Raw genomic sequence first — 57,671 nt, forward strand, 5'->3', positions numbered from 1 at the left:
CCGCTGTGCGGGCTGCTGAGCAGTTGATCCAGAGTGATAATGATTTACAGATACAAGTTGTCAATATGCGCTGGGTCAAGCCTTTAGATTGCGAGCTGCTAGAAGAGCTGATAACGCAAGGGGTCACCCACATTGCGACCGTTGAGGAGCATGTGTTGATGGGCGGTGCAGGTAGCGCGGTCAATGAATATCTGCTCAATAGCTCGACAGCTTTTAAGACCAATCGAGTGGCTATAACCAATATTGCTATAGCTGATCGGTTTTTGGAACACGGTTCGCCAGCTGAGCAATGGGCGGATAGTGGTATAGACGTGGCAGGCGTGCTCAAACAGTTACAAGCTTTATTAAAGTAGTTTCAAGTTTCATATAACAGTATCTTAGAGCTGGATAGTATCTTAGAGCTGGATAGTATCTTAGAGCTAGAAAGTATTTTAAAGCCAAAAATTATTTCGTTTTTTATTCCTCAAACAAACAGGTTATTTATGGAACCCATGGTTGTCATCGCAGCGCGTGCTGCTGAAAAAGTTGGTAAAGAGATTTTATACGCGCATCAAAACCGCCATAAAGTTGAATTTGATATCGAGTCAAAGGGCCTTGATGGGTTAGTGACACGTATTGATCGCTTTAGTGAAGAGCTGACTATAGAGACACTAAAGAGCAGCTATCCTGACCATTCCTTCTTAGGGGAGGAGTTCGGGATGAAGCATGGTCGCGGTGAAGACGCTGACTGGTGCTGGATTATCGATCCGCTCGATGGTACCAAAAACTTTGTACATGGCATTCCGCAGTTCTGTGTGTCGATCGCAGTACAGCATAAAGGCGTCACTCAGCATGGGGTAGTCTATGATCCTGTACGTGATGAGATGTTCTCAGCCAGTCGTGGCAAAGGCGCACGCTTGAACAATCGCCGTATTAACGTTAGTGAGCGTAAAACTATTGACGGTGGACTATTCACTACAGGTCATCCGCTAGAGCGTACCCGTAATGGGGAGTCCATCTCTTACGCCAAGCAGCATTTTGATAGTCTATTGAAAATCACTGAAGAGGGCGGGCAAATTCGTCGCTTAGGCTCAGCGGCATTGGATCTTTGCTATGTAGCAGCGGGTCGCTTTGATGGTTATTTTGAGATGTCAATTAAGCCTTGGGATATTGCCGCAGGCGAGCTTATTGTGACCGAAGCACGCGGCACTGTGGTCGATCACAAAGGCGCGCACGACTCTATGACCACAGGCTCTATCTTTGCTTGTAATATCAAAATGCTTAAGCCGTTGATGCAAGTGGTCGTGCCAATATGGGGCGATGCGGTTTAAGATTTTATTCTCTTAAGCTTTGATTAAATACAGTCAAACTGCGCCAAATAAAAAAGCTGACTCTGTAATGGAGTCAGCTTTTTTATTATGTTCTTCACATACCTAAACTTTTATAGTCTATTAACTTTCACGCAGCCCTAAGCGTTTTTTTTCACTAATACTCTCAAGTAAACTTAGCTCTTGCTCGATCAATCCTAGCATATCCTGCACATGGGGCAAGATCTTACTACAAGCGGTAATACAGAACTCAATTTTATCTTGATAGCTGGCAAGGGTGATATTGAGCGCTTGCCCATCGACTAAGATGGAGGCAGGATATAGCGCTTTGAGCGGTGCACCATTCCAGTACAGCTGCTTTTTGGAGCCAGGGACATTAGAGATAATCAAGTTAAAGGCCTGCTTTTTTGGGAACAAACCTGTAAAGACATTCAATCCTTCCCAAGCGTAGGCAACTGCACTGTAATTGATCACTTGCGCTTTATTCATCCGTCGAAAGCGGCGCTTACCGCTGTTCATACTGTCATGAATCAGCTGCATACGCTTAACAGGATCTTCTAAATGCGTCGCTAAGTTCGCCATCAAAAACGAGATTTGATTGCCAGAAGCGCTTTCATCACAGCGTAGTGACATCGGTACGAAACCCACCAGTGGCTTAGTTGGTAACGCATTCATATCTAATAAATAACGACGTAACGCTCCTGAACAGACTGCCAGCACTACATCATTTTGATTCATGCTAAAGGTGTCGGCAATATCATAAAAGCGCTTTATATCATAAGATTGCGCCGCAATACGCCGAGACGCTGAAATACGACGATTCAAAATACTCATAGGTGCATCAAAAGTGCCAACGTAATCCTCGTCGCCACTGTGCTTAAAATTATCTACTAACTCTGTAAAAACAGGTTTAATAGTGGATAGCTGCTCCTTTATAATTCGCAATGCTGCACGGGCTGTGGGTTGAGCCTTTTCAGCTTTACTGGTTTTTCGAGTGATCACTGACCATATCGGCAGCGTTACGGGTTCAGTAGGCGATTGTGATAGGGCCTTTTCAACGATACGCATAGCGGCGATGCCATCGACTAGCGAGTGATGAATCTTAAAGTAAAAAGCAAAGCGCTCAGGACCGCCCTCAGTTTCAGGTAAAATACCCTCAATAACGTGACACTCCCACAGCGGCATAGCTCGATCAAGCAAGCGACTGTGCTCTTTGGAGATATACATCAGCAGCTCGCGGACGCGTCCAGGATTGGGCAATGCGACATGACGAAAGTGATGCTCAACATCAAACTGCTCGTCTTCTTTCCAAAATAATAGGTTCTCAAGCACCTGATTAAAAGGAAAGCTGGGAGGTGCTTTTGAAGTCTGCATTTGCTGCACTAATTTATAAACAAAATCGCTATCTATATCGCGCTCAGTTTCAGGCAATTCAAACAAAAATAAACCACCGACATGCATAGGTTGTTTACGCGATTCTAAAATTAAAAATAATTGATCAACGGCGCTCATTAGTCGCATGATAAGTCCTTTTACGGCGATTAATAAAAGTTAAGGTCTATTAAATATTTGACCGGGCTTATTTGTAAATATTCAACAAGCCTTAAGATTATAATGAATAAGTAGTCGTATAGTAATTAAAAGTTCACCCAACAGAGTATAGTAAAAACTTGCTAAAGACAGATCATTAAAATTATCTATTGAAATTGGTTTATCAAAAACTGTTTATTGAAAGCTGCTTATTGGAAAAAGTACCCTGTCTGTGGTGAGCTTGCGCTGGCCATCCTTCTCATTGGCATACGCCCTGCCAAAAACGCCTCGCGTCCTGCCCAAACACTATGCTTCATGGCTTGTGCCATTAGCACTGGATTTTGCGCATTGGCAATCGCTGAATTCATAAGCACCCCATCACAGCCTAGCTCCATCGCAATTGCTGCATCAGACGCCGTGCCAACGCCTGCATCGACTAGCACAGGTACTTTAGCGTTTTCAATAATTAGGCTTAAGGTATGGCGATTAAGTAGACCAAGTCCTGACCCTATCAAGCTACCTAAAGGCATAATAGCCACGCAGCCCATACTCTCAAGCTCTTGGGCGACTATAGGATCGTCTGAGGTATAGACCATCACCTCAAAGCCGTCGTCGATCAATATTTTGGCCGCTTTTAGGGTTTCCATAACATTAGGATAAAGACTGGTTTCATCACCTAATACCTCAAGCTTGACTAGATTATGTCCGCCCAATAGCTCACGGGCGAGCTTACAAGTGCGTACAGCGCTATCGGCATCAAAGCAGCCAGCGGTATTGGGCAAGATAGTGTATTTATCAGGGGAAATTACATCTAACAGATTAGGTTCATCGCGGTTTTGACCTATATTAGTTCGACGAATAGCCACCGTGACAATCTGAGCGCCAGAGGCCGCAATAGCGTGACCTGTCTCACTCATATCTTTATACTTACCCGTCCCAACCAATAGCCTTGATGAAAACGTGCGACTACCTACTGTAAAGCTGTCAGATATCAATAAGTCTTGCTCATTAGAAGTAACTTGTGACATATATAGAATCTCAGTGCGTATAAGTGATAAGGTTAAAATAAGTAAAATACCATATCTACTGATTGATGACATGCTGTAGATAATACAAAATGTTAGTATAACAAACTCATGCCAGCTCACGAGTACTCTTTTTTGTGCTAATGCGGTCACGACCAACGCGTTATAGGTGAATGTTCGACACGCCCTCAGCCAGTTACAAGACAGTTAAATCTTTTATCAGAATTTTTTATCAGGTTATTTTTATTAGGCTACTTTTTATCAGGTTATTCTTATGATGCAATTGCCATACTCTTTTGCCAAGCGCCATCAGCTATTGATTGTATTGGCGATCGACCCTGAGCTACCACCTACGCTGGTATTAACCAAAGCGACGCCACTATCGGCTATTAATGAAGCGGTACGGTTTATGCAGCAGCAAGGCATACGCGGCATACCCGTCTATGAGAGCATCAGCGCAGATGACTTTGAAAAACGTATGAATGCCTCTTATGCGGGTAACACAGGTGAGTCGCAGCATATTGCAGCTGGTCTTGAGGATCATCCTGATCTAGATAGCTTGGCCGATAGTGTTCCTGAGACCGAAGATCTGATGGACTCTCAAGACGATGCGCCCATCATTCGGCTGATTAATGCGCTGCTATCTGAAGCCATTCGTCTCAATGCCTCAGACATTCACATCGAGACTTTTGAAAAACGCTTAGTGGTGCGTTTTCGCGTCGATGGTGAACTCAAAGAAATTATCACCCCAAAAAGGCAGTTAGCGCCATTGCTGGTCTCGCGTATTAAAGTTATGGCCAAGCTGGATATCGCTGAAAAGCGCGTGCCGCAAGATGGGCGTATTAGCTTACGCTTAGCGGGTCGTGAAGTCGATGTGCGGGTATCGACGCTGCCCTCAAGCTTTGGTGAACGGGTAGTCATGCGTTTACTCGATAAGCAAGCAGGGCGCTTAAACATGACTTATCTAGGATTATCAGATGATGATTATCAAGAGCTGACTCGCCTTATCTATCAGCCACACGGTATTATTTTGGTCACAGGGCCGACAGGCTCTGGCAAAACGACGACACTATACGCAGGCTTAACTGACTTGAATGATCAAACCCGTAATATCTTAACCGCTGAGGATCCAATTGAGTTTCAGCTCGATGGTATCGGGCAGACGCAAGTTAATAACAAGGTCGATATGACCTTTGCTAAGAGTTTACGCGCGATGTTGCGCCAAGATCCTGATGTAGTGATGGTGGGTGAGATTCGTGATTTAGAGACGGCTGAAATTGCCGTACAAGCATCATTAACAGGGCATTTAGTGCTATCTACTTTGCATACCAATAGCGCCATTGGTGCCGTGACGCGCTTGCAAGATATGGGTGTTGAGCCTTTTTTATTATCCTCATCTCTGATTGGTGTTGTCGCTCAGCGCTTAGTACGTACTCTATGTTCCCATTGTCATAGCTGGCAGCCAGCAGATAGCGAGCAAGCCAAGTTATTTACTGAGATTAACATCGCTGCTAATACCTCAATAAAGATACCCAAAGCGGTCGGTTGTGACAAGTGCAATCAATCAGGCTTTAAGGGTCGTACGGCAATCTATGAGGTTGTACCTATCGACGATACCATGCGCCGCATGATTCACAGCAATACCGCAGAGTACGAGCTTGAGGAGTATGCACGTAAGCTGACACCGTCTATTCGTGCTGATGGTCTGCACAAGGTAATAGCTGGCCGAACCACTTTAGAGGAAGTACTGCGCGTCACCAAAGAGAGCGCCATGCTGGATGACGCTCTGATTATTTAATGATTCTATAGCCTAAAAAAAGCGTCAACATGCTCTAATACTTACTAGGTATTTTGAAGCTTGTCAGCTTTATCTGAAGCTGTTTTATCGTGAGCCATGTTACTGTCAGCTACATCATCCGCAGATTCTGTGCTTTGCGTTTTGCTATTATTACCTTGACGGCGGGCTTCTAACTCGGATTTGGGTATCCAAGCCCAAGTCATCTCAACGACGATCGGGTCGCGCGCGCTATCGGACTCGCGATCATTAATGACACAAGGGATAATCATTTCACCCTTAGGCGTTTCTAAAATCTCTAAACGTTGCGCATCAGACAACGTAGCAATAGCCGCTATTTGTCCCTTTTTGAGGGGACGATAAAAGTTAACCGAATACGACTTAATCAATAATATCCGATCGCTAGGTAAGTTTAGACCCAAAATAAAACCAGTAGCCGTTTCTGCGAGCAAAGTGACAGCAACCGCATGCACAGTGCCAATATGGTTTTGTACCGCCTTGCTGTTGTTCAAACTGACCACTACCTCATTAGGCTCAACAGTTTCGTAGTAGACGCCCGTAGTACCGACATAAGGCACAACTTTGCCAAACGCTTTGGATAATATCTTTGAGCGCGTGCCAGCGGGTAGATATTTAGTTACTGATAACAGCTTTGTAAACTGATTGTTGATCGGCTTGAGCTTATCATTGGCAGGCTTGTCTTGTGACGTGATAGCATCAGTGATTCTGGCAGAGAGCTTAGGAAGCTTAGTCTCTTTTGCTTTATTGGATAGTTTATTTAACAGCTCTGACATGTCATATTCCTTGGTTTTTAATAACTGATTTTAATAACTGGTAGGTCTTATAAAAATTAAAATGATGTGGCAATTTAACAATAACAATGATGATAAGTAGGATGATTGCTCACTACGACCTGTATTTAAGCTACTGATTCTAGACACATAGTTTTTTATAGTGATATAACTATGGTAGCATTAACCAGCGCTTTTTTAGTATGAATAACATAGACTGCTGCGCTTAAAAAATAATAAGCTAACGGCAACGTAACGATTAGCCTAGTAATATAATTTTGTCATTCACAGTCTATTTTGCGGTATTTTATAGGTCAATTATGCACGATGTTTCTAGTACTTCCTCTAAGACCTCGATCACTACAGCGACCAATATTATTTATACTGGGGTTGCAGGTACAGGTAAAACGTATCAGCTATTACAAATTGCCAAGCAGTATACCGATCATTTGCCAACATTAAGTGAGCAGGCATTATTAACTCAGTTATTGCAGCCGTTGAGCTGGCGTGAAGTGGTGTGTTTGGTATTATTAGATCTGCACAATCAACAACAGGACTTGGCAAAAGTGCCTGAAATTGTCGCGCATGAGTTTTTTGTAGCAAAAGCGGCGCAAAATGCACGCGCTAAGAATTTGAATAGCACGGCATGGTCAGTGCTGCAAATGCACAGTCCTATAGAGTCTGCAACGGTCAGCTGTGATCATCGTGCCAGCCAAGCGTATTTTGATAAAGATCAGAGCGGCGCTTGGTATTTATTGGCAGATAGTTTGCCATTATTAAAGGATTTGGCGCAGCAGCTGATAGAGCTTAAGCAAGCACAGTATGAGCATAGGCCTGCAAGCTGCCAAGACATCAGCATCAAACGCTATAGCATGGTTAGCTTTCATCAAGCTTACGGTTATGAAGAGTTTGTCGAGGGAATTCGACCTGTTATAGGCGCGATTGGGTCACAGGGGCAGGGCGGTCAAATGCGCTATGATATTCAAGATGGCGCATTCTTAAAGTTATGTCAGCGTGCCATAAGTGATCCCAAGCAGCGCTATGCGATGCTGATTGATGAGATCAATCGCGCTAACGTATCGCGAGTATTCGGCGAGCTACTCAGTCTGATCGAGCCCAATAAGCGTAGCGGGCAAGCGCAGGCTATGCAAGTACAGCTAGCCTATTCTGGACGACTCTTTAGCGTGCCAAGTAACGTCGATATCTACGCGACGATGAACACTCAAGATCATTCGCTTGCGCCCCTTGATATGGCGATGCGTCGGCGTTTTCGCTTTATTGATTGTCCGCCAAAACCTGAGCTATTAGCGACTATTCAATGCTCTGATACCAAAATTGATGACAACGATGAAGATGAGCCTACAGAGTCAGCAATAGATTTGGCTAAGATATTGGCAGGCTTTAATCAGCGCATTGTGCAAACGTTAGGCGTGGAGGCGCAGTTGGGTCACGCTTTTTTATGGTCAATTGACACTGTAGAGGCTCTGCAAACCGCATTGATAGAACAGATCATCCCGCAACTAGTACAGGCAACTGGTGGTCAGCTTGGCTTATTACAGTATTTATTCAATGATGAGTCGCAACCGCTTGAGTTGCAGTTTATTCAAGACGCGCAGATACAAATTGATGATCGCTCTGGCCATCAAACGCAGCAGGCCGATTTTAATGCAGGATTCAATACACCAAGCGGCTTTTTGGGGCAATCTATGAGCGTAACGAGTTACCAAATAAATCCACAGCTGATCGCTAGATCGGGTGAGTTTACTACTGCTAAAGTATATCAGCGCCTGTATTGATATCAAAAACAAGCATTTCGAGAGAACATTAAGGCAGATAATCATACAATGCTTACAGAAACTATAACCCGTTCTAGGTTAACCGATGACTTTGAGTCAAGACATTCTAGTCCTGACAGCTTTAAAACTCATCATAGAAACAGTGAAGCGAAATCTGTTAGCACCAACACAAGTGTTATGAGCGTATTTGAACATCAGCGTTTAACCGTAAATGACTTTAGTCAAGCGGCTGATTTTGATTGGCTCTTAACCCAAGAGTTTGCCGTTTTTAGTTTCAAGCGTCAGAGTGGACAGTGGCAGCTAAAAGTCGGTCATTACATCGGCATTATTGTACTGCCAAGTAGTATGACGCTGGAGATATTGCCGAAGCCTATTAATGAAAGCAACAGTATTAATAGCCGCCAAGACCCTAAAGATATCGCTGTAACACGCCTGTGGGTGCAGCAGATGTTAGGTGATTTATTTCATAAAACCTGCGATCGGCAGCCCCATTATAAGACCTTAGATCAGCTCAGCGGTGATGTCGAGGTGCTAGCATCACTACCCATGCAGACCTTGCCGATATCCGAATGGTTGATTAAGCAGTTTATGCAGCTGATAGCTCTCTACAAACCGACACAAGGTTATCAGACAGTCACTCAGAACGCTTCTAGCTTGCAGGGCAAGCTATTGATCAAAGAGCAGCTCAGATATAACGGTGCACAGCCGCATAAAATGATCAGCGAAGTGAGTTATCTAAGCCAAGATACGTTAAGTAATCGGCTAATCAAAAGCGCGCTAAATTTACTAGAACCGCTATTCTCTCAGTCTTTATCCTCACTACACTCAAGCTTGGCGATATCATTACCTGCTAAATATCTATCAGCATGGCGAGCGGTAAGCGCTTTTAGTACCCATGAGCTGAACCAGCTAAATGCCCTATATAAGTCTGCTAAAACTCAGCTTAATACCCAACCGTTGATGCGCTCTCAGCTCCATATAGCACAGCAGCTGTTGGACTGGGCTTACTGGTTATTGTGTAGACAACAAGCAAGCCTACAAACAGGCAGCAGTCTTAAGTTAAATCATACAAATGATGTCTTTAGAGCTACAGCGTCTAAAGCTATAGCGTCTAACCAGCCGCGATTGTGTATATTATTTAATATGAATCAAGCCTTTGAGCAATGGGCAAGTTTGCATATCACAACGATGTTTGCGCAATTCAATGAGGGCTATCAGACACTGTATCAAGCGCAGCACAGCTGGCTGCGAGATCAGTGGGGACAGAACTGCTTATCTATACGGCCTGACTTACTTGTTGGTCAAAATACGCCTTGTGATGATACTTGTGACAACAACTATGACAATACAAAGGTTTTGATGTATAGCCATGTCATAGACATTAAATGGAAGGCTTTAGCGCAGGCCAATGCCATTAGTGCTAGCGATGCTTATCAATTAACCAGCTACGCGCAAGCTTATCAAGCCACGCAAGCTTGGCTAGTTTATCCTGTCATTGAGCACACGCGCCAACCTGTTGCTCTACAGCAGCACCGCTCAACGAGTCGCTTAGAGCAGACCAATCACACTCAGCTATGGCTTATGCCCTTTAATGTATTGACAGGGACTTTGAACGACTGGCAATCAATAAATAAATCATTGATTACTAAAAAGTGAAGCTATTTTTGCTGAAAATTTAAGCTAATAAAAAGCTGTTTAATAAAAATTAGACTTTATTTTAAATAAATTGAAAATAGCAGTTGACAGCACCTCCTTTTGCCCTTAATATGTGCACCTCGATAGCGAGGAACGTTAACCAGTTAGCAGCTTTGCTAGTTTGTTAAAACAATGCGTTTTATCGAGATAATAGAGTACATCGGAGTGTGGCGCAGTTTGGTAGCGCATCTGGTTTGGGACCAGAGGGTCGTAGGTTCGAATCCTATCACTCCGACCATCTATTTCAAGAGCCTTACAGGCTTTTTTTTATGTATAATGCTTTAATTGCTTAAAGTCAATTATTTGAATGAGAGCAAAAGTTAAATATATAAAAAGCCCTTAAGAGCGCCTGTAGCTCAGCTGGATAGAGCATCTCCCTTCTAAGGAGGTGGCCGCAGGTTCGAATCCTGCCAGGCGCACCATTTAGCCTGTAGATATGCTGATCGTTGGCAACAGTTATGGCGGTTGTAGCTCAGTTGGTAGAGCCCCGGGTTGTGATCTCGGTTGTCGTGGGTTCGAGTCCCATCAGTCGCCCCATATTTTATAGTATCTATAACTTGTTAAATGTTAAGACTACCTATGCCTCTTTTGGCATTTTTTTTCGTCTACATTTTATGTTTTTTATAACTATTAGTATTGTATTTATACCAATCATTTTGTACTTGCCATTCCCTATCTATTGCTTGACCTTATTTTTATCATCTTTTTAGTATATAATTATTAAGAATATTTAAATAATACTTCAGATTATCTTAATTTTTTAGCTAAGATAGATAATTCTCTGACTGCGTTTCAAGCAGAAGATTATTAGGGATGCGGATCGCACTCTTCTCAAAAAAAACTTAAAGTGTGTTAACGTATTTATATTCTCATGTAAAGTCCAAAATAAACGATTTACCTTGTGTGGCATCTAGTAGGTGGTTTATTTTCTACGGTTGGCTAGCTCAATGAGCCGTTAAGGAAATTATCAATGGACGCATTAAGCGTATTGCTACAGAACGTAAATTTGCTCGAGACCAAATACTATCGTTTGAATGGGACCGGCAATTGGTCTTATTCGATTGATAAAAAAGATACTATTTTATTTTATCTTGTGCTATCTGGTGGGTTTTGTATCGATGTTGGAGAGGAGGTAAGACAGACGAATGCAGGCGATATTTTGATGATATCTGACGCCTCTCAGCATATTAGCTACGCGCTTGGCTATAATGGCTATAATGGCGATGATGCAAAGCCTTTAGATCAAGTGCTGGCGGCTAATCAAGACCGTGTGGTTCAGCTGGGCAGCAAAGGCGATATGAATGCTTGTTTAATCTTGATTGAGTGCCGATATGATAAAGAGATGATCCGCCCTTTGTTATCGGTATTGCCTACATTACTGCCTGAGCTGAGTGAAAAATCTGATGGCAGATTTGGGGTGGTTGATGTTGAAGTCAAGTTATTGACTTTAGAATCCGAAAAAGAGCGTATGGGTAGAACGGCGGTCATCAATCATTGGGCTAGTATTATGATGATTGAGTGTTTGCGAACTTATATCGAAAGTATGCCTGAAGCGACAGATAACTGGTTAAAAGCGCTGAAAGATCCGTATTTGGCAAAGGCAATAGTGGCTATGCATTATGAGCCTAATAAAGCTTGGACTATTAATAAGCTTGCTGAGGTTGCAGGTATGTCGCGCTCAAGCTTTGCTCAGCGTTTCAAGGATGTCGTAGGTATGCCGCCATTGACCTATCTGATCGATTATCGCTTGCGTCTAGCAGCACGCTACCTTCGTCTGCAACAGAATAGCATTAGTCGTATTAGCGAGCTGGTCGGTTATGCCTCAGACTCGACCTTTAGCCAAGCCTTTAAGCGAGTTTATGGTGTATCACCAAAAGCTTATCGTCAGAGGCATCAAAAAAAGCTAATCGCTTAACTATGAATTTTGCTGAATGAGAACATGCTCTACTGTAAAGCTCAATAGCATCGAAAAATAGCGTTAAGAAACGATCATTCTTAACGCTATTTTTTATGGCTGATAAGTATTTCTTTATATCCATTAGTGCGAAAGCTGACAAGCTTTCGCAGTTGAGGTACTATAGCCTAATAAGCTGGCGGCTTTTGCTTGAGCTATTATTGTTAAGCGTATGTGGCTACTTATAATAGGCGACTAGACTTACTTTTTATTGGTGCTAGCAGATTATGACTCAACCGATGCTTAACACGACAGATAAAACCTCAGCTAAATCTAGCCATAAGCTTGTTAGCACTACGACTGCTACAGATAAGTCTACTACTGAGCAAGCAACAGCTATGGAGCTGGCAACACAGCAGTCTCATAACATGTCACAAAGCGTCGCGGATATAGCCCTTACTAAAGCTGAGCTACTAAATTTATTTATAGTGCCAGTCACCAGTATAAATGCTGAAACTAATGCGGGCGTACAAAGTTCATTTGATAAAGGTTTATCTGATAAAGGCTTACTTGTAAAATACAGTGCTAGTGCCGTAGATGCTGTTGTCACTACTGCCAACGAAACCAGTGTTGCTGATCAGCGTTTGGCTTTGTATCGTAATCAGCATGCGCGTACGCGTCTGCTATATCAAGCGTCTGCCAATAATCGTCCAACATATCTGGTACAAAATCTAAAGCCGCAATTTTTAGAGCGTCAGCAGTATCTACTATCACAGCAGCTTGATAAGCGTGGATTGTTAGATATCGATGCTATTGAGCGTCTCTGGCAACAGCTACATGTGGTTGATGATATCATCGCTGATATCGTAAGCCATATGCCGGCTCAGCAGCCTGTAGGCTGGCAACTCACTGTCCAAGACGGTCATAATCCTTTATGCTTGCCGACGGTCGGCAAGCTCAAACATCCCAAGCCAGTAGTGGATCTTGCCAGTCTTAACAGCTATGTGCTTAGTCACTTTGGCGTGAGTAGCTTTACCTATGATCGCGCTTACTATATTGGGCATGTCATCGGTTATTTATTCAGCTGTTACTTTTGTGCGCATTTGTCGATCAGCTATGGCATTACTGCACTTGGCTCTCAGGTAATCTTGGACTATGATTACGCCAGCCTTGAGACCCCGTATATGGTACGCTTATTACAAGGACTCGATGGCTACTGCAAAAAACGCATTTATCAGCTGGCGGTTATTTGTGCTAGATTGAGCGTCTATGCCAGTGACAAGCGAATTGAGAAAATGCTCATTGCTGAGGTCAATGATTTTGATAAAAAACTCCAGCAGCAGCATTTAGATGTTTTGCTACTGCAAGGTATCATGCCTGATAGTAGTGACTCGACGCCGCTTTTTTAGAGTTAAATTGTTCACTAACTATTTTAAGTAACCTTTCGCTCGCTCTAGGATGCTCAAAGCTATGCCAGCTTACCACTACAAAGCGCTTGATGACCAAGGGGCGATGCAAAAGGGCCTGCTTGAGGGTGACTCGGCACGGCAAATACGTCAGCAGCTGCGCGACAAAGCATGGACGCCCGTTGAGATAAATGCGGTCAACGATAAGCAAAGCTCCAGTAAAAGCCGTTATAAGAAGCCCTCTGCTTATGAGCTAGCTCTACTGACGCGCCAGCTATCGGTGTTGCTGGCAGCAGGTATTCCATTAGAAGAAACCTTAGCCGCTGTCGCCAAGCAATCACCAAAAACCCATATAAAGTCCTTAATGCTAGCGGTGCGCTCACATGTGTTAGAGGGCTTAAGTCTAGCTCGCGCGCTACAGCAAGCTGCTAGCTTTCCACCGCTATATATCGCCACCATTGCCGCTGGTGAGAAGTCAGGTCATCTCGATCTTATTCTTAATCAATTAGCCGACTACACCGAAAACCGCTTTGCCTTGCAAAAGAAAATCCAAGGCGCGATGATTTATCCTATTGTGCTGATGGTTATGGCGCTGGCAGTGATCATCGGACTTATGAGTTTTGTTGTGCCCAAAATCGTCAAAGTCTTTGAGCAATCTGAGCAAGCACTGCCGCTGATCACTCAGATTGTACTGGCGTTATCGAATCTAATTACCCAATGGTGGTGGCTGATGCTCATAGTGTCAGTGGCAACCGCCTTTTTGTTTTATCGCTTTGCGCATACGCAAGCGGGCAAGTTAACTATTGACAGTGTAGTGCTTAGATTGCCTATACTGGCTCGACTCTCCAAAGGGCTCAATGCCGCGCGTTTTGCCAGTACATTGGCGATATTAGTGCGCTCAGGTGTGCCTTTAATTGAAGCGCTACATATTGGCGCTGCGGTTACTACTAATTTGCACATTCAACGCACTATTATCACTGCGTCTGATCGGGTCACCGAGGGTGCTAGTCTTTCAAGCCAGCTTGAGCGCTCCAGCTACTTTCCGCCCATGATGGTGCAGATGATAAAAAGTGGTGAAAACTCAGGTGAGCTTGAAAATATGCTGAGCCGCGCCGCCAATATGCAAGAGGCAGAGGCGACCAACTTTATCAGTACTTTACTTGCGCTATTAGAGCCATTGATGCTGGTGTTGATGGGTGTGGTGGTCATGATTATCGTTATGGCAGTGATGTTACCTATCGTTAATATGAATGATTTGGCAGGATGAGATACGTTTTAATAACAACTTTCATAAGTAGATAATTTTAAAATCATAGTCTATAGTGGCTATTAATCAAGCATATTATTTCTTAAAATGAACCATGAATGACCAAGAGCGACGATATTAATGACGACTATAACTGATAAGAAACATAACGCTAAAACATTATCCCACAGCCAAGCTGGCTTTACCCTGATTGAAATCATGGTGGTTATCGTGATTTTAGCTATTTTGGCAGGGTTAGTCGTGCCGAGAGTCGTTGGACAAAGTGATAAAGCGCGCGTAAAAACGACAGAAACCGCATTGGCGACCGTATCTAACGCATTAGATATGTATAAGGTAGATAACTCGCGCTATCCAACAACAGCGCAAGGCTTGGATGCCTTAATTACGCCACCAGCGGATGCCAAAAATTATCCTGACGGCGGCTATATAAAAGGTGGCTATCCAACGGATGGTTGGGAAAATGAGATGCAATACGTTGCTCCTGGCAGTGATGGCAAGCCTTATGATTTATTCTCTTTAGGCGGTGATAACAGTCAAGGTGGAGAAGGTCTCGATGCGGATATTTATGCTCAGCTTTAATCTTATATAAAGATTTCGCTTAAGCATATCGCTGCTAGCCACTCATAATATCAACCAGTAAAATCGGTTGATATTTTTATTGACGATCGTTTATTGCGGGTCCCAAACTCATATTTCTATCATGTATCTTGCTTACAGCAGTGATGTTGCGATCATTGCTTTTATTATTGTATAGACGATAATTGACACTGAATCTCAAAACTGTCTTAGAACTACTGTCGCAAAACTCAAGCTTCAAGAATACAAAATAATAAGGTGCTCTCTTTATGTCTCTACATCTATCAAAAAATTCTAATGCTTTGAAATTAGTCTTAACTAGTGCCACATTAATAGCGGGAATAAGTGCGACAGTGATGCCTGCTCAAGCCGCAGGTCTCAATGATTTATTCGGTAATAATAAGAGCTCATCATCTAAGTTTTTGTCGGTAGATAAAGCTTTTGGGGTTACTAATAGTGCTAAGAGTAATTCTACAGGTACGCAGCTCGCTATTAAATTCAATATCACGCCAGGGCATTATGTTTATAAAGACCGTTTGACGTTAACTTTTCCTAAAGGGGTGCGGGCGACGCCGTTTACTTTCAGCCAGTCACCCGTCTCGGTGAATGACCCTACTTTTGGTCGCGTGCCCGTATTCGATCAAGCCACTATGGTTGCCACGACGACCTTAACTTCTACTAATGGCAAACCGCTCAAAAACGCTGACTTAGTTATTGGTTGGCAAGGTTGTGCCAAAGCAGGGCTGTGCTATCCGCCTGAAAAAATTAAAACCAGCGTAAATATCGTAGCTGGCAAATAACTGACAGGTAGCTAGCTTGATGAGCTTTGAGCAGATAACCTCATCAAGCTAGTAAACGTAAAGCATTAGAAAATGATAAATCGTCATAGGCTTTAAGTCATAAGCTTTAAATAGTAGCGGCACATTAGTAATGATAAGGTAGCACTCATGTCTATAAAGACACTAACCGACACCCTAACGAGACCTGCAAAACCCGTCAAGTCTTACGCTTTAGCATTGGCGCTTGCCAGTACCAGCCTAGTAACCACAGCAACATTAGTCACTGGACTGAGCGCTACAACGACGACTGCTCACGCCGCCAGCTTAGGCGATTTATTCAGCAATAACAAAAGCGGCGCGCAAGCCAAGTTTTTGCCAGTCGATCAAGCGTTTCAGGTTAATAGCAGTCATAAAGCAGCTGCTAAAGGGACGCAATTAGCGGTCAACTTCACTATCACCCCTGAACATTATGTTTACAAAGATCAGCTCAAGCTAACTTTGCCTGCTGGTATCACCGCTGCGCCTTTCACTTTTAATCGCACGCCTGTCATGATTGACGATCCGACCTTTGGTAAAGTGCCCGTATTTGATCAAGCGACTATGGTGGCAACGACCACTTTGACAAATGCTACTGGCAAAAGTGTCAGTAACGCAGATATTACTATAGGCTGGCAGGGCTGCGCCAAAGCAGGGTTGTGCTATCCGCCTGAAAAGATAAAAACCACGGTTACGATTGCTGCTACAGCAGCCGCTACTAACACGAATCAAGATAGCGATGCCAAAAACGATGCCAAAAACGGTGTCAAAAGCAGTAGTGCCGAACCTGCCACTACTAATACTATATCGGATGTTGATACCATAACTGGAGCAGATACCAATACGATCTCTGGCGCTGACACCAATTCTATATCAGGTGCCGATAGCAATACTATAACTGGAGCAGACACTAACTCTATATCGGGCGCTGAAACCAATTCGATATCAGGCGCTGATACGAATACTATGTCTGGTGCCGATAGCAGTCCAGTCGGTGGCAATGTTAGCAATATCAACAGTGCAGAGATAAGCGTTGGTATAAACGAAGCTGATCCGTTTGGCTTAGCTGAGCATCCTTGGTTGGCAATGCTATTATTGTTCTTAGCAGGTTTAGGCTTGGCATTTACACCATGCGTGCTACCGATGCTACCTATCGTCGCTAACATTGTAGGACGTCAAGAAAACCCAACGGTCAAAAAGGGCGTCATACTAACGACCAGTTACGCTATCGGTGTGGCTACTGCTTACGGTATTTTAGGTGCATTAATCGCTGTATTTGGTGAGTCCTTAGGGATTATTGGCTGGTTACAAAATCCGATTATTCTGATTAGTTTTGCGATAGTTTTTGTGCTCCTTGCGCTATATATGCTGGGCTTATTTAGTATTCGCTTGCCACATGCACTCAGTAGCAAGATGCAAGGCTTAAGCCAAGCAGGGGATAGCAAATTAGGGAGCGCAGGGGGTAGCTTAGCCGCTGGATTTTTATCCGCGTTAGTCGTATCCCCTTGTGTTTCTGCACCATTATTTGGTGCCCTATTGGCCGTCTCCACTATCGGCAGTCCGCTACTTGGTTTCGCTGCATTATTCATGCTAGGCTTTGGCCTGTCGGCACCGCTTATTCTCATTGGCGCAACCCAAGGCAGTATTATGCCTAAGGCTGGCGAGTGGATGAACTGGGTCAAAATCGGCTTTGCGTTGCTGCTATTAGCCGTAGCACTGTTATTGATTGAGCGGGTATTTATTTCATCCGCTATGCTACTGGTTTGGGCGTTATGGTTTATGGTGGTGGCAACTTGGGCGTGGAGCTGGCTTGGCAAAGGCAGGATACTCACCCAAGCACTGGGTTTGATCTTTGGTATTTGGGCCATCATTTTGGTCGTCGGCGCAGCATTAGGCAATGATGATAGCCTACAGCCACTAGAGTCTATAAGCGCCACGTCGATTATGCAATCACCAACAGGGCAGATAGGTAGTCAGAATCTATCTGCAAATCACACCACTGATAAGAACATTACGACCTTAGCAGAGCTTGATGCTATTACGGCGGCTAATCCTAAAGTCATAGTCGATGTGACCGCCGAATGGTGTATTGAATGTCGAATAATGGATAAAAACTTATTCACCAATCGTCCCGCGCAAATGCAAGACTGGCAACTGGTCCGCTTGGATATCACCGATACTACTGAGGATTCAAAAGCGATCTTAGCACGCTATCAGCTGTTTGGCCCGCCAACGCTGCTGTATTACAAAGACGGTGAACTGGTCAATAAACAAGTCGGTGAGACAGGTCGCGCTGAGTTTGAGCAAACCTTAACGGAACTAAATAAATAATAGACCTCAAAGTACTAGTGCCAAAAGCCAGCGACTATTTTAATAGTCGCTGGCTTTTTTAATCGCTTTTAATCTAAAAATGACTGGCTCTGTATCATTTACTCATAAGGATATTTAATAATGATAAAGCTAGTATAGTGACCTTATTTTTATTACAATAAAGCAACAATATCTAATACTTAAAAGTTCCCCTTCATTTATTAGCTCATCTTCTAGATCGTCTATTGGCATTACTGCCACTACCGGCATTTAAGATAAAGGATTTCTATGTTTGCTCATATTATCTCGCAGCGTCAGGCTGGGTGTGTAACGACTACAAGTCATCGCTCAAAAAGTTATTTGAGCCTAGCTATTGGTTTGGCTCTAAGTGCTACTGCGGTACAAGCTCAGGCGGTTACGGATGATAGTTTTACCGAATTGCCTGCTACTGGCGTATTAGTTGAGCAAGATGACGACTCCCCAGAGGTTATCTACGATAAACTAAAAAACCCAAATATGCCTACGGCGAGCCGCAAACCTGTTAGCAAAGCCTTTGTCGCACAGCAAACAGAGCTGTTTTTTGAGTGTACTCAAGTACAGACTAACGCGGCACGCTTGGCTTGTTTTGATAAAGTTGCCACCCAAGGTGAGACGAATACGGCGACCAAGCAATCGCTAGATTTGGTCAAGACAATCAAATCTACGATTACTGGTAATCCGCAAATTATATTAGCAGGCGATGAAGCTTTTGATAATGATCTTGCGGCTAATGATCAAGATTTTGATAATGATCTAGCAGCTAATCAGTCAAACAATGTCACCTTAGATACTGTAGGACTGACGAAAAGTGAATCTCAAATACTAGTAGATGCCGGCGTCACTCAAGCAGATATTGAGCAATATTCGCCACTCAGCTTGGCTTATGATTTGGATAAAAACAGCCAGCGTGGTACTTGGACCATTCGCCCGTATCGACCGAACTATGTCTTGCCATTGTATTACACTGTGGATCCCAATCTAAATCCTAGTAGCCCCTCTCAAGCGGGTGAACCATCGACCTCTAATGATGTCCGTAATACTGAGCTAAAATTTCAGTTATCACTAAAGACCAAAGTCGGTGAGGATTTGTTTGATACCAACGCTGACTTATGGTTTGGTTATACTCAGCAAGCGCACTGGCAAGTCTATAACGAGGATAACTCGCGACCATTTCGAGCGACTGACTATCAGCCCGAGATCTTTTTGACGCAGCCTGTCACAGCCAATCTACCTTTTGGCGGTCGTTTGCGTATGTTGGGTGTTGGCGCTATGCATCACTCAAATGGACGCTCTGATCCTGTCTCACGCTCATGGAATCGAGCTTATTTGATGGCTGGTGCTGAATGGGGTAAGTTCTCAATCGTACCCCGAGTATGGACGCGGATAGGTAATGAAGATGATAGTAGTGAAGATAACGAGGATATCGAAGACTTTATGGGTTATGGCGATATAAAATTCCTTTACGACTTATCTAATCAGCAGAGTATCAGTGGTACACTACGCTACAACCCTTCTACCAATAAGGGCGCAGCGCAAATTGACTATATCTATCCTTTAAGTGATAACGTCAATGGCTATGTGCAGCTATTCCAAGGCTATGGCGAGTCCATTATCGACTACAACTATGAAAATACTGCTATTGGATTTGGCATCGTACTTAATGATTGGAAAGGCTTCTAAAATCAAACACGCCCTAAATGTGTTGTATAATTTGATAGCCTAGTATTCATTTTTAACCAGCTATTTCTAATAAGCTATCTTTGATAAGTCATCCCTAACGAGCTAATAAGGAGGTAGTCATGGCACGTCTACCTCCTTATCAATTTGGGATTTGGCTGGCTGAGTATCTTTATAGCCGCTGTCAGCTTTGTCATATTCAGCGCAGTATGCCACATACTAGTGTGTCATCTGCTTGTACTGCATCTGCCACTAAGTCGACCTTTACGGCATTCCACAGTGGACTACTATGCGAGCACTGTCAGCACAGTATAAGTTGGCTGCCAGCCCCTTTCAACGTTGATATCGCCTCAAACCTTGCTTTGCCTATTCAGGCTGCCACCTTCTATGACTATCCTATCCGCCAAGCCTTTCGCAGCTTTAAGCATTCTGAGGATATAACTAAGTTGCCATTACTCGTTCATGTATTGCGCCAATTACCACGGCCTACAGGCTGCAATGGCAGCAACAGTGTCATTGTACCGATGCCAACTACCGATAATCGCTTACGTCAGCGCGGCTTTGATCCTGTGACTATACTATCTAGCTATTTGGCCAAGCACTGGCAGATCCCATTGTGGCGCGGTGTTGTACGTATTGATAGTACGGTAAGTCAGCAGGGTCTGACTCGTAGCGAGCGCTTAGCCAACCTCGACGATGCTTTTAGGGTTACCGAGTTACCGCCTGTCAAACGTCTATTATTATTTGATGATATCGCGACGACGGGCGCCAGCTTACAAGCATTAGCGCGAGCGCTGTATGAGACGGTTGATGCTCAATATGGAACCAATACAAGCTCTGACTCTGCAAATACTAACAGTCATAATCATAGATTTTATGCCTATGCCCTAGCTCATGGCAGTAATTAGCGCATGTCATGATATCGTCAATAACATTTGATGTAGACATCCTGTATAATAAATATAACTATTTGGTTTATAAAGATTTTTATATAATTTTTAGTACGTTTTTATTTATCTGCTATTGAGCATGAGCTAGGTTTATCTCTATTGCTAGGATAATTACAATCGATCTGATAAATATAATGGTACGAATATTGCAAAGATTATTGTAGTAGCTTTTAAAACATGACTACCTAATCTTTATCGTAAAATAGTACCGATGCTAAACGGATCGAAAATTCATAATAGATAGAATTATAGGTATAAGTCGTTTTAGCTGACATAATCTCAATATTGAATAGGACAATGATGTGAAACTAATTAAACATACAGAAGCGCCATCAAATGAGAACCAGCTGTCAAGCGCTGGGTTTACTCTAATAGAGTTGATGGTCACAGTAGCAGTCCTAGGGATTATTGTTAGCCTTGCGGCGCCCAGCATCGGTACTCAGCTAGCAAATGCTCGAGTAAAGTCAACGGCTGCGACCCTGAGTGATGCTCTCGCTGAAGCTAAGTCTGAGAGCGTTATTCTAAGAAAGTCAGTCATGGTCAGCTATAGTAATAATAGCGATGCTGTAGGTATTATCAGTATCGAAGTTGAGGCGCCTAATCTGACGGCTTACGCAGGTCCAGCACTATATTTTGCTCCACCACCAACGGGTTCGGGTTCGGGTTCGACAGGCACAGGAACGGGAACGGGAACGGGAACAGGCACAGGCACAGGCACAGGCACAGGAACGGGAACAGGAACGGGAACGGGAACGGGCACAGGAACGGGAACAGGAACGGGAACGGGAACGGGAACGGGCACAGGAACAGGTACAGGTACAGGTACAGGTACAGGTACAGGCACAGGTTCGACAGGGTCAGGCGGAGCAGACACAGGCGGAGCAGACACAGGCGGAGCAGACACAGGTGGAGCAGACACAGGCGGAGCAGACACAGGTGGAGCAGACACAGGTGGAGCAGACACAGGTGGAACAGGGTCTATCTCAGCACCGACGGTAAGTTATGGTGTTGTCAAAGTTTATGACTACAGTGCAAAAATTACTATTCAAGCAGCAAGTAAAGCAACTGTTTTTAGACCTAATAGAAACGTTGATGCAGCGATGGTTTATACTATTTGTGATGCCAATACTTCAGCCAAAGCGATGCAAGTTACGGTAAGTTCAGTAGGTATCATAAGTAAAAAAGTAGGCGGCTCATGTACGGCAAGTTAGCCAATTATTAGAGACGCTGACAAAATCTCACATTGAGTGATAGTTATAGAGTAAAAGCTATTTTGATAATTTGACTAATAACAAGATTAAGGCTACTGCGATAGGGAGCAGTGAATGATGACTAAGAGTAATCAGACAGGTGTAGGACTAGTAGAAGTACTAGTAGCCGTTTTACTGCTGTCTGTTGCAGTATTGGGCTTTAGTGCGCTGCAGGTTCGTGCCGTTAGCGCTACTGATGAGAGCTTAGTCCGTACTAAGTCATTAACCATTGTACGTAATTTGGCTGAGGTAATGCGCACTTATCCTAATGCTTATGTGACGGGCAGTGGTACGAGTTTTACTACTGAATTATCCACAAAAACAGGGGCTGTACCTATCATACAAGCTATCGTTAGTAGTAGTGCTACAGACAATATCACTGTTGATAACTCGGTTATTACTCGCAGTGGCTGTTTATCTGATGGCGTCACCACTGTTGATAGTAAGCAAGTACCTAACAAAGCTTGTAATAGTAATCAGCTGGCAACTCGTGATGCTTTAATTGTTAAAGCGCAGGCAAGCGCTGAAGATATAAAGTTGGCAGTAGTCACCTGCCCAGGCACGACCACTCAAGCTATCCAAAGCCAAATGTGTATTGTCACCGCATGGAATGATACAAAGGCCATGTTAGATGCTACCGACGTCGCCGCTTGTGCAGATGCTAACGGTGTCTATAAAGAGGGCAGCCAATGTTTGATATCGGAGGCTTACTGATGAGGCGTACTTGCTATAATACAGCCACTCATAATAAAGGTTATCGTCCGTATCAAGCAGGTTTTACCCTGATTGAGTTGATGATTTCCTTAGTCTTAGGATTGCTGATATCAGCTGCTGTTATTCAAGTCTACATTATCAATACTCGTACTCTCACAATACAGCAAAGCGCCTCAGAAGTACAAGACAGTAGCATATTTGCATTACAGAGCTTGGAAGAACACTTTCGCTTAGCTAATTTAGGTAACCCTATTACCGAGATTACTAGTACTACTAGTCATGGCGGTATCGTATTGACGCCGACTAACTTAGGGACTGGTAATACGACTGATGCCAAGCTGCTAACGCTCAGTGCAGGCGCGGATAGCTTATCTAATACCAATACCGCCAGTGATCAGCTGACTATTCAATACAAGAACGTGACGCCTAATGATATATTCGACTGTGAAGGCGGCAAAGTCGTAGACGCTACCGAGTGGGTAGTAGAGCGTTATTTTGTTCGTTTAGCGACAGGTGCTGATGCTAGTGCAACTACCAAAGACTTAGTACTCGCTTGCGCAGCGGGTCGAGTAGCCGATGATGGTACAGTGACAACAGCATTCACAGGCAATGGCGAGGTCATCGTACCAGCGATAGATCAGTTTCAGGTACTACTCGGCGTCCAGACCGATGTGACTCAGTCCACTTATATATCGCCTACGACTTATTTGACATTGACTGATAAGCCACCGATCACTACGGTAAAGTTTGGGGTTGTTGTGCGTAGTACGACACCGCTGATTACTTCGACGGATAATGATAGCTTTCAGATATTTGGGATCGCCCAAACCTTAAAAACAGATACGACGCGCACCAAGTACTATCGACGCAGCTACGAGTCAACGGTATTGTTGCGTAATGCAAGAATGATGGCTGTAGTCGCCACTCAGCCCAAGCTTGCTGCACCATAACTGGAGAATACTATGCCCAATCATCAGTCGTATTCGTACCCAAAGTCGCGCTCAGCACACACTCAACAAGGCGCGGTGCTCATTGTGGTCTTACTATTTTTGGTATTGATTATATTTGCAGGGGTGATTGCGGTTAGACAAAGCACCACTGATCTGCGTTTGGCGACCAGTGATCAGATCAATACCTTGCTGTTGCAGTCCGCTGATAATGCCAATGAGAGCATAGAGCAGAGCATTAATGGTAGTAGCGATAGCACCATTTATAAAGATATGTTGTCACGTATTGGACCCTTTGGACATTTTATTTTAGGATCAAATAGTACTGATGATGAGTATGTATTCTGCTTTCGTCCGCGCGGTGTCTTTTTTGATGTGAATAAAAGTACTATAAAAACCTCTACTGGCGGCAATGTATTAGGCAATAATAACGGTTACTGCAATCCTGCAACCGAAGCAGACTATGCTAGTAATCGTAACGCCAGCATGACGCAGGTCAATATAGGATTGGCACCGCCCAATGCGGCTAACGAAGCCCTTAGTGGCTATACGCTAGGTCAAGATTCTGGCGAGATATCGAGTCAAGCGTTTATGTTCGAGATTAACAGCACCGCTATACTACCCGCCTATGCAGGCGCAACAGATGCGGCCAAAGATTGCTTTGAGCAGACCAGTAAGTATGACAATGTCGCTAATAAAAAGAATACTATCGCAGGTTGCATGGCTAACGCTGGTGTACCTAGTACTGTGTTGTATGAGCAAGCTAGTGTCGAGAATTTATCAAAGGGAACTAATTGTGTCAGTTTTGGTAAAGGTAGTAAGGGTACTGAGGCTCTGTGTAGCCTAATTACCAATTAGTCAGCAGACTAAAACAACATACAGGTAGAATCACAGTAAGCCAACTGTAGAATAAAACAGCTCGCTAATCGTACTGATAGCAAAGGAATAAGACCATGAAACAGATAAGTAATAGACAGTCTAATAGACGCTCGTGGCGCACTACGACTTTGACTACAGCGGTGCTAATGGCATTATCCATGACTAGCGTTTCTGTCAATAGTGCAACTAATAATAAACAAATCGGTGATCTTGAGATATATCAGTCCGCATCCTCTGATGGCGCTAAAGTGATGATGATGCTAGATATGTCAGGTAGTATGTTTGTGCGTAGTATCGCAGAAGACTACAATTCAAACTGTAGATACAGTTATGGTTATCAAACTAGTAAAATGCTTACCGCTTACGTCACTAACGCTGATAACACTAAAACAGCGATAGAGTACAAACCCAAAGGTTGTGTTACTTATAGCAGCAGCACTCTACGCTTAGACCGAATATCTCGCTTACAAACCGCGCTTATAGAGCTGTTTGCTGATGAGATCAAACGTGGTAGCAGTGCTACTATTGTAGCTGATAAAGCCTCTCTATCTAATGATTACGAGATAGGTCTTGGCTTATACGGGTATCTGAGTGAGAGAAGTACCAGTACATCGGATTCTGGTATTAGAGCTAAGATTGTAGAACCTGTTGAAAGACTGACCCCTGCTAAGCGTATCGCTATGATTACCAAGATCGTAAAACTGAACGAAACAGAGGGTTGGAATACACCCACCCCACAAGCACTAGCAGAAGCTGGTGCATACTTTATGGGCACTAATACCAGTTATGATAATGACAGTCTCTCAAATGGAAGTGTAAGCGGCCCTAAGCGTTTTAGTGGTTTTGCAGAATCAGTAAGTAGCGCTAAGAAGAGTGACCGTTTGTCTTACCAGTCGCCGATCGGAAGTACAGCGAATCAGTGTAGTGGTAACGGTATCTATCTGTTAACGGATGGTAAACCGCAGGCAACTTCAAATGAAATAGCAAGAGCAGTGATGGATAAATCACTAGCAGGCAGTACTTTAAAACTCAATAATACTTGTAGCGGTCTGTCAGGTGATGCCAGTACTGGATGGGCCTGTACAGGTGAATACTCTAAACAGCTACGCAATTCAGCAAACCCAAGTGGCAAGATCATAAAAACGGCGACTGTAGGTTTTGGCACTGAGTTCGCTGGTATATCAGCTAAGCGTACAATTACAGTAGATGGTGAGCCATTAGAGGTTGTGGACTGCGAGGGCAGCGCTAATACCACGAACGATCAAAATGCGCTGAATTTATGCCGATTAGGGCAGCGTTGGGGTGATGATGAAAAGCTTGACCCAACCAAGCAAGCCAAAATATATGGGGATGGTGGCTTTTATTATGTCAAAGATGGTGGCGAAGGTGATGATACCATCCAAAAAAGCCTCCTTGAGTTTGCAGCCAGTCTGACCTACGTTATTAATACTGCGCCATCAGGAACGATTACTGTCCCTGATGATCCTTATCAAGCTTCTTCAAGTCAGCTCGCTTATGCTTATCTACCCATGTTAGACCCAGATATCGCCTCTGCTTCTAGTATATGGAAAGGCAACCTCAAAAAGTATGCGCTTAATCAAGGGACTTTGTTTGGTAAAAACAACAATAAACTATATAACAATGTCGCAGGTGATCTGAGTAACATTACTCAAGACTTATGGCAGTCTGGTGATTATAAGGTAAAGGGGGCAACCGTCAATAATGATATTGAAGCGGGTGGCTTCTATGCGCAACTAAAAGCACCGAACGCTGCCAATATCGATAGCGTACGTACTGTCTATGTCGAAGACTTTAAAGACACTAACGATAAGACGCCTGTATTACGTAAGCTAAGTGTGGTCGGTGGCAAGCCGATAGGATTTGATGAGCTAAAAGACACAGCGACTTATACTCAGTTAAATAAGAGTCGCTTACTTAGCTTTTTGGGCTTTGAGAATACGATCAAGCTAGGTATCGTGCAGAGCTTGCTCAATATAGATGGAACTTTGCAAATTGATTCTCTAAACCTTACTAATACGATGACTCTTGCTCCGCCAACCAAAGCCACGCGTGTATTAGGTGGCGTCATTCACTCCAAGCCTACTGCTATCTCTTACAGTGCGACTTTGGATGAAAATGGACGCGTCACCGATGATCTAAGTAAACGTGATGACTATGTACTATTTGGCTCAATGGATGGTGCCCTGCATCTAGCAGATGCTGATGATGGCAAGGAGATGGTCGCTATTATCCCAAGAGCTATGATGATCAATCAAGCCGAGGCGCTCGTTCCTAATTCTACAAAAGCCAATGTCGGTCAGCCTTACTTTGGCGTTGATGCCCCGTGGCTTGTGACCACTGATTATAAATATGACTTACCTACAGAATCTACAAGCGGTAAAGTCACTATCGATGACAGTACCGGTAAAGGCATGTTTGCTTATGGTGGTCTGCGCATGGGCGGAGAAGCCTTTTATGGCATGGATATCACCAAAAGCACTGAGCCTAAAGTTCTGTTTACTATTATGCCTGAGGGTCTCAATGGACAGGCTTCAACGGACTTTGAGCGTTTAGGTCAGATATGGAGCAAACCCACAGCAGCTAGGATTCGTCAGACCAAAGACGCAGAGCCGATCGATGTGCTTATATTTGGTGGCGGTTATGATATGGCCTACGAAGACGATGAGTATGTCGCTAGCTCTACTACCCCTGCTAAAGGAAATGCGATCTATATCATTAACGCTGATACAGGAGCATTGATAACATCGCTCACTGCCAGCAACAACAGCGCTATGATTCATAGTATAACCGGTGAGATTACCATACTCGATCGTGACAACGATGGACTGATGGATCACTTATATGCGGCAGATCTTGGCGGGCAAGTATTCCGTGCGGATTTTGAGAATGCCCGTCCTGAGAAGTTTGGCTTTACAGAGGTAGATAATTTCTCTAACAAGCGCGTTACTCGCATCCTTGATACCGCACCAACGGTTCTGACTAATAAAAAATTCGCCTATCGCTTTTACGAGCGTCCTGTGGTCAGCTTTTATCGTAGCGAGGGCAGCACCAACAATGGCAGTATATTTGCGCTAGTCAATGTGATCTCAGGCAATCGTAGCTCGCCATTATCGACTTTGCGTAGTAGCAATGATGTTGCCAATCGGGTCTACGGTATTATCGATACCGATGTTGGTAGAAGTGATCTGTTTACGGCTGCTGATACCAGTCTTGGGATGGCTAATATCAATGAGAGTAGCTTAGTCAATCTAGCGGCGACCCTTGGAAATACACCGACCGAAGATAAGAAAAAACAAGCTAAGGCATTACTATTAGGTACTGCAGCGACCTCAACGACGGCTAGTGTCGCTGCCAAAAAGGGCTGGTACTATCCGCTGACTCGTTTTGATGGCTATAATAATGTCCGCTACAACAAGGGCGTTGGCGATAGCGTCGTCATCGATAACTTACTCTATACCACCGTCTATAATCCTGATAAGCAATATGGCTCAGTCAATAGTTGTACTGCCAAAATCCGCGGCGGCTCAGAGCGTCAAGTGTACTGCTTGCCTTATGGTATCTGTATGGATAGCGCCTCTACTACAGGCACAGGTGGATTTATGCCAGCAGGACAGGGCATACAAGAGCTAACGCTTGGTGCCTTTAATAAAGACAATACCAACCTAAAAGTACTCATCGGTACCACGACTATCACTGAGCGTATTCTAGCGGACAATCGTAATAACTATAATGCAGGCGGTAAGGTGACCGATAGCTCGGGCACCAAAGTCGATAGTAATATCAAAGGGACTAGTGGCGCGACTGTAGCTGGCGGCGATGGTAGCGCAGTGGAGTATATCTTTAATGAGCGCTATACTTTGCAGCCAAAAGCTTGGTACGAGCGTCAGCAGTGATAAGCGCTACTACTGACCGATCAACCATAAAAGGATGCTGCTTGTGAAAAAGCCAATGACGTCGCCGCTCTCCAGCAGCACCTTATCAGCGCCTAGCCGCGCCCGTGGCTTTACCCTAATTGAGCTGATGATCGTTATCGCTATCATCGCGATATTAGCAGCTATCGCGATACCTAGCTATCGGCGCTATGTCATCACTAATAACGAACGCGATGTGCAAGCCAAAATGCTGCAGTTGCAAGTTCAGTTAGAGCAGTGGCGTGCTCGTGCTTTGAGTTACAAAGGCTTTACACCGCAAAAGCTAACCACGGCCGATGGTGTAACGACGACTGAGAATGCTTATGATGCGAACAACACGACCATTTATTTCCCTAATGGTAGTACTGACAGTAATTATCGCTATAAGATAACGCTCGTCGATGGTGAGAGTACGGGCAGCTCACTAGTACCGACATCTACAGGTATCGATCTAACCACAGGCAGGACTTGGAAGATGCTGGCAGAGCCTAATAGTACTGGTATTACTCAAGGTGCAAATAATATCGTCTTGACTAGCAGTGGAGCACGCTGTCAAAATATTGTCACTATCGATATCGCCAAAATAGACACTATCAATTGTGGCACAGGTCAAAAGGAATGGTAATGTCGATCAATAATAAAGGCTTTACGCTCATTGAGCTGATGATTGTCGTCGCTATCATTGGCGTACTCGCAGCTATTGCTTATCCCAGCTATGAGCGCTACATCGTCAAGTCCAAGCGCGCTGATATGATGACGGAACTACAAAATGTCGCCTCAAATCTGCAAAGCGAAAAGTTAGCACAAGGCAAATATAGCAATGCTTTAAAGACAGGACTGACAGGCGACTATCCACGTCAAGGCACAGCACTATACACTGTCAGTATTGGTAATGAAGCTGGGGTGACAGGCACTGACTTGACTGATAAATGGCTTATCACTGCTACACCCAAAGCTGGACGCATGGCGAGTGACGGTACATTAACACTGAACTATCAAGGTATCAAATGCCGCAATATCAGCACTACTATTAAAAAATGTGGCTCAAATGATGAATGGAATAAGTAGGGTTATAAAATAGTAGAGTGACAATATTTGGATAAGTAAATATTATTATAGGGTGACAATTTTTGTAACGTAAAGCTAACAGTTGAGCTGTATGTGACAATATTTGCTAGATCATCAGTAATTTAGAAGCTTTTAAGCCAAAATATACTTGTAAAGTAGAGATATTCTTTATTTTAATACATTCAAATGACGGTTCAGATAGTGATATTTATAGTTTTACTGATAGAAGGCGAGAATAAAAGTATCAAAGGGGCATTGTTCTAAAAAGTTGGCACGCTACCTGCAACAATTATAATAAGAGGAATAATAAAACCGTTAGTAGGTTTGATCATCACCCTCTACTAGCGTTGATGTTATTCAACACACATTATATTTATAGTTGGCAGGCTTAATAAATAGCCGTCACATTATCTTAAAGGACAAGCTTATGAACGCTCAAAAAGGTTTTACCCTAATCGAACTCATGATCGTTATCGCTATTATCGGTATCTTGGCGGCGATTGCTCTACCTGCTTATCAAGATTATACTGCCCGTGCTCAAGCATCGGAAGGTTTCAAGATAACATCTGGTCTACAATCTGACATTGGTGTTGCTTATGCTGATAAAAATGCTTGGCCAACGACTGTAGCGGGTGTTGAATTACTAGAAGGAAAGTATATTGCTGCGAAAGATGTAGTTATCACGGGTGGTACAGGTGGTACACCGGATGGTCCAACTATTATTGGAGTAGCATTCTCTAGGGGTGCAAATGCTGGTAAAGGTATGACTTTAACCCCAGCAGCTGGTGCTCCAGGTCAAATAAAAGGTTGGACTTGCGATGGTGCAGTAGTTACTGGTGCAGTAACTACATCAACCGCTCTAGAAGATTCCAGACTACCAACTAGCTGCCAGTAATAGTTAGTTAAAAGTTCTAAAATATTAAACGATATGATCAAAACCTTAGCTACGGCTAGGGTTTTTTTAGAAGATTTTTTTTGATTATAAAAGGTCTATTATGAAACGCTTAGCAGGCTTTACGCTGATTGAGCTGATGATCGTCATCGCGATTATCGGTATTTTAGCAGCGATAGCCATACCTAATTATATGAGCTATACGGGACGCGCTCAGGCAACAGAGGCGATCTCTGTAACCTCAGGGCTACGCTCAGATATTGCCCTTTGGGTATGGGAGTATAAAGCTTTTCCTAGTGCCGCTGCTGTAGCATCAACGGGTTATTTGGGTAGCCAAGCTGCTGCTATAGAAGGCAAGTATATAAGTGATAGACAGATTACTATTGCAGCAAGCACTGGTATGATCAGTGTGCCATTCGATAGCGGAGTAGTAGCAGGTAAAACCGCAACGCTGACTCCGATTGTAAACTTGACTAATAGTACGCAAGTAACTGGCTGGCAATGTGGTGGCAGCGCTATCGACTATTTACCGACCAGCTGCCAATAGATAAGTAAAGCATGAGAGTTTTTTTGATGATAAATTTAAGTTTTCGCTTACGAGCTTTTTTGACCCACCTAATAATTTCGCTGATAATTGCTGCTATCAGCTTATTTATCGTCTTTAATATCTGGCATCCTGCACCTCTAGCCAAAGCCGTTGGCGTCACTCATATATTTATCATGATGCTGGCGATAGATGTGGTGTTAGGGCCATTGTTAACTTTGATAATCGCCAAACAAGGTAAAAAATCCTTAAAGTTTGATTTAGGTGTTATTGTAGTTTTACAGCTCGCTGCATTCGTCTATGGTATCTATAATATCGCTATTAGCCGACCCGTTTATATTGCCTTTGATACAATTCGCTTTGAAGTGGTACAAGCTAATAATATCCCTGTAGAAAGTTTAGAATTAGCATCTGTGCCTTATAGTACTTTGAGCTGGGGTAAGCCAAAATTCGTAGCAGTACAGGAAACAGATAATGATGAGCAAAGGAGCGAGCGCTTGTTTGCAGAGTTAGAAACTGGTGTTGCGCCTACTATGCAGCCCAATCTATACGAGCCGCTAGACAATCAATGGTCAAGAATTAACAACAAAGCTGAGCGTTTAAATCAGTTATATCAAAATAACGATAAATCTGACGTTGATAGTGTTATTAATAAATATCCCTCTGCTACAGCATGGTTACCCTTGATTGCTTATAAACAAGATATGATAGTACTAATCAATGCTAAAAATAATGAAGTGGTAGATATTGTTGATTTACGACCTTAATTTTATAATTATTTCGTACCAAATATTATATTCAAAAACGCTGGGCTAAAAGCGCCAGCCTACGATCAAACTAAGCTCATTATCTTAATATTTTTTGTAAGTTATGTAGGGTGGGTTAGCGAAGCGTAACCCGCCTTTATTCATTCAAATATCCAATGGCAGGTTACGCCTTGACTGCATTCTCTACGAGAACTTGACAAGTCTAACCCACCATACAAAACTAAAAAGCACCCTACGAAATATCCGATTTAACCTTTCTACTTATAAATAATTACCTCGCAACTGCCTACCCATTCTTCAATAGTGTAAACTCAGCAGATAATTATTGTCATGCTAGCGAGTGTTGTTATGCAACGAAAAGTCTTAGGAATATGTCTCGCCATCGCGCTACTTGAGGGCTTTGCAGGTCTCGGTATTGAGATCTATGCGATTCGCATATCGGCCACTTATATTGGCTCATCCATCGCTATCACGGGCGTTATATTAGCGATGGTACTAATCGCCATCGCGGTTGGCTACTGGTATGGTGGTCGGCTATCCAATGATATTACCACTCCACGGCAAGCACTACTCAAAGCAGGGCACGTACTATCCCTGTCCGCCATCTCCCATGCTATCGCCTGCGTTATCCAACTGCCATTACTGGCTGCTATGACTATGAGTACTAGCAGTCCTATCATTGCCGCTATGGGTGTGGGCTTATTATTTGGAGTAGGGTTAGCGTTTGGATCGACCGCTATTCCGCTGATTACGCAATTTTTGACCTTGAAATATCCAAATAGCACTGGCGTTGACGCAGGCAAGAACGCTGGAACAATGGTGGCAATCACCACAGTAGGCAGTGTGCTTGGCTCGACACTGACGCCGATTTTACTATTGCCTTATATCGGTCTGATGAGCAGCTTAGCCTTATTTATCGTCGCTTTGTCGAGTAGTGCTTACCTATGTACTAAGCTGGCGGTGCAGCTATACCCAGACGATTACCTCACCCAGCTGACCCCGAAGCAAAACTATCTACTCGCGGTCTCCGCTATTATCATAACGGGCGGCTTTATATTTTTAAGTAAAGTCGATACAGGCTATCAGACCGCGACGGGCGCTTGGTTTATCAAGCAAATCATCTATGAGGATAAGCTGGCGGTGACCATCACGGATAAGCCTGGGCAGTCTACCAGTAGCTGCTGGATATACCTCACCAAGCAAAACTGTCATTGGTATGGCGAGATTACCGTAGCGGCTATCGAGCAAACAGCGCCACAGTCTTTGATATTTTTGGGCGGGGCAGGGATGGGTACGCCGAGTGAGGTGGCGCATCATAATCCTAAAATGGCACTCACTGTAGTCGATATCGATAAAGACTTACCTGATATCATCGAAGCACACTTTCTAAAAGCTCCGATAGCATCAAATATCGAATTTATAGGGGATGATGCGCGTGGTTATTTGACTCGCAACGCGCAAGCTCGCTATGACTTTATGCTGATTGATGCTTTTCAAGGGCGCTATGTGGCAGGTAACTTATACACCCTACAAGCGCTCAGACAGTTTCAACAAAATAGTAAATACATCATGGCCAATATGATCGGTAAGACGCTCAAAGATCATGGTTATACGCAGACGATACTAAAAAATTGGCACGAAGTATTTGGCGACTCAGCCTACATCATTACCAGAAATGACAGCAATAATTTGCAGAATATTATGCTCTGTAATTTTGCCTGTCCTGATAGCCAAAAGTTATCTCAAGTAAAGTTCTTTAACGAAGATCAACCCGTGCATACTGATGATCTGCCAAGGCTAGATAGATATTATTATCGGTCTATTGAGAGTTTGTAGGATGGGTTAGCGAAGCGTAACCCGCCTTTGCTAATATATAAAAATTCGCTATTCTCCAATGTCGACATTATCAAATGCTTCTGTAGCCCAATCTCTAGCATATCTTCCTTTTTTAACCTCACGTAAAAAGCTAGAATATTCCCAATCTACGGTGCGGCTTACCAGCTTGTGTTTTACAGGGTTAAAATGGATATAATCCATATGATTATTAAAATCTAACTCGTCACGTATCGTATGCTCCCAATATCGCCTTTGCCAAACGCCCGTTTCTTTACGATTGATACGACTGATATTGCTTGTTTGTTTTACTGATTGAGGTAGCTGACGACTAAAATGACTTTTAAACAGCCTGATACGGGCAGGATAATCATCGTCGTTGTGAGGCATTGTCCATAGCGCATGAATATGTTCGGGGAGTATAACTACAGCTTCAGTGACAAACGGCATTTTTAACTGTGTTTTACTATAAGCTTGTCTTAATTCTTCAATGTAATTAGTTAAAAGAGAGCTGCGTCTATCATTCAAACAAAACGTAAAAAAGTAAGTTGCACCACCTTGTCTGTTTCTACGATAGTTTTTCATAAGTTATATATAAAAAGTTAATGACGAAAGTAAAACAATATCATTATGATTAAAACTTAGCTATATCTACAGCTCTTATTTGAAAAAACTAACCACACCCTACGAAAAATGAGTCTTGTTAATATAGCTATGTCTATAGGTTTTGTCTCAAGTAACGTCTGGCAAGTTATACTTTGGCAAACCTATTATGCAACACGCTCTAGACGAACGATTAATATTCTTATACTTTGGCGGGTTACGCTTGGGCTAACCCACCCTACGAAAAATTCACATTTAATGGTAACTCAACAAAAAAGGCCATAGCAAAAGCGATAGCCTATTCACAACAAAAATAATAACGATGACTTAAGCCATTACTTCTCTAAATACTGAATTTTGCCTTCGACACCATCCCACTTTTCGGCATCTGGCATAGGCGGTTTTAGCTCAGTGATGTTCGGCCATGTTTGCGCCAGCTCAGCGTTTAGCTCAATGAAGATCTCTTGACCCTTTGGTACTTCATCTTCTGAGAAGATAGCATTTGCGGGACATTCAGGCTCGCATAGGGCGCAGTCGATACACTCGTCAGGATCGATGACTAAGAAGTTTGGGCCTTCATAAAAGCAATCCACAGGACAAACTTCCACACAGTCAGTGTGCTTACAAAGAATACAATTATCTGCAACGACAAAGGTCATAGTGATAGCTACCTGTTATTGGGTCGGCTGATGGCTTAAAGCATCAGACTAAATAAGTGACATAAAATAAAGCGTATTTTAGCGCTTTTGCGCCATTTAAACAATTGCCTTTATGAGTTAATGAGCTGTTTCAGCGTATAAAGCATATCATGGGCCTGTTTGGGCGTTAAACTATCAGGATGGATGTCATCAAGAGCCTGCTGTAGATCAAGTAATTGATTCTGTTTAGTTTTTTCAGCTGTGCTCGTTGCTTGCTCAGCAATAGTATCCGCATGACTTTGATTGCTATTAGGATAGTTGAGCTGGCGTTCGTCATTTACTGAATTAGCTAAGTCGCTTTTACGATTAATAGTGTCATCTAGCGCCTGAGTTGCAGTGGCATTGTTAGCCGCAACATTGGTAATCGCTACGTTATCGATGTTTAGATTATCCACCAGATAGCGTTCAGCATCTTCTAATACTTCATGCGGGATGCCTGCCATCTTAGCAACATGCAGCCCAAAGCTAGAGCTGGCAGCACCTTCACGAATTTGATGTAGCAGCAATAACTGTCCGTCGACGTCGCTTGCTGCTACATGGACGTTGCGTATGCCTGTAGGCTTATTACCGTTTTTATAAGGGCTGATATTGTTATTGCCATCAGTATTGTCACAACTATAAAAGCCCCTATCAGCCAACTGCGTCAGCTCAAAGTAGTGAGTGGCAAACAAGGTCAAACAGCCAATCTCTAGTAGCTTATTGACACAAGCATGAGCAATGGCTAGCCCATCAGTCGTTGCCGTGCCGCGCCCGACTTCATCCATCAGCACTAACGACTTATCGGTCGCCTGATTGAGAATATTAGCGGTCTCTATCATCTCCACCATAAAGGTCGATTTGCCACCTGCCAAATCATCAGCTGAGCCAATACGGGTAAAAATACGGTCGATATCGCCGATACGGGCGCTCGCCGCTGGCACGTAGCTACCGCAATGGGCGAGTAGTACTATCAGCGCAGTCTGGCGCATATAAGTTGATTTACCGCCCATATTCGGGCCTGTAATCAGCAGTAATCGCTCAGGATGGCTGTTTTTATCAAGACTGTTGTTATTAAGGCTGTTGTTATCAAAACTGTTGTTATTAAGGTTACTTGCACCAGTGCCAAGCTGGCAATCATTAGCGACAAAGGTGCGAATTTGCTTAGCGGTACTGTTTTTATTGGCTTTGCTAGTAACGAAGCTAGGGTTCAGTGCGGCTTCTACGACTAGATGGCGACCCGCTTTAATATCGATACTGGTTGGGCTATTTTGACTGCTTCTACTAATGCTATTAGGAGCTTGGTTATTTGCTAATGACGGCTCATCAAAGTTAAGCTGAGTTTGCTGACGCTCGTTATTTGAGTTTAAGTTATCTGAGCCTGCGTTGTTTAAGTTTGGGCTATCTGCGTTTTTGCTATTTACTAAGTCGTCACTCGCTATCTCATTGCCCATTATAGGTCGCTGCCAGTTATAAGTGATAGCCAATTGTGCCCAGTTGCTGAGCACATCGATTTGGGCGATGGCAGCGCTTAGCTGTTGCAGCTGACCTAACTGGCCGCTTAAAGTAATCAATAGCTGCTGATAAAGCTGTTTTTCGCGAGCTAGCGCTAGGGTTTGCGCACTGAGATATTCGGTCTCGACTGTCTTTAATTCATCAGTAATAAAGCGCTCGCTACTCTTAAGAGTTTGCCGACGAATAAAATGCTCAGGGGCGTTTTGTGACTGCATTTTTGGTAGTTCGAAATAAAAGCCGCTAACTTTATTAAAGCCAACTTTTAGACTGGGCAGTTGATGCGCTTGCCGTTCGCGCTCTAACATCTCGTCGAGAGTCGCTTGGATATTATCATGCAAGTGGCTGAGGCGATCAAACTCTGCATCAAATCCTGAGGCTATCATGCCGCCATCACGGATATGCGCTGGCGGCTCGATGACGATAGAGCGCTCAATCAGCTCGGCTATTTCCTTAATAGCAGGCATTTGGGCCGGTAAATACTGCATCAACAATGGCAATAAGCCTTTTTGCTCAGAGCTTTTCTGCTCAAAGCCTTTGCTAGTGCCCATAAATAGCGTATTCAGCTGCTCACCCAATTGTGCACTGCTGGCAATGCTATCGCAAAGCTTACGTAAGTCGCGCGGACGAGCACTCATCAGCCCAATACGGCTACTGATACGCTCGACATCGCTGATAGTATTTAGGGTTTGACGTAGTTTAGTGACCGAGGTGTTTGATTGAGGATCATTTGATTGACGCTCATTATTTAGTAGAATACCGATAGCATCTAAGCGCTGATCAATAAGACTGTGTTGGCGCAAAGGTCGCTTCATCTGTTGTACTAGTAAGCGTCTGCCCATCGGGGTCTTGCAATGATTGACGACTGAGATTAATGAAGTGCCATTGCTACTGACAGGCGTGAACAGTTCAAGGTTTTGTTGGCTATTGGCATCGATGATCAAATAGTCATCATCGTGCTCAACGATCAACTGATTCACTTGAGGCACATGGCGCTGCTGGGTTTGACGCGCATAATGAATAAGGGCCGCGCAGCTGGTCTGCGATAAAGGCATATCCAATATACCTAAGCCATCGAGGCGCTGGACATCGAACTGCTGGCACAAGGTATTGGGTGCGTGATCTTTATGGAAGTCATTGGCGGCTACTTCGATTATCGGACAATCAAGCGTGCTACGTAACCATAGCAGCCAGTCCTCACCAATAGTATCATTGAGTGCTTCGCTTACGATGCACTCACTAGGGGCAAAGCGCGCCAATACCGTCAGCATTTGTATTTGCAACTCATCACTACTAGTAGCGCTTAACTCCTGAGTGGTCAGCGTACCAGCTGCCAAATCGAGCTGACTGATAGCCGCTTGTAACGGTTGTTCTTTACTAGCATTTTTATTAGCATCTTTACTGACACCTTTTGTCATAGCTGCTATGTCGATAGCGACGACTGTCGGGGTGGATCCTTCGCTAATAAGGGCATCATCAGTGATAGTCCCTGCGGTCAGGGTTTTGACCACTTCGCGGCGCATAATCGTAGCCGCTTTTGCCTTGCCGCCTTTGGATGAGGTGTTAATATTATCGGCAGTATCTTTTTTACTTTTTGCGCCCATAGTAGGGAGTTGACTGGTGGTGGACTCATCGATTTGCTCGCAGACGACTACGGTCTGCCCAGCAGCAATAAGTCTTGCCATATAGCTGTCGGCGGCATGAAACGGCACACCTGCCATCGCGATAGTATTACCTGCTTTATCGGTACCACGACGGGTCAAAGTGATATCTAATATCTGCGCGGCGCGTTTGGCATCGTCAAAAAACAGCTCATAAAAATCGCCCATCCGATACAGCAGCAGTGCCTGTGGATAGTTCACTTTCATCGTCAAATACTGCACCATCATTGGCGTATGATCGTCCAAATCGTAGACTGCATCACCGATTGTGAGTATTTTAGAGGTGGGGCTATTGGATGAGTGCTGATTTTGAGTAGCAGGTTTCACGGGCATGCAAGATCTCTTATTTGATATATTGGTGTTGCTTGATAATCGCTATTTTAACATGCCTTAGGGCATTTATACCGCAGCAAATATCTGTCTAAGGCTCTTGTATTCATCGGCATCATAACCATATATAATGTCGACATCTTTAAATTGATACCCAGTTGTTTTTACAACAGCCCCTAATAACAGTCGCATATGACAGATATAAAAAAAGCGGGGCTCTAAAGCACATTAATTATTGCAAATTATCAAAAATTTTATAGGTTAAAATTATGTTATCGAAGATTGTAGGCAGTGTGGTAGGTACCAAAAATGATCGTGAACTCAAACGTATGCGCCGTGTTGTCACTAAGATCAATGCCCATGAGCCCAGCATTCAAGCCTTGAGTGATGAGCAGCTGCAACAAAAAACCGTAGAGTTCAAAGAGCGCTTTCAAAAGGGCGAGAGTCTAGATGCGCTATTACCTGAAGCTTTTGCCGTGTGTCGTGAAGCGTCCTTACGTATCACAGGTATGCGTCACTATGACGTGCAGCTGATCGGTGGTATTACCTTGCACGAAGGCAAAATCGCTGAGATGAAGACGGGTGAGGGTAAAACCTTGATGGCGACCCTAGCCATTTATCTGAATGCTGTTAGCGCTAAAGGCGTGCATGTGGTCACAGTGAATGACTATCTCGCGGCTCGTGATGCGGATTTGAACCGTCCTTTATTTAACTTCTTGGGATTAAAGGTGGGCGTTATCTACTCGCAGCAGCCGCCACAAGAGAAGGTTGAAGCTTATCAAGCGGACATCACTTACGGTACTAACAACGAATATGGTTTTGATTATCTACGCGATAATATGGTGTTTAGCTTACAAGAGAAAAAGCAACGCCCGCTGAACTTTTGTATTATTGATGAGATTGACTCTATCTTAATCGATGAGGCGCGCACACCGCTTATCATCTCAGGTCAAGCGGAAGACTCATCTCGGATGTATGCGCTGATTAATACTATTATTCCAGTGCTGATACGTTCAAGAGATGAAGAGGCTAATAAGAATAACGAAGAAGAAGACTTTTGGATCGATGAGAAAAACCGTCAGATTGAGATCAGTGAAAAGGGCTATGAGAAGATCGAAAGCTTTTTGATTGAGGTTGGCGAATTAGGTCCTGAAGAGAGTTTATATAGCCCAAGTCGTCTGCCATTACTGGCTCATGTGCAAGCGGCTATCCGCGCGCATCATGTCTTTGTCAAAAACGTTCATTACATCGTTGATGAAGGCGAAGTGGTTATCGTTGATGAAAACACAGGCCGTACGATGCCAGGTCGTCGCTGGTCAGAGGGCTTACACCAAGCGGTCGAAGCCAAAGAAGGTTGTGATATCCAAGCAGAGAACCAAACGCTTGCGACAACGACTTTTCAGAACTTTTTCCGTCTATATGAAAAGCTATCAGGGATGACAGGCACAGCTGATACCGAAGCGGCTGAGTTCAAGTCGACTTATGACTTAGATGTTATCGTTATTCCAACGCACAAGCCTATTGCGCGGGTGGATATGGACGATCAGATCTTTTTAACTAAGCTTGGCAAATACAAGGGCATCATCCGCGAGATCAAAGAGATTCAGGCCAAAGGCGCACCTGTGCTCGTCGGTACAGCGACTATTGAGGCCAGTGAGGAGTTATCGTACTTACTTGATCAAGAAAGCGTTAAACATAATGTCCTAAATGCCAAGCAGCATGAGCGTGAGGCAGAGATTATTGCGCAGGCAGGTAGTCCAAAATCAGTGACTATCGCTACTAACATGGCAGGTCGTGGTACGGATATTATCTTGGGTGGTAACTGGCAGTCGTTTATCGAAGACATCGATTCTGTCAGTCCTGAAGAGATGCAACGCCACAAAGCAGCATGGCAAATCAAACATGATGAAGTCGTTGCCGCAGGTGGCTTACATATCGTTGGCTCTGAGCGTCACGAATCGCGCCGTATCGATAACCAGCTACGAGGTCGTGCAGGTCGTCAGGGCGATCCTGGGATGTCGCGCTTTTTCTTATCATTAGAAGATGATCTCATGCGTATTTTCGCAGGGGATCGCGTGGTCAATATGATGCGAGCGATGGGTCTCAAAGAAGACGAGGCCATCGAGCATAAGATGGTATCCAAATCTATTGAGAACGCACAAGGTAAAGTTGAAAGCCGCGACTTTGATGCGCGTAAAAACCTACTAAAATATGATGACGTCGCCAATGAGCAGCGTAAAGTCATCTACGGTCAGCGTGATGATCTACTCGATGAGACTGATTTATTAGAAGCCATTGAGGTGATGAACTTCGAGGTCTATAACGCCATGATCAATCAGTTTATTCCACCAGGCTCTATTGATGATCAGTGGAATGTTGATGGTTTAGAAGATGAGCTGGAAGACGAGTTCAAGCTCTATATGCCGATCAATGACTGGCTAGATGAAGATCGTCGTCTTGATGAAGAGGCGCTACGAGCAAAAATCGTTGATACCGCGCTGGAGCATTATCATAGCCGCCGCGAGCAGATGGGAGAGAAAAACGCTGCTCAGCTTGAGCGTCACTTTATGCTCCAAAGTCTCGATAAGCACTGGAAAGAGCATCTTACGCAGATGGATCAGCTACGTAAAGGGATTCACTTGCGTGGTTACGCACAAAAGAACCCTGAGCAAGAGTACAAGCGTGAGTCGTTTGAGCTGTTTCAGATGATGCTTGGCGCTATTAAGTCTGAGACGGTACAGGATTTATCGCGAGTACATATCCCAAGTAAAGAAGAGATGGAAGCACTAGAAGAGCAAAAACAGGCTGATCGCGAGCGCATGCAGATGCAGTTCGAGCATAATGATGCTAGTGGTATCGAGAATGATGGCCAGCAGCCTGCTAATGCCAATCAGGGTCAGCCTAATCAAAGTGCGCGTAGCAATGCTCGTACTAATGGTCAAATGCGAGTCAACTTGAGTGGTGGCGTAGCAGCGGCTGGTGCAGGTACGGCGATTGATGAAGGCGCGCAAGCCGAGCCTAATCCATATGCTAATATGAATGTAAGTCGTAATGCGGCTTGTCCTTGTGGCTCAAACCTCAAGTATAAGCAATGTCATGGCAAAATTTAATAACGGGTAGTTATTAGTAGTTATCGCTTACAAATTCAACATAGGCGTTGATAAGCGGACGCGCTATAGTATTTTGCATATCAGAGTCTGGCATACCGTTATTTGACATGTAGTTATTTGATATATAGGCATTTAGCATCTTAATTTAGGAGTAGGGTATGAGTTTAAGATCATTACAACAGTTTCGCTCGTCCGTTATTGCAGCAACTTTACTAGCTGGCGTCATTGGGCTTAGTGCTTGTCAGCAGCAAGCTGAAGTAGAGCCAAGCTTAGAAGAGGATATCGCAGCTGAACAAGCCGTGCCAATGTCAGCAGATCCAGCCGAGCCAAATGATATAGTAGTCGCTACTGATGATGCTACATTGAATGAAGTCACCGATGATACCATTGCTAATATCAACGCTGATGTGACGCAAATGATCTATCTATGCTCGCCTGAACTGAAAGTTGAAGCGACTTATAAAGATGACGAAAATAGTGTGGTGCTAGTGACCGATAAAGGTACAGTGAGTCTGAACAAGACCAATGAAGGCGCTAACCCTGAAGTATTTGAAGGTAGTACGGCACTAGATGGCGGTCAAGGTTTTGTGCAGTGGCGTACAGCGCATACTGAGCGTGCAACGGGTGTCATACGTACCGCAGGCGCTGATGAATCTAATGTTGATACTTATGAGTGTAATAAAGCCAGTTAGCTAAATCTCTATTAATTGAACCTTTACAGACATAAAAAAAGCAACGATAACGTTGCTTTTTTTATGTCTGTAAAATTTATGTCTGTCAGTTTTATGATTATACGTTTAATGAGTTTCTATCATTACCTCTAAGTTTAGGGTTATTACTTAACGATAGGCCTATTACCATGATCTAAGAACCCTTCCTCTTGTACATCCAGCTCCTCATGCTTAAGCTCGACTTCTATGTTATCGACATGAGTATGTACGCTTTTATTTATCGCAACTTCTTGGATAGCATAAGTCTGCTTGGTAATAGTCGCAACTTGTCTAGATATTACGATCTCAATAGGTGCATCGCCTATAGCCACTTGTTTATCATTAACAGTAATTACCGCTCTACTATCGAGCGATGGCTCTATATGACGTAAGATATCCTTATCATCATAATTACCTGACAATAGATCACGGCTTTCGGCATCGTGGTATTCGGTTTGGACAGTGATATATTCTTCGACCAACTCGATTGGCACTTCGATCATTTTAGTGCGTTGATGCTTAGTCACGGTGACGCGACCAGTATCTAGGCGCTCTTTGTTGATTACTGGGCGCTCTTCTAATAGCTCTAGATAACCACCTCCACCTCGAATAGCCGCTACTTCTTTATCAACAGTACTATCTGCGGCAGCAAGCGTATTGTCATTGCTTTCATTAACAACTCTCGTGTCATCAGTAGCAGTAGCAGTAGGAGATAAGGTAGGGTTTTCAGTTAAGTTATTACTGTTATTATCATTATTCATAGTATAAGTCCTTTAGTTTGAAAACAGGTAATAGGCAACTATATAAAAGTAAATCAGCTAGTAATCTGTTAACGATATTAAATGCAATAAAGCTCATTGATAATAATGTATACCTTATAAGCTCAGTTATCATTAGTATCAAAGTATATTTTAGTAAGTTATAAAATATGCTGCCATAAAAAAAGACCAGAGACGGACTCTGGCCTTGATTCACTAAACTAAATTACTTAAAACTAAGTTACTTATCAATAATCTTATAAGTAATAAAGAGTAGCGGCTATTATTTGTTAACCAATAATGAGTCAACAATTAGCTTATTACATACCACGAGCGCGGCGTACGTCTTCTGCAGTGATGTTGTCACCTTCGTACAAGGCACCATTAGCATCTACTACGTTACCATCACGGTCAATATCTAGCTCTTCACGTTGGATAGTCTCAACGATGGTCTCAGTATGACGCTCAGTGGTTTTACCGACATTGACTTCTTCAGTGACATAAGTCTCTTTACCGACGCGAGCACGTTCTGCTTCTAGTTGAACTTCAACCGTACCAGTACCATCTACATCGCCAATACGCTTGTCAGTTACACGGTCTACATTAGTACGTTCGATATGCGCATGTTCTTCTTCTAGCTCAACTTCTACATTGCGCTCTTCGGTTACAACATGCTTACCGACTTTAACAAGACCCGCTACAATACGATCTTTGTTTACGGTCAAACGCTCTTCTAATAGCTCTAAAGTATTTGGCGCATCATAGTTAGTATCTGTAAATTCCATGCGCTCTTCGGTTGGAATAGTATCTGCTACAAACGCTTTACGATCATTCTCATATTGCTCTTTATAGCTATACTGATAATCATGGTCATACTGCTCCATGGCTTCTACTTGTGACTTGGTCAAGCTGTCAAAGAACACATCATCACCAACGATACGAGCTAAACCTGCGGGTACTAATACTTCTTTTGAGCTGAACCAACCGCCTGCATCTACGATTAGGTAACGAATACGACCTGTAGTGTCTTCTACTAGAGCACCATCGATTTTACCGATTTTTTCTTCATTAACACCATAAGCCGTTTTGTGAGTTGGATCATAATAGTCGTCACCAATTAGGTCACGGTGAGTTGCTTGAATATCTTGTAAACGAATTAGTTGGCTCATTATTGTCATCCTTTTATATGAGTAAATGTTGATTATTAATATTGAAATTCAAAAACACTAGCGTCAGAAACAACGCTAAGTAAAATCTTTCGTTATATGCAAATGACTATTTATGTAACTAATTTCTGTTCATATAATTGATATATAAGTAATAAATAGTCTTAAAAATGTTTTGCCTCAACTTGTAATAATAGTAGCACTCAGTTTTTTGATGAGATATATGCGCGAGGTAGCAAAATGTGCGCTAGACGTAAAGGCGTGTAATAGGCTGTAAATGCCATAACATCCTTTGGGTATAAGTTAACGTGTTTTTACAGTGTCGGTGGATATGTGTTGTTTTGACGAGTCTTCAAAAGACGCAAACAAAAAAACCGCATTGACTAGAGCCAATGCGGTGGTCATTATCAAAACTTTCAGATTATTTTTTAAATCTATGTGCTGCAACTAATACTTTGGCAGCTGTTATGGCAATTCAATAGCCACAGCTACTGCTTCGCCGCCGCCTATACATAACGTTGCAACGCCTTTTTTACCACCAGTGCGCTGTAATGAATTGATTAGCGTGATTAGAATGCGAGCGCCAGAGCAGCCTACTGGATGACCTAATGCACACGCACCGCCTTCTATATTGACCTTGGCATGATCGATAGACATCTCATCTATTGCCGCCATAGTCACCATCGCAAAAGCTTCATTAATTTCCCAAAGATCGACATCGCTAACAGACCAGCCTGCGCGCGCTAAGACTTTTTCGATAGCGCCAATCGGTGCGATAGTGAATTCGCTTGGATGACGTGAGTTAGAAGCCGTGGCGATGATTCGCGCTTGATATGCTAGACCTTTAGATTTAGCTTGCGACTCTTTCATAACGACAACCGCTGCGCCACCATCTGAAATTGAGCTGGCATTGGCAGCAGTGATCGTACCGTCTTTGGCAAAAGCGGGACGCAAAGTTGGGATGCGTTCAGCATTGGCTAAGCCTGGCTCTTCATCAGTATCGACCGTCTGCTCGCCTTTACGAGTCTCAAAAGTGACAGGGGTGATCTCATTATCGAAGTGACCATCTTTGATAGCAGTAAGGGCACGATTAAGCGATTCGATAGCGAACTCATCCATCTGCTCGCGAGTATAGCCTTTTTTATTAGCCATATCTTGAGCGAATTGACCCATTAGCTTGCCAGTCTCAGCATCTTCTAGACCATCTAGGAACATGTGGTCTTTGACTTCTTTGTGTCCCATACGGTAGCCGCCACGTGCACCTGGCATAATATAAGGCGCATTGGTCATCGACTCCATGCCGCCAGCCACAGCGATATCGAAGCTACCAGCTTTGATACCGTCATAAGCTTGCATCACGGCCTTAAGGCCAGAACCACAGAGCTTGTTGATAGTCACCGCACCTGTAGCATCGGACAGGCCAGCTGCACGCATGGCTTGACGAGCTGGACCTTGACCAAGACCTGCGGTCAAGATACAACCCATAATCACTTCGTCAATATCGTCGATTGCAACCCCAGAACGGGCAACGGCAGCTTTGATTGCCGTTGCACCTAATTCGGTAGCGCTGACGTCTTTTAGTGCGCCCTGAAATCCACCCATTGGCGTACGAGCACCGTTAACAATTACAATTGCATCATCTGACATAATTATTTCCCTTATCTTAATATTTAAATATTTTTAGAGTAGCTATACGCTACGCTCATGCCATGTTATAACAATTTTTTGCCAATTAAAGTAAATATAAGACGCACTAGCTAGTCAACACTACTGTAATAAGGTTATCAAATCAGAGCTACTAGGCTAGTAGAATTACTGCACTAAAGATACTAAGCTAGCTCATCTAAACGGATCCGCACCACTTTACCTGTGATAGCCTCTAGCTTTTCGATCTTTTCAATAGCTAGATTCATCTGACTCTCAACGACTGGCAAGGTTAAGATAATGACGGGCACTTGACCAACTTTATGGGCAGGTTTTTGTAGTATCGCATCGATGTTGATACCAGCGTCACTTAGGATACGAGTGATATCAGCCAACACACCTGGATTGTCATAAGCATGGACGCGTAGATAGTAGCCTGTAGTCATCTGCTCCGCGCGTAATACTGGCGTATCTGATAATTGTTCAGGCTGAAAAGATAAATGCGGCACATGGTGGCCGTTATCGCCATGATTGGTACTACTCAATACTCTTACTAGATCCATCACATCAGCCATAACTGCTGAAGCCGTTGCACCTGCGCCTGCGCCATCGCCATAATAGAGCGTCTGACCTAAAGGATGAGAGTTTACCAACACTGCGTTTTTGACGCCATTAACATTGGCAAGTAAGGTATCTTGCGGAATCAGAGTCGGATGGACGCGCAGCTCAATACCCGCGTTGTCTCCATCAGTACCCGCACGGCGTACAGCGAAGCCAACATGCTTGATACGATAGCCTAATTCTTCAGCATAACTGACATCTTGCAAAGTAATGTTTCTTATCCCTTCGCAATAGACCTTATCGAACTGTAGCGGAATACCAAAAGCAATAGAGGCTAGTAGGGCAAGCTTGTGCGCGGCATCAATACCCTCTACATCAAAGGTCGGGTCAGCTTCGGCATAACCCAGCTCTTGCGCCTCCGTCAATACGTCAGCAAACGTGCGACCTTTATCACGCATCTCCGTCATAATAAAGTTGCCTGTACCATTGATGATACCTGCTAGCCAGTCGACTTTATTGGCTGCCAAGGCCTCGCGCATGACTTTGATAATAGGAATGCCGCCTGCGACAGCCGCTTCATAAGCAACATGTACATTATGGGCTTCGGCTAAGGCGAATATCTCGTTACCATGCTCAGCGAGCAGTGCTTTATTGGCGGTGACCACATGCTTACCGTTTTTGATGGCATGCATAATAATATCTTTGGCAAGCGTAGTTCCGCCGATTACTTCAATAATGATATCGACATTATCACTCTCGGCGATAGCCATTAAGTCATGGTTTTGGATGATGTTTGGGTCGATATCATCACGCTGACGGCGGGTGCCAACCTCACTAATGATAATATCGCGACCGCTACGACGCTTTAGCTCGTCTAAGTTATCGTTGATTAGATTGATTACGCCTGTACCGACAGTACCTAGGCCAAGTATCGCAAGTTTAATGGATTTGCTCACAGTATCCTCAAAAGTTTAAAGTATAAAATAAAAGGGGATGGTGGTATTCAGGTATACAGCATTTAGAACTGCAAAAATTATTTTTCATTATCGTATCATATTGCCAAGCATCTGCCAGCAAATAACCACCGTTGAGATGCGTGGTTATTTACTTTAGTAGTAATCGGCTCTTAGTATTAATCAACTAATACAGATAATGATCAATTGATACCGACTGCCGCAGCCAATTGCGCAGCAGGTAGATAGCCACCGATTTGCTCACCCGCTTGAGTAAAGACAGCAGGCGTACCACGTACACCGAGCGCTGCGCCGAGCTCTACTTGTTGCTGTACAGGATTAGCGCAGCTTGGGCCTTGCACATCAGCGCCCATTTTCGCCTGATTCATAGCTGCCATGCGATCTTCACTGCACCAAATGGCCTCCATCTTAGGCACGCTCTCTTGACTGCGTGGCCAAGCTAGATAACGCACTTCGATGCCCAGAGCATTGATATCAGCCATCTCTTCATGCATCTTACGGCAGTAACCACAGTCTGCATCCGTAAAGGCATATAATACAGATTTGGTTTCACCTACAGCCGGATAAATAATCATATCTTTTTTATCAACAGCTTTTAGTACTTGTTGAGCGCTATCTGCCATAAAAGCGGCGCTGATATCAATAGGTGTCGGTTCACCAACTGCGATGATCTGACCTTGAATAATATGCTTACCTGCTTTATCTGCAAAAAACGGCGGCAGACCCTCACCCGTCACCCAATAAATACCTTCCATATCGGTAGGGGTGGCTGAAAGGATGGTCTCTTCGATACCTGAAGCTTGCAGATTGGCTTGCAATGACTTGACAACCGCAGGATCACTGGCTTTTGCTACGCTGTCAGCTTTGATGCTTTGAGCACCCCCTATACTGCTAGCGCTATTAGTCGTTGCATCAGCAGATTTATCTGAGCAGCCGACCGCTGCAATGATCAATAAACTACTCATCACAGTACCGAGTCTATTACGGGTAAGCTTGCGAGGAGTAGTGGCAGCTTTAGCGGATAAAAATAAGGACATAAAATTTTCCTGTAGGCTAAGCGCCTAGATACTGATAAATAGTGATAAATGCCATTAATAGATTCTATTGATAAGTACTAAGTGACAAATACTGAATAATAAGTACTAAGGGTCTATTAATAAAGCAAAAACAAGAGCGCAAATACACGTTTAGGGAGCAAAAGCTTTAAAATAGCTTTGAAATAATAAGGCTTTGTATATTAACATATTTTTCAAAATGACAGGTAAAAGCATCTTCGCAGTTATAACTACTTGGAAATAGCAGTCACAACTACTTAGAGATAGATGCTGACTCAATAAAGTAGTTCATAGAGGTACGCTATTAATAGGTAAAATTTAAAATCGTCATTAAAAAAATACATTGTTACTATTTATTCTAAGCCAATCTCCAAGTAGGCTATGATGAATCGTAGAGCGCGTAAGTTATGTTATTAGCATACATAACCATAAAACCGCTATAAATTTAATAATGTTAAGGAATAGATATGGCAGGTGGTAGTTTATTACTCTTGCTCGATGACATCAGTATTTTGATGGATGATGTCGGTGTTATGACCAAGATTGCAGCCAAAAAGACAGCGGCTTTGGTAGGTGATGACTTGGCATTGAATGCTGAGCAAGTGACTGGTGTCAAACCAAATCGTGAGCTGCCTGTGATTTGGGCAGTCGCTAAAGGCTCCTTTGTCAATAAGCTGATCTTAGTACCCGCAGCATTATTGATCAGTTACTTCATACCTTGGCTGATTACGCCACTATTAATGATAGGTGGTCTCTATCTGAGTTATGAGGGTGCTGAAAAGGTTATTCACAAGTTTTGGCCCACTCTCTTGCCACACGATGAAGAACAAAACGCTCGCCTAAAAGCCAATGCCGATGAAAGTATCGATTTGGTGGCTTTTGAGAAAGATAAAATAAAAGGAGCTATTCGTACTGATTTTATTTTATCCGCTGAGATTATAGTCATCTCTTTAGGAGCAGTTACCGCAGCTGGTGGCGATATTTTACAAAAAGCTATCGTATTATCTATCGTGTCTGTTGTAGTGACGGTTGGTATTTATGGTCTAGTCGCTGGTATTGTAAAGATTGACGATGCGGGTCTGCATTTGATCAATGATTCGGCTGTTGGTGATAGTAAGCGTAAGTTAGGTGAGTTTATGTTATCGGCAGCTCCTAAATTGATGAAGTTCTTGTCTATTGCAGGCACTATCGCTATGTTCTTAGTCGGTGGCGGTATTATCGTCCATGGTATTGGCTTTTTATATCACAGTGTAGAAGATATTGCGCATCTAACAGGAGTCTTTGAGGGACTGACTAATGCCTTATTAAATGGTGTAGTCGGTTTTGTTATCGGTGCTATCGTTGTTGCTCTCTTTACTATCGTTGGCAAAATGCGCGGTGACGAATCGGCAGCGCATTAAGATTATAACGGTAATCCTATAGCATTGTGTTTATAGCATTACAGCACTTGAATTTACAAAGTATAAAAAAGCCCCGAAACAAATAGTTTCGGGGCTTTTACTTGCGTACTAGTAACTACCCTTAAAGGTTAGCTATCAGTATCAGTATCTGTATCACCCGTCTCTACCTTTTCAGCCTGCGTCGGCTTTTTATGCTCAGTCTTTGGCTTACGACTGCGAGCCTTTGGCACTTTTGCAGTCGTCAAACTGAACATGCCAGTCTGTGGTAATAGCTGCTCAGCGACATTCTCAATCATGTTCTTATAGCTGGCAATAGTGGTTTTCGACTTATTACCTTGACTGTCGTCTTTTGCTAATGCCTCTGATTCTAGCGAAGAGCCTTCAGCGTGTAAAGAGCCTTCACCTGATAGCTCGGCACTTTTGGCTTTCAAGCTTGCATCAGCCTCTAACAGCTGCTCGCTTTCAGCACTGACATCATCCGCTTGCATAGCAATAGTTAACGCGGTTGCAGCAACGTTGTGCGCATCTACGTCATCGGCACTACCATCGATACTATCGGCATTGTCCTTTTGAGTGTTATCCGTTGTAGCACTCTCTTGTAATGACACCTCTGAGGTCTGTGCTACAAAGCTTGGATGCTGACCACGCGGATCATTGCTAGCGCGTTGAGTGATAGTGCTTGGCGCTACCGACGTCTTACCTTGATCCGCTGCAAACTGACTCACTGCTGCCGTCATCGTCTTAAAGCGACTTAGGTAATCAGCGCTCAGAGGCTGATAGCCATAATTACTAAAGTCAAAGCTAGCGCCAGAATTATCACTATCAGCAGTCGCAGCATTCATTGCAGGCTTCGCTGGTGAGTTGTGCTCAGCAATCGCCGCGATAAAGCAATTGATCACGCCGTCCTCTTCTAGACGCGCCTGTGCTTTGGCTAAGGTTGAATGAATAAATTCACCAACCGTACCACGTATAGCAGGTGCTTTGACTAATGTTTGCTCAGTTGCAGGTAGCTGCGTTTCTGACGACTGTACTTGCTGCGCCCGAACCACACGCGGATCGTTGCTGGCTTGACCGAACTTAGCGGCAGTAATGTAACGCTCAGCAAACAGCTTTTCAGGAGTCAGCGACTGTGCTGATTGATTCGCTGGCACAGTTTCTGTCGCCTGATCTTTGTCTGTCGTTTGAGCTTTGGTGGCAGTATTAGCAACTTCACTAACGACATCTTTAACTGTATCGACAGTATCAGTATCAGTTGCAGGCACTACAGCTTCATTGACAGTCTCTTTACTATTATCAGCAACCTGTTGCTCCGAGGGTGCAGGCTGCGACTGGCTCTGGCTCGCAGAGCTTGTCTCAGTCGCGATATTAGCAGCACTGTCTTTAGCGGCATTGTCTTTAGCAGCACTGTCTTTAGGTAATTCAGCTACCTTTTCAGCTTTTACAGTTTCAGACTCAGTCGTTTTCTGCTCTACTTTAGCCGCTTTACTATCATCTAAAGATAAATGCACGATCTCATGCGACTTAAGTTTTGCTGGCGCCTCATTGATTTGTAGAACAACTTCATTAGGGTTCTGATTGCTACGGGCATCAGCTCGGTTGTTACTGCTAGCGGCTTGTTGACCGTTTTGCTTAGCATTATTATCAGTAGGGCTATCACTGTTTGAGCCAGTTAAGGTCTCATTACGCTCAAGCGTTCCACGTGAGCTACGTTTGCTATGCGGCTTACGCTTGCTACGTGCTTGCTCATCAGCTGTGCTAGGGTCTTTACTAGCATCGTTACTGCTATCATTTTGAGTGCTGTCTTGACGACTATTGCGACTGCGCTCATTTTGGCGTCTATTGTCATTACGCGGCTCATTGCTACGTGTATTGCGATCATCAGATTTGACATTCGTCGCGTCACTAGTGTTGGCATCGTTATTGTCTACGTTATTACTAGTGCTACGATTGTCTTGTGTCTCATTATCGTCACGCTGCTCTCTTCTTTGGCGCGGCTTTGATGATCTTGACTTACGTGCCTTACGTCTTCTTTTGTCATCATTACTCTCGTCATCATTATCGTTATGGCGATTATTTTGCTGACGATTGTTTTGATTATCTGAAGTTTGCTCATCACGCTGCTGATTTTGTCTATCACTTTGTTGGGTAGATGAGCTTTGAGCGTTAGCTAAAACACTGCTATCTACCTGACCAAATGAGCCTAAGCTGGTCGCCCCAGTATTCACTAGTGTTTCGATAGCTTCAGCGGCGTCCGTACTACTGACACTGTGTGCTGTTTGGGCTTGTGGCGCTTGAGAAAACAGATTGGACAACCAAGCGACGGCTTGCGGCTTAGCAGTAATAGCTGGTGGCTGCGTATTGTTTTGTGTAGCTTGATTTTGTGGAGCATTGTTTTGTTGAGTACTGCTTTGTTGAACGTTATTTTGTCGAACACTTTGAGCGACATTCGATTGAGCCTGATTGGCCACAGCCTTGTTATTGTTAGTGCTATTATTGTTAGTGCCATTATTGTTACGATGCTCATTACTATGAGTCACTGTATTGGTATTTTGACTTTTATTTTTGTTATTATCTTGCTGATTGCTTGAACGCGCGCTTTTATCTGCAATAGCCTTTAGTGGCTGGCGTGTAGGCTGCTGTTCAGGACGCGCTGAATCAGCGGTCTGCCAGTCAACATCGTAGCCTAGGTCACTGTGCTCTTGGGCAGTATCAGTAATACGCTCATAGCTTGATGGCGCAAAGCCATCACGGTTAAAGTGCAATTTAAAGTTCGGCGACTCTAGATGAGCATGCGGTAGGATAGTAATACGAGTACCACTATCTTGCTCAAGATAAACTAAGCTGTCGCGCTTTTCATTTAGCAAAAAGGCGGCGATATCAGTAGGTACTTCTGCTTGTACTTCACCTTGACGCTCTTTGAGAGCAATCTGTTCAATTTGGCGCATAATTGATAATGAGAGCGAGCGCAGATCACGAATCATACCATTGCCATGACAGCGCGGACAGATATAGCCTGTAGACTCTTCTAACGACGGACGCAAACGCTGACGACTCATTTCCATCAGACCGAACTTGGAGATATCGCCGAACTGTACGCGAGCACGGTCATATTTAGTGGCATCAATCAGCCTTTTTTCGACTTCCTTTTGATGCTTATTGTCATTCATATCAATAAAATCAATGACAATTAAACCGCCCATATCACGTAGTCGTAACTGGCGCGCGATCTCATCAGCCGCTTCTAGATTAGTATGATAAGCAGTTTCAGCAACATCTGAGCCTTTAGTCGATTTGGCTGAGTTGATATCGATTGAGACTAAAGCTTCGGTCTGGTCAATGACAATAGAGCCACCTGATGGCAGACGAACTTCACGCTGATAAGCAGTCTCGATTTGTTTTTCGATGTTAAAGCGCGAGAACATCGGCTCATAGTCGGTATATTTGCGTAATTTTTCTGCTTGTTTTGGCATAACAGCATCTATAAAACCTGCCGCTTCGATGTAAGCATTTTCGTTATCGATCCAAATCTCAGCGATATCATCACGCAGGTAATCACGCACCGCACGGGTAACCACACCAGCTTCTTGATGCACTAAACGCGGAGAAGGGTACTTTTGATTCTGCTCTTGAATAGCTTGCCAGATATTAAGCAGATGATTGAGATCATGCTGTAAGTCTTCTTGCGTTTTGCCGATGCCCGCAGTACGTATAATGACGCTCATACCTTTGGCCAGATCAAGATTGCTCAGCATCCGCTTCATATCTTCGCGTAACTTGCCTGAGATTTGGCGAGAGATACCGCCACCGCGTGGGTTGTTCGGCATCAGTACTAAATAACGTCCCGCTAATGACACATAGGTCGATAGGGCAGCGCCTTTATTACCGCGCTCCTCTTTTTCGACTTGCACGATCAGCTCATCGCCTTCTTTGATCAGCTTTTTGATGTTTTCATCGCGTGGATTGCCACTTAGATATTCGCTTGATATTTCACGAATCGGCAAAAAGCCTTGACGCTGTGAGCCATATTCGACGAATACCGCCTCTAAAGAAGGCTCGACACGGGTGACATGGCCTTTATAGATATTGGATTTTTTTTGTTCGCGAGTACGGTTTTCTAGATCAAAATCATAGAGATGATTACCCGTACAAAGGGCAACACGGATCTCTTCGTTTTGAGTAGCGTTGATCAAAATGCGTTTCATAATAGTTTCCTATGAGTACGCAGAGCAACGACAAGGCTTTTGTTCAAGAACAGGAGCAAGAATAATATTAATAGATAATCAATATCAATATAATAAGAAGCGATCAAATTAATAAATAACTTAAATAGGTCAGTCAAACAAAGCTCGGTCAAATACAGGTCTGTAAAACTGATACTATTCACTCTAAAGTTCGGCTATAAGCTCAAGCGTTTAGATACCTACGAGTTCAGCTATTCCGCTAAACCAAAGCGTTATCCTAAAATAAAGATGATTATAATTTAAACCTATTTTAGCTATTTGACCGCACTATGAAGCACTGTATTTAGCTATTTAGATACTTAAATTAATTAGACAGCGTGTAAGACTGTCAGCATCTACCTTCTCAGGTTATATTTCAAAGTCACGTCACTGACATTAGTAAGTCATTATATTCAAGATAAACTTATCTACTGACACGATCTTTCACTATATTATCAATAGCCTGTCATCCGCTATAAGTCGTAAGCTTATTGTGATTCGAGACTAAAATTTAGTCATTCTATTAATTGGTCATTCTATATTACAAAATAATAAAGGATTATCGGCTAAGGTCTCGCTATGTAAATAGTCAACGGGGCGCACTTGGCAAACGAGATAATCTTTTACAAGAGCTTAGTTATAAGCGCTTAAAGTACTAGCTTTGTAAGAGCTTATAAAATAAGAGTTTAACTATTATTATCTGTTTGGCCGCCGATATTTAGGCAGTAGAAAAATCCTAACTTTAATCTATCATTCCTTGCTCAACTGCACATATCCATCAAAGCTGCAAACCAAGTTGTAAAATCTGCAAATCAAGTCGTGGTCATACGTTTAGTGAGTAAATGGAGTAAAATTTTGCTCAATAAGTAAGGCTATTGGCCTGATTTATCAAAGCATAGTTATATAAGCACTGCTATAAAAACGTTTGTTGTCAAAAATAATGCTAATAAAAAAGCCATTAGTACAAAAAGCTATCAAAATACTGGTTTTGCTAAACAGTTAACAAAAATTTAATTAGGCATGATCTACATATCAGTAAGATCCTCGCCCTAAAAATCAGATGAAGCACACAAAATCAGCAAAGACATCAATGAGGTTTTGATACCATAAACTTGGTATCATGAACTTAGCATCAGACTATTTAGCTGCGAAGACTACCCAGCTAAAAAATCAATAGCAAAAATAGTAATCTCTTAGCACAATAATTCACAATGAATGATTCACGATGATTATTATTGCAAGCTCTGCTCAATTGGCATTCAACATGCTAAACTATAGCAAATCTTTAAGCAAATCTCTAACTAAAAATGACAAACTCCAAAATGACTAATGACGCACCCGTTCACGAAGCCCCTGCTATCTTCAATAGTAAAACTCGCCCACAAAGCGCTGACGACGAGATCAGCAACTTTGAAAAGGTGAATTATCTAGAGGTTACACGCCATCAACACGATCAGCGCCTAGATAATTTTTTGCTGAATCGTCTCAAAGGCTTGCCTAAGCCTCATATCTACAAGATGATCCGCTCCGATGAGGTACGCGTCAATAATAAGCGCTGTAAGCCACACGATAGAGTGCAGCGTGAAGATGTAGTGCGTATCGCGCCTGTTGTACTGGCTACTCGTGAGAAGCCTATTATCAGTACTGAGTTTGCCAAAAGCTTGCTAGCACGCGTAGTCTACGAAGATGAAGGTATGATGGTGCTGAATAAACCCTCAGGTATAGCTGTACATGGCGGTAGTGGACTAGATTTTGGAGTGATTGAAGCCATGCGCGAAGTCACTGGAAAAAAATATCTGGAGCTAGTGCATCGTATTGACAAAGATACCTCAGGGCTGCTGATGATCTCGAAAAAGCGCTCAGCGCTTAAGACGTTGCAACAGCATCTCGTCGATAAAACTATTCAAAAACATTATTTGTGCCTAGCCAAAGGGCAGCCAATACTGAATGAGCAACGTATTGACGCGGCATTACTGCGCTATACGCTAGCTAGTGGTGAGCGCCGAGTAAAAGTAGATGCGCAAGACCCGCAAACCAAAGAGAGCCAAACGGATATCATTGTGCATAGCCGCTTTATGCACAATAATCAGTCTATTAGCCTAATAGAAGCTAAGCCGTTGACGGGACGTACCCATCAGATCCGTGTGCATTTAGCGCATATTGGTCATGCCATCTTAGGCGATGACAAGTATAACGTCCATGATAAGTCAGGCGTACATCGCTTGTGCCTGCATGCTTGGCGCTTAGATATTCCAGGTTATAAGACGATTACCGCACCACTACCTGAAGATATCGTCGCCTTACTGCCAGAAGGTACTGATCTGCCTAAATAGGCTTAGTCACTATTCGGTAAAACATAAAGCCAAGCTAATAGCTTGGCTTTATGTTCAGTCTTATTCCTACTTACTGATATTATGTTATTTACTGATACTATCTTTATTTCAGCGTTCATAAGGTTTGTTTATGAGTGAAGCGCATGCCAAACGTCCACTACCTGCTATTGGCGTCTCTATGACAACACTACAATCAGCAACTGATTGTTTAGCGAGTAAAAAGCTGATCATCTTTGACTGGGATGGCACATTAATGGATTCAATAGGCTTGATCGTTGAGGCCATGCATAGTGCCGGAGAGGCGCATAGCTTCTCTACTACTGACAAACACATCAAAGATATTATAGGGTTAAGCTTAGATGTAGGTATCGATATTTTATATCCAAATGCGACTGTCAAGCAAAGGCTAGCTATTCAAAAAAGTTATAGCGATTATTATATTGCTAACAGTTACCGTACGCCCTTTTTCCCTGATATTGAGATCATGCTGCAAAAATTACAACAGCAAGGTAAACAGCTTGCAGTAGCAACTGGTAAAAAACGCCGCGGTTTAGAAAGAGTACTAACGGCTTCTAATAGCCATGATTATTTTGTCAGTACACGCTGTGCTGATGAGTCTGCCTCTAAGCCTGATCCAAAAATGCTGATTGAGGCTTTACTAGCAGTGGATAAGCAAGTCGCTGAGGCGGTATATGTTGGCGATAGTATCTATGACATTCAAATGGCAAATCAGATAGGCATGACTAGCATAGCTGTCGACTACGGTACGGCATCTAGCGCAGAGCTTGCTGCTCAGCGGCCAACTTATCAGGTCGCAACACCACAAGCTTTGGCCAACTTATTGACTGTCTAGCGCTTGGCAGATGAGTACTGTAAATGAATACTGCATGTAAGTACTTATAAAAACAATAAAAAGGGGTTATCATTGTTAGTGATAACCCCTTTTTTTGTATCTATTATGAACTCATTGTAAGCTTTAAAATAAAAGCTTATTTATCACTTTCAGGTTCAGCAGCTAAGTTAGCAGCGTCTAACTCAGCATTCAGTGACGCTAGATCAGTCTGCTCATTAAAACCTGCTGCGGATACTTTTTCATCATCTAGCTTATAGTCATACCAATTGCCCATCACGCCAGCCAATTCGTCTAACCCCTCTTTTCTAAGCGCTGAAAACAGTTGAATAGTGCAGTTTAGCCCGAGCTTTTTGAGATGCTTGCGGGTATTAAGCAGTGCATTCTTGGAGGCACCATATTTCATCTTAT

42 protein-coding genes and 3 tRNA genes (2 of these 45 only partly in view) are annotated in these 57,671 nt (G+C 43.4%); 32 read left to right on the forward strand and 13 right to left on the reverse strand.

The window, feature by feature from the left end; all coding sequences use genetic code 11:
- A protein-coding gene (gene dxs, locus ACR63T_RS01530; RefSeq protein WP_472784546.1) for a 1-deoxy-D-xylulose-5-phosphate synthase crosses the window boundary here: on the forward strand, window positions 1-353 show its final stretch. Its footprint begins 1,696 nt before the window's first position; the window shows 353 of its 2,049 coding nt (coding positions 1,697-2,049); its start codon lies off the left edge, out of view; the stop codon is at window positions 351-353.
- 129 nt (window positions 354-482) lie between these two features.
- Window positions 483-1,310 (forward strand): inositol monophosphatase family protein, encoded by an 828-nt coding sequence (locus tag ACR63T_RS01535; protein ID WP_201571296.1) that lies wholly within the window; start codon window positions 483-485, stop codon window positions 1,308-1,310.
- Window positions 1,311-1,430: 120 nt separating this feature from the next.
- Here ACR63T_RS01535 and ACR63T_RS01540 read toward each other — a convergent pair whose 3' ends face one another.
- Together ACR63T_RS01540 and ACR63T_RS01545 are read right to left on the reverse strand one after the other, a co-directional pair.
- A complete protein-coding gene (locus ACR63T_RS01540) occupies window positions 1,431-2,828 on the reverse strand; it encodes a WS/DGAT/MGAT family O-acyltransferase (protein WP_305899450.1) in 1,398 nt (465 codons plus the stop codon).
- Window positions 2,829-3,046: 218 nt separating this feature from the next.
- A complete protein-coding gene (locus ACR63T_RS01545) occupies window positions 3,047-3,865 on the reverse strand; it encodes a thiazole synthase (RefSeq protein ID WP_472784547.1) in 819 nt (272 codons plus the stop codon).
- A 271-nt stretch (window positions 3,866-4,136) separates the two neighbouring features.
- Between ACR63T_RS01545 and gspE the strand changes: the two genes are divergently transcribed.
- The gene (gene gspE / locus ACR63T_RS01550; protein WP_472784548.1) at window positions 4,137-5,660 is read left to right on the forward strand and encodes a type II secretion system ATPase GspE; all 1,524 of its coding nucleotides are present in this window, start codon (window positions 4,137-4,139) and stop codon (window positions 5,658-5,660) included.
- Window positions 5,661-5,704: 44 nt separating this feature from the next.
- Here gspE and ACR63T_RS01555 read toward each other — a convergent pair whose 3' ends face one another.
- The gene (locus tag ACR63T_RS01555) at window positions 5,705-6,451 is read right to left on the reverse strand and encodes a DUF4442 domain-containing protein (protein ID WP_472784549.1); all 747 of its coding nucleotides are present in this window, start codon (window positions 6,449-6,451) and stop codon (window positions 5,705-5,707) included.
- 317 nt (window positions 6,452-6,768) lie between these two features.
- On the opposite strand from ACR63T_RS01555, the gene ACR63T_RS01560 reads away from it, so the two are divergent.
- The 24 genes from ACR63T_RS01560 to ACR63T_RS01675 all read left to right on the forward strand — a co-directional run bounded on the left by ACR63T_RS01560 (window position 6,769) and on the right by ACR63T_RS01675 (window position 33,702).
- Window positions 6,769-8,244, forward strand: a complete 1,476-nt coding sequence (locus tag ACR63T_RS01560; protein ID WP_472784550.1) for an McrB family protein — start codon at window positions 6,769-6,771, stop codon at window positions 8,242-8,244.
- Between the two features lie 48 nt (window positions 8,245-8,292).
- Window positions 8,293-9,900: an McrC family protein gene (locus ACR63T_RS01565; protein ID WP_472784551.1), complete on the forward strand. Its 1,608-nt coding sequence runs from the start codon at window positions 8,293-8,295 to the stop codon at window positions 9,898-9,900.
- Window positions 9,901-10,100: 200 nt separating this feature from the next.
- Window positions 10,101-10,177 (forward strand) — tRNA-Pro (locus ACR63T_RS01570).
- Between the two features lie 107 nt (window positions 10,178-10,284).
- A tRNA-Arg gene (locus ACR63T_RS01575) sits at window positions 10,285-10,361 on the forward strand.
- A gap of 39 nt (window positions 10,362-10,400) precedes the next feature.
- Window positions 10,401-10,476: transfer RNA gene (locus ACR63T_RS01580), tRNA-His, on the forward strand.
- A gap of 433 nt (window positions 10,477-10,909) precedes the next feature.
- On the forward strand, window positions 10,910-11,854 hold the full coding sequence (locus ACR63T_RS01585) for an AraC family transcriptional regulator (protein ID WP_472784552.1): 945 nt from the start codon (window positions 10,910-10,912) through the stop codon (window positions 11,852-11,854).
- A gap of 266 nt (window positions 11,855-12,120) precedes the next feature.
- Window positions 12,121-13,242: a hypothetical protein gene (locus tag ACR63T_RS01590; RefSeq protein ID WP_472784553.1), complete on the forward strand. Its 1,122-nt coding sequence runs from the start codon at window positions 12,121-12,123 to the stop codon at window positions 13,240-13,242.
- A gap of 61 nt (window positions 13,243-13,303) precedes the next feature.
- Complete coding sequence (gspF, locus tag ACR63T_RS01595) at window positions 13,304-14,506, forward strand: type II secretion system inner membrane protein GspF (protein WP_305899456.1); 1,203 nt, start codon at window positions 13,304-13,306, stop codon at window positions 14,504-14,506.
- A gap of 120 nt (window positions 14,507-14,626) precedes the next feature.
- Complete coding sequence (gspG, locus tag ACR63T_RS01600; protein ID WP_472784554.1) at window positions 14,627-15,085, forward strand: type II secretion system major pseudopilin GspG; 459 nt, start codon at window positions 14,627-14,629, stop codon at window positions 15,083-15,085.
- A gap of 266 nt (window positions 15,086-15,351) precedes the next feature.
- Window positions 15,352-15,882 (forward strand): protein-disulfide reductase DsbD N-terminal domain-containing protein, encoded by a 531-nt coding sequence (locus tag ACR63T_RS01605; protein WP_472784555.1) that lies wholly within the window; start codon window positions 15,352-15,354, stop codon window positions 15,880-15,882.
- A gap of 147 nt (window positions 15,883-16,029) precedes the next feature.
- Entirely contained in the window at window positions 16,030-18,228 is a 2,199-nt protein-coding gene (locus ACR63T_RS01610) for a cytochrome c biogenesis protein CcdA (protein ID WP_472784556.1), read from the forward strand.
- A gap of 267 nt (window positions 18,229-18,495) precedes the next feature.
- Window positions 18,496-19,926 (forward strand): phospholipase A, encoded by a 1,431-nt coding sequence (locus ACR63T_RS01615; RefSeq protein ID WP_472784557.1) that lies wholly within the window; start codon window positions 18,496-18,498, stop codon window positions 19,924-19,926.
- 119 nt (window positions 19,927-20,045) lie between these two features.
- On the forward strand, window positions 20,046-20,831 hold the full coding sequence (locus ACR63T_RS01620) for a ComF family protein (protein ID WP_472784558.1): 786 nt from the start codon (window positions 20,046-20,048) through the stop codon (window positions 20,829-20,831).
- Between the two features lie 344 nt (window positions 20,832-21,175).
- Complete coding sequence (locus ACR63T_RS01625) at window positions 21,176-22,084, forward strand: pilus assembly FimT family protein (protein WP_472784559.1); 909 nt, start codon at window positions 21,176-21,178, stop codon at window positions 22,082-22,084.
- Between the two features lie 114 nt (window positions 22,085-22,198).
- On the forward strand, window positions 22,199-22,837 hold the full coding sequence (pilV, locus tag ACR63T_RS01630) for a type IV pilus modification protein PilV (RefSeq protein WP_472784560.1): 639 nt from the start codon (window positions 22,199-22,201) through the stop codon (window positions 22,835-22,837).
- Window positions 22,813-23,787 carry a PilW family protein gene (locus tag ACR63T_RS01635; RefSeq protein ID WP_472784561.1) on the forward strand — a complete coding sequence of 325 codons (975 nt, stop codon included), beginning with the start codon at window positions 22,813-22,815 and terminating at the stop codon, window positions 23,785-23,787. The genes pilV and ACR63T_RS01635 overlap by 25 nt, the downstream gene beginning before the upstream one ends.
- 12 nt (window positions 23,788-23,799) lie before the next feature.
- Entirely contained in the window at window positions 23,800-24,642 is an 843-nt protein-coding gene (locus tag ACR63T_RS01640) for a pilus assembly protein PilX (protein ID WP_472784562.1), read from the forward strand.
- A 95-nt stretch (window positions 24,643-24,737) separates the two neighbouring features.
- The gene (locus ACR63T_RS01645) at window positions 24,738-28,577 is read left to right on the forward strand and encodes a PilC/PilY family type IV pilus protein (RefSeq protein WP_472784563.1); all 3,840 of its coding nucleotides are present in this window, start codon (window positions 24,738-24,740) and stop codon (window positions 28,575-28,577) included.
- A 43-nt stretch (window positions 28,578-28,620) separates the two neighbouring features.
- Entirely contained in the window at window positions 28,621-29,220 is a 600-nt protein-coding gene (locus tag ACR63T_RS01650) for a type IV pilin protein (RefSeq protein WP_472784564.1), read from the forward strand.
- Window positions 29,220-29,663: a type IV pilin protein gene (locus tag ACR63T_RS01655; RefSeq protein WP_472784565.1), complete on the forward strand. Its 444-nt coding sequence runs from the start codon at window positions 29,220-29,222 to the stop codon at window positions 29,661-29,663. Before ACR63T_RS01650 ends, ACR63T_RS01655 begins: the two co-directional genes overlap by 1 nt.
- A 427-nt stretch (window positions 29,664-30,090) precedes the next feature.
- Window positions 30,091-30,558, forward strand: coding sequence for a pilin (locus tag ACR63T_RS01660; RefSeq protein WP_472784566.1), 468 nt, complete (start codon window positions 30,091-30,093; stop codon window positions 30,556-30,558).
- Window positions 30,559-30,658: 100 nt separating this feature from the next.
- Complete coding sequence (locus ACR63T_RS01665; protein WP_472784567.1) at window positions 30,659-31,102, forward strand: pilin; 444 nt, start codon at window positions 30,659-30,661, stop codon at window positions 31,100-31,102.
- A gap of 59 nt (window positions 31,103-31,161) precedes the next feature.
- Complete coding sequence (tfpZ, locus tag ACR63T_RS01670; protein ID WP_472784568.1) at window positions 31,162-31,866, forward strand: TfpX/TfpZ family type IV pilin accessory protein; 705 nt, start codon at window positions 31,162-31,164, stop codon at window positions 31,864-31,866.
- Between the two features lie 348 nt (window positions 31,867-32,214).
- Window positions 32,215-33,702 carry a fused MFS/spermidine synthase gene (locus ACR63T_RS01675; RefSeq protein WP_472784569.1) on the forward strand — a complete coding sequence of 496 codons (1,488 nt, stop codon included), beginning with the start codon at window positions 32,215-32,217 and terminating at the stop codon, window positions 33,700-33,702.
- Between the two features lie 48 nt (window positions 33,703-33,750).
- Here ACR63T_RS01675 and ACR63T_RS01680 read toward each other — a convergent pair whose 3' ends face one another.
- The 3 genes from ACR63T_RS01680 to mutS all read right to left on the reverse strand — a co-directional run bounded on the left by ACR63T_RS01680 (window position 33,751) and on the right by mutS (window position 38,482).
- Window positions 33,751-34,284 (reverse strand): REP-associated tyrosine transposase, encoded by a 534-nt coding sequence (locus ACR63T_RS01680; protein ID WP_472784570.1) that lies wholly within the window; start codon window positions 34,282-34,284, stop codon window positions 33,751-33,753.
- A gap of 353 nt (window positions 34,285-34,637) precedes the next feature.
- Window positions 34,638-34,961 (reverse strand): ferredoxin FdxA, encoded by a 324-nt coding sequence (fdxA, locus tag ACR63T_RS01685; RefSeq protein WP_305899473.1) that lies wholly within the window; start codon window positions 34,959-34,961, stop codon window positions 34,638-34,640.
- Between the two features lie 110 nt (window positions 34,962-35,071).
- Window positions 35,072-38,482, reverse strand: coding sequence for a DNA mismatch repair protein MutS (gene mutS / locus ACR63T_RS01690; protein WP_472784571.1), 3,411 nt, complete (start codon window positions 38,480-38,482; stop codon window positions 35,072-35,074).
- Between the two features lie 266 nt (window positions 38,483-38,748).
- Between mutS and secA the strand changes: the two genes are divergently transcribed.
- Window positions 38,749-41,589 carry a preprotein translocase subunit SecA gene (gene secA, locus ACR63T_RS01695; protein WP_472784572.1) on the forward strand — a complete coding sequence of 947 codons (2,841 nt, stop codon included), beginning with the start codon at window positions 38,749-38,751 and terminating at the stop codon, window positions 41,587-41,589.
- Between the two features lie 158 nt (window positions 41,590-41,747).
- Window positions 41,748-42,281 carry a hypothetical protein gene (locus ACR63T_RS01700; protein ID WP_472784573.1) on the forward strand — a complete coding sequence of 178 codons (534 nt, stop codon included), beginning with the start codon at window positions 41,748-41,750 and terminating at the stop codon, window positions 42,279-42,281.
- Window positions 42,282-42,424: 143 nt separating this feature from the next.
- Here ACR63T_RS01700 and ACR63T_RS01705 read toward each other — a convergent pair whose 3' ends face one another.
- The 5 genes from ACR63T_RS01705 to ACR63T_RS01725 form a co-directional block, all read right to left on the reverse strand.
- Window positions 42,425-43,060, reverse strand: coding sequence for a YsnF/AvaK domain-containing protein (locus ACR63T_RS01705; RefSeq protein ID WP_472784574.1), 636 nt, complete (start codon window positions 43,058-43,060; stop codon window positions 42,425-42,427).
- A 317-nt stretch (window positions 43,061-43,377) separates the two neighbouring features.
- On the reverse strand, window positions 43,378-44,226 hold the full coding sequence (locus ACR63T_RS01710) for a DUF2382 domain-containing protein (RefSeq protein WP_472784575.1): 849 nt from the start codon (window positions 44,224-44,226) through the stop codon (window positions 43,378-43,380).
- 462 nt (window positions 44,227-44,688) lie between these two features.
- Entirely contained in the window at window positions 44,689-45,870 is a 1,182-nt protein-coding gene (locus tag ACR63T_RS01715) for a thiolase family protein (protein WP_472784576.1), read from the reverse strand.
- 182 nt (window positions 45,871-46,052) lie between these two features.
- The gene (locus ACR63T_RS01720) at window positions 46,053-47,384 is read right to left on the reverse strand and encodes a homoserine dehydrogenase (RefSeq protein WP_472784577.1); all 1,332 of its coding nucleotides are present in this window, start codon (window positions 47,382-47,384) and stop codon (window positions 46,053-46,055) included.
- Between the two features lie 200 nt (window positions 47,385-47,584).
- On the reverse strand, window positions 47,585-48,439 hold the full coding sequence (locus ACR63T_RS01725) for a DsbC family protein (RefSeq protein ID WP_472784578.1): 855 nt from the start codon (window positions 48,437-48,439) through the stop codon (window positions 47,585-47,587).
- A gap of 485 nt (window positions 48,440-48,924) precedes the next feature.
- Between ACR63T_RS01725 and ACR63T_RS01730 the strand changes: the two genes are divergently transcribed.
- Window positions 48,925-49,857: a DUF808 domain-containing protein gene (locus ACR63T_RS01730; protein ID WP_305899480.1), complete on the forward strand. Its 933-nt coding sequence runs from the start codon at window positions 48,925-48,927 to the stop codon at window positions 49,855-49,857.
- A gap of 128 nt (window positions 49,858-49,985) precedes the next feature.
- Here ACR63T_RS01730 and ACR63T_RS01735 read toward each other — a convergent pair whose 3' ends face one another.
- Window positions 49,986-54,059, reverse strand: a complete 4,074-nt coding sequence (locus ACR63T_RS01735; protein ID WP_472784579.1) for an Rne/Rng family ribonuclease — start codon at window positions 54,057-54,059, stop codon at window positions 49,986-49,988.
- Between the two features lie 1,340 nt (window positions 54,060-55,399).
- On the opposite strand from ACR63T_RS01735, the gene ACR63T_RS01740 reads away from it, so the two are divergent.
- Complete coding sequence (locus tag ACR63T_RS01740) at window positions 55,400-56,410, forward strand: RluA family pseudouridine synthase (RefSeq protein WP_201571351.1); 1,011 nt, start codon at window positions 55,400-55,402, stop codon at window positions 56,408-56,410.
- 178 nt (window positions 56,411-56,588) lie between these two features.
- Window positions 56,589-57,263, forward strand: a complete 675-nt coding sequence (locus ACR63T_RS01745; RefSeq protein WP_201573700.1) for an HAD-IA family hydrolase — start codon at window positions 56,589-56,591, stop codon at window positions 57,261-57,263.
- 136 nt (window positions 57,264-57,399) lie between these two features.
- Here the strand turns inward: ACR63T_RS01745 and yihA are convergent, their stop codons facing one another.
- A protein-coding gene (yihA, locus tag ACR63T_RS01750) for a ribosome biogenesis GTP-binding protein YihA/YsxC (protein WP_201571352.1) crosses the window boundary here: on the reverse strand, window positions 57,400-57,671 show its 3' portion. Its footprint extends 496 nt past the window's final position; only the last 272 of its 768 coding nucleotides appear in the window; its start codon lies beyond the right edge, outside the window; it ends in the stop codon at window positions 57,400-57,402.

This window comes from Psychrobacter sp. M17(2026) (assembly GCF_055699815.1).

Bases quoted from the DNA above. Each gene is read 5' to 3' on its own strand.
- ACR63T_RS01535 (WP_201571296.1), top strand. From the start codon at position 483: ATGGAACCCATGGTTGTCATCGCAGCGCGTGCTGCTGAAAAAGTTGGT.
- ACR63T_RS01540 (WP_305899450.1), bottom strand. From the start codon at position 2,828: ATGCGACTAATGAGCGCCGTTGATCAATTATTTTTAATTTTAGAATCG.
- ACR63T_RS01545 (WP_472784547.1), bottom strand. From the start codon at position 3,865: ATGTCACAAGTTACTTCTAATGAGCAAGACTTATTGATATCTGACAGC.
- gspE (WP_472784548.1), top strand. From the start codon at position 4,137: ATGATGCAATTGCCATACTCTTTTGCCAAGCGCCATCAGCTATTGATT.
- ACR63T_RS01555 (WP_472784549.1), bottom strand. From the start codon at position 6,451: ATGTCAGAGCTGTTAAATAAACTATCCAATAAAGCAAAAGAGACTAAG.
- ACR63T_RS01560 (WP_472784550.1), top strand. From the start codon at position 6,769: ATGCACGATGTTTCTAGTACTTCCTCTAAGACCTCGATCACTACAGCG.
- ACR63T_RS01565 (WP_472784551.1), top strand. From the start codon at position 8,293: ATGCTTACAGAAACTATAACCCGTTCTAGGTTAACCGATGACTTTGAG.
- ACR63T_RS01585 (WP_472784552.1), top strand. From the start codon at position 10,910: ATGGACGCATTAAGCGTATTGCTACAGAACGTAAATTTGCTCGAGACC.
- ACR63T_RS01590 (WP_472784553.1), top strand. From the start codon at position 12,121: ATGACTCAACCGATGCTTAACACGACAGATAAAACCTCAGCTAAATCT.
- gspF (WP_305899456.1), top strand. From the start codon at position 13,304: ATGCCAGCTTACCACTACAAAGCGCTTGATGACCAAGGGGCGATGCAA.
- gspG (WP_472784554.1), top strand. From the start codon at position 14,627: ATGACGACTATAACTGATAAGAAACATAACGCTAAAACATTATCCCAC.
- ACR63T_RS01605 (WP_472784555.1), top strand. From the start codon at position 15,352: ATGTCTCTACATCTATCAAAAAATTCTAATGCTTTGAAATTAGTCTTA.
- ACR63T_RS01610 (WP_472784556.1), top strand. From the start codon at position 16,030: ATGTCTATAAAGACACTAACCGACACCCTAACGAGACCTGCAAAACCC.
- ACR63T_RS01615 (WP_472784557.1), top strand. From the start codon at position 18,496: ATGTTTGCTCATATTATCTCGCAGCGTCAGGCTGGGTGTGTAACGACT.
- ACR63T_RS01620 (WP_472784558.1), top strand. From the start codon at position 20,046: ATGGCACGTCTACCTCCTTATCAATTTGGGATTTGGCTGGCTGAGTAT.
- pilV (WP_472784560.1), top strand. From the start codon at position 22,199: ATGATGACTAAGAGTAATCAGACAGGTGTAGGACTAGTAGAAGTACTA.
- ACR63T_RS01635 (WP_472784561.1), top strand. From the start codon at position 22,813: ATGTTTGATATCGGAGGCTTACTGATGAGGCGTACTTGCTATAATACA.
- ACR63T_RS01640 (WP_472784562.1), top strand. From the start codon at position 23,800: ATGCCCAATCATCAGTCGTATTCGTACCCAAAGTCGCGCTCAGCACAC.
- ACR63T_RS01645 (WP_472784563.1), top strand. From the start codon at position 24,738: ATGAAACAGATAAGTAATAGACAGTCTAATAGACGCTCGTGGCGCACT.
- ACR63T_RS01655 (WP_472784565.1), top strand. From the start codon at position 29,220: ATGTCGATCAATAATAAAGGCTTTACGCTCATTGAGCTGATGATTGTC.
- ACR63T_RS01660 (WP_472784566.1), top strand. From the start codon at position 30,091: ATGAACGCTCAAAAAGGTTTTACCCTAATCGAACTCATGATCGTTATC.
- ACR63T_RS01665 (WP_472784567.1), top strand. From the start codon at position 30,659: ATGAAACGCTTAGCAGGCTTTACGCTGATTGAGCTGATGATCGTCATC.
- ACR63T_RS01675 (WP_472784569.1), top strand. From the start codon at position 32,215: ATGCAACGAAAAGTCTTAGGAATATGTCTCGCCATCGCGCTACTTGAG.
- ACR63T_RS01680 (WP_472784570.1), bottom strand. From the start codon at position 34,284: ATGAAAAACTATCGTAGAAACAGACAAGGTGGTGCAACTTACTTTTTT.
- fdxA (WP_305899473.1), bottom strand. From the start codon at position 34,961: ATGACCTTTGTCGTTGCAGATAATTGTATTCTTTGTAAGCACACTGAC.
- mutS (WP_472784571.1), bottom strand. From the start codon at position 38,482: ATGCCCGTGAAACCTGCTACTCAAAATCAGCACTCATCCAATAGCCCC.
- secA (WP_472784572.1), top strand. From the start codon at position 38,749: ATGTTATCGAAGATTGTAGGCAGTGTGGTAGGTACCAAAAATGATCGT.
- ACR63T_RS01700 (WP_472784573.1), top strand. From the start codon at position 41,748: ATGAGTTTAAGATCATTACAACAGTTTCGCTCGTCCGTTATTGCAGCA.
- ACR63T_RS01705 (WP_472784574.1), bottom strand. From the start codon at position 43,060: ATGAATAATGATAATAACAGTAATAACTTAACTGAAAACCCTACCTTA.
- ACR63T_RS01710 (WP_472784575.1), bottom strand. From the start codon at position 44,226: ATGAGCCAACTAATTCGTTTACAAGATATTCAAGCAACTCACCGTGAC.
- ACR63T_RS01715 (WP_472784576.1), bottom strand. From the start codon at position 45,870: ATGTCAGATGATGCAATTGTAATTGTTAACGGTGCTCGTACGCCAATG.
- ACR63T_RS01725 (WP_472784578.1), bottom strand. From the start codon at position 48,439: ATGTCCTTATTTTTATCCGCTAAAGCTGCCACTACTCCTCGCAAGCTT.
- ACR63T_RS01730 (WP_305899480.1), top strand. From the start codon at position 48,925: ATGGCAGGTGGTAGTTTATTACTCTTGCTCGATGACATCAGTATTTTG.
- ACR63T_RS01735 (WP_472784579.1), bottom strand. From the start codon at position 54,059: ATGAAACGCATTTTGATCAACGCTACTCAAAACGAAGAGATCCGTGTT.
- ACR63T_RS01740 (WP_201571351.1), top strand. From the start codon at position 55,400: ATGACTAATGACGCACCCGTTCACGAAGCCCCTGCTATCTTCAATAGT.
- ACR63T_RS01745 (WP_201573700.1), top strand. From the start codon at position 56,589: ATGACAACACTACAATCAGCAACTGATTGTTTAGCGAGTAAAAAGCTG.